The 48,123-nt window shown below is 70.9% G+C and carries 40 protein-coding genes (1 of these 40 only partly in view); 12 read left to right on the forward strand and 28 right to left on the reverse strand.

Annotated features, from left to right (window positions below):
• The 4 genes from ACPYN4_RS04540 to dusB form a co-directional block, all read right to left on the reverse strand.
• A protein-coding gene (locus ACPYN4_RS04540; RefSeq protein ID WP_076690763.1) for an ATP-binding cassette domain-containing protein crosses the window boundary here: on the reverse strand, positions 1-222 show its beginning. Its footprint begins 543 nt before the window's first position; the window shows 222 of its 765 coding nt (coding positions 1-222); it begins with the start codon at positions 220-222; its stop codon lies off the left edge, out of view.
• 89 nt (positions 223-311) lie between these two features.
• On the reverse strand, positions 312-2,171 hold the full coding sequence (dnaG, locus tag ACPYN4_RS04545) for a DNA primase (RefSeq protein ID WP_424445711.1): 1,860 nt from the start codon (positions 2,169-2,171) through the stop codon (positions 312-314).
• Positions 2,171-3,538: a deoxyguanosinetriphosphate triphosphohydrolase gene (locus ACPYN4_RS04550; RefSeq protein ID WP_076690761.1), complete on the reverse strand. Its 1,368-nt coding sequence runs from the start codon at positions 3,536-3,538 to the stop codon at positions 2,171-2,173. The genes dnaG and ACPYN4_RS04550 overlap by 1 nt, the downstream gene beginning before the upstream one ends.
• Entirely contained in the window at positions 3,531-4,694 is a 1,164-nt protein-coding gene (dusB, locus tag ACPYN4_RS04555; protein WP_287269000.1) for a tRNA dihydrouridine synthase DusB, read from the reverse strand. Before dusB ends, ACPYN4_RS04550 begins: the two co-directional genes overlap by 8 nt.
• Positions 4,695-4,756: 62 nt before the next feature.
• On the opposite strand from dusB, the gene ACPYN4_RS04560 reads away from it, so the two are divergent.
• The gene (locus tag ACPYN4_RS04560; protein WP_287268998.1) at positions 4,757-5,260 is read left to right on the forward strand and encodes a glutathione peroxidase; all 504 of its coding nucleotides are present in this window, start codon (positions 4,757-4,759) and stop codon (positions 5,258-5,260) included.
• Between the two features lie 132 nt (positions 5,261-5,392).
• Here the strand turns inward: ACPYN4_RS04560 and ACPYN4_RS04565 are convergent, their stop codons facing one another.
• The 3 genes from ACPYN4_RS04565 to recO are packed head-to-tail and all read right to left on the reverse strand — an operon-like array spanning position 5,393 to position 7,649.
• A complete protein-coding gene (locus tag ACPYN4_RS04565; protein ID WP_239280236.1) occupies positions 5,393-6,070 on the reverse strand; it encodes a DsbA family oxidoreductase in 678 nt (225 codons plus the stop codon).
• 29 nt (positions 6,071-6,099) lie between these two features.
• Positions 6,100-6,912, reverse strand: coding sequence for an isoprenyl transferase (locus ACPYN4_RS04570; RefSeq protein ID WP_281653341.1), 813 nt, complete (start codon positions 6,910-6,912; stop codon positions 6,100-6,102).
• Positions 6,909-7,649 carry a DNA repair protein RecO gene (gene recO, locus ACPYN4_RS04575; protein WP_424445712.1) on the reverse strand — a complete coding sequence of 247 codons (741 nt, stop codon included), beginning with the start codon at positions 7,647-7,649 and terminating at the stop codon, positions 6,909-6,911. Before recO ends, ACPYN4_RS04570 begins: the two co-directional genes overlap by 4 nt.
• Positions 7,650-7,685: 36 nt before the next feature.
• Between recO and ACPYN4_RS04580 the strand changes: the two genes are divergently transcribed.
• Entirely contained in the window at positions 7,686-8,372 is a 687-nt protein-coding gene (locus ACPYN4_RS04580) for a trimeric intracellular cation channel family protein (RefSeq protein WP_239280242.1), read from the forward strand.
• A gap of 214 nt (positions 8,373-8,586) precedes the next feature.
• On the opposite strand, the gene leuA is transcribed toward ACPYN4_RS04580, so the two are convergent.
• The gene (gene leuA, locus ACPYN4_RS04585; RefSeq protein WP_424445713.1) at positions 8,587-10,347 is read right to left on the reverse strand and encodes a 2-isopropylmalate synthase; all 1,761 of its coding nucleotides are present in this window, start codon (positions 10,345-10,347) and stop codon (positions 8,587-8,589) included.
• Positions 10,348-10,535: 188 nt separating this feature from the next.
• Between leuA and ACPYN4_RS04590 the strand changes: the two genes are divergently transcribed.
• Positions 10,536-11,201 carry a hypothetical protein gene (locus ACPYN4_RS04590; RefSeq protein ID WP_424445714.1) on the forward strand — a complete coding sequence of 222 codons (666 nt, stop codon included), beginning with the start codon at positions 10,536-10,538 and terminating at the stop codon, positions 11,199-11,201.
• A 134-nt stretch (positions 11,202-11,335) separates the two neighbouring features.
• Positions 11,336-11,932 (forward strand): carbohydrate-binding domain-containing protein, encoded by a 597-nt coding sequence (locus ACPYN4_RS04595; RefSeq protein ID WP_424445715.1) that lies wholly within the window; start codon positions 11,336-11,338, stop codon positions 11,930-11,932.
• Between the two features lie 179 nt (positions 11,933-12,111).
• On the opposite strand, the gene era is transcribed toward ACPYN4_RS04595, so the two are convergent.
• The 8 genes from era to hrcA all read right to left on the reverse strand — a co-directional run bounded on the left by era (position 12,112) and on the right by hrcA (position 19,224).
• The gene (gene era, locus ACPYN4_RS04600; protein WP_424445716.1) at positions 12,112-13,005 is read right to left on the reverse strand and encodes a GTPase Era; all 894 of its coding nucleotides are present in this window, start codon (positions 13,003-13,005) and stop codon (positions 12,112-12,114) included.
• Entirely contained in the window at positions 13,002-14,303 is a 1,302-nt protein-coding gene (locus ACPYN4_RS04605) for a hemolysin family protein (protein ID WP_424445717.1), read from the reverse strand. The genes era and ACPYN4_RS04605 overlap by 4 nt, the downstream gene beginning before the upstream one ends.
• Complete coding sequence (ybeY, locus tag ACPYN4_RS04610) at positions 14,300-14,767, reverse strand: rRNA maturation RNase YbeY (protein WP_076690752.1); 468 nt, start codon at positions 14,765-14,767, stop codon at positions 14,300-14,302. The genes ACPYN4_RS04605 and ybeY overlap by 4 nt, the downstream gene beginning before the upstream one ends.
• The gene (locus ACPYN4_RS04615; RefSeq protein WP_084202164.1) at positions 14,764-15,810 is read right to left on the reverse strand and encodes a PhoH family protein; all 1,047 of its coding nucleotides are present in this window, start codon (positions 15,808-15,810) and stop codon (positions 14,764-14,766) included. Before ACPYN4_RS04615 ends, ybeY begins: the two co-directional genes overlap by 4 nt.
• A 61-nt stretch (positions 15,811-15,871) precedes the next feature.
• Entirely contained in the window at positions 15,872-16,219 is a 348-nt protein-coding gene (locus ACPYN4_RS04620) for an HIT domain-containing protein (RefSeq protein WP_076690750.1), read from the reverse strand.
• Between the two features lie 64 nt (positions 16,220-16,283).
• Positions 16,284-17,021 (reverse strand): 16S rRNA (uracil(1498)-N(3))-methyltransferase, encoded by a 738-nt coding sequence (locus ACPYN4_RS04625; RefSeq protein ID WP_424445718.1) that lies wholly within the window; start codon positions 17,019-17,021, stop codon positions 16,284-16,286.
• Position 17,022: 1 nt separating this feature from the next.
• Entirely contained in the window at positions 17,023-18,132 is a 1,110-nt protein-coding gene (gene dnaJ / locus ACPYN4_RS04630) for a molecular chaperone DnaJ (protein WP_281653346.1), read from the reverse strand.
• A 54-nt stretch (positions 18,133-18,186) separates the two neighbouring features.
• The gene (hrcA, locus tag ACPYN4_RS04635) at positions 18,187-19,224 is read right to left on the reverse strand and encodes a heat-inducible transcriptional repressor HrcA (protein WP_076690747.1); all 1,038 of its coding nucleotides are present in this window, start codon (positions 19,222-19,224) and stop codon (positions 18,187-18,189) included.
• A 60-nt stretch (positions 19,225-19,284) separates the two neighbouring features.
• Here hrcA and ACPYN4_RS04640 point away from each other — a divergent pair, with 60 nt between their 5' ends.
• The gene (locus ACPYN4_RS04640; RefSeq protein WP_424445719.1) at positions 19,285-19,998 is read left to right on the forward strand and encodes a carboxylesterase family protein; all 714 of its coding nucleotides are present in this window, start codon (positions 19,285-19,287) and stop codon (positions 19,996-19,998) included.
• Here the strand turns inward: ACPYN4_RS04640 and hemW are convergent.
• Together hemW and ACPYN4_RS04650 are read right to left on the reverse strand one after the other, a co-directional pair.
• The gene (gene hemW, locus ACPYN4_RS04645) at positions 19,943-21,160 is read right to left on the reverse strand and encodes a radical SAM family heme chaperone HemW (RefSeq protein ID WP_424445720.1); all 1,218 of its coding nucleotides are present in this window, start codon (positions 21,158-21,160) and stop codon (positions 19,943-19,945) included. The two genes, ACPYN4_RS04640 and hemW, sit on opposite strands and share 56 nt — an antisense overlap.
• Entirely contained in the window at positions 21,160-21,810 is a 651-nt protein-coding gene (locus ACPYN4_RS04650; protein WP_424445721.1) for a DUF1990 family protein, read from the reverse strand. The genes hemW and ACPYN4_RS04650 overlap by 1 nt, the downstream gene beginning before the upstream one ends.
• Before the next feature lie 77 nt (positions 21,811-21,887).
• Here ACPYN4_RS04650 and ACPYN4_RS04655 point away from each other — a divergent pair, with 77 nt between their 5' ends.
• A complete protein-coding gene (locus ACPYN4_RS04655; protein ID WP_424445722.1) occupies positions 21,888-22,619 on the forward strand; it encodes an AAA family ATPase in 732 nt (243 codons plus the stop codon).
• A gap of 13 nt (positions 22,620-22,632) precedes the next feature.
• Here the strand turns inward: ACPYN4_RS04655 and lepA are convergent, their stop codons facing one another.
• Entirely contained in the window at positions 22,633-24,492 is a 1,860-nt protein-coding gene (lepA, locus tag ACPYN4_RS04660; RefSeq protein WP_315552289.1) for a translation elongation factor 4, read from the reverse strand.
• Between the two features lie 233 nt (positions 24,493-24,725).
• On the opposite strand from lepA, the gene ACPYN4_RS04665 reads away from it, so the two are divergent.
• Both ACPYN4_RS04665 and ACPYN4_RS04670 read left to right on the forward strand, forming a co-directional pair.
• The gene (locus tag ACPYN4_RS04665; RefSeq protein WP_424445751.1) at positions 24,726-29,483 is read left to right on the forward strand and encodes an ExeM/NucH family extracellular endonuclease; all 4,758 of its coding nucleotides are present in this window, start codon (positions 24,726-24,728) and stop codon (positions 29,481-29,483) included.
• An 84-nt stretch (positions 29,484-29,567) separates the two neighbouring features.
• Positions 29,568-30,299, forward strand: a complete 732-nt coding sequence (locus tag ACPYN4_RS04670; RefSeq protein ID WP_424445723.1) for an alpha/beta fold hydrolase — start codon at positions 29,568-29,570, stop codon at positions 30,297-30,299.
• Here ACPYN4_RS04670 and ACPYN4_RS04675 read toward each other — a convergent pair.
• Entirely contained in the window at positions 30,241-31,497 is a 1,257-nt protein-coding gene (locus ACPYN4_RS04675; RefSeq protein ID WP_424445725.1) for an MFS transporter, read from the reverse strand. The genes ACPYN4_RS04670 and ACPYN4_RS04675 overlap by 59 nt on opposite strands.
• A 253-nt stretch (positions 31,498-31,750) precedes the next feature.
• On the opposite strand from ACPYN4_RS04675, the gene rpsT reads away from it, so the two are divergent.
• Entirely contained in the window at positions 31,751-32,011 is a 261-nt protein-coding gene (gene rpsT, locus ACPYN4_RS04680; RefSeq protein WP_281653353.1) for a 30S ribosomal protein S20, read from the forward strand.
• Positions 32,012-32,208: 197 nt separating this feature from the next.
• Here rpsT and holA read toward each other — a convergent pair whose 3' ends face one another.
• From holA to pabB, 5 genes are all read right to left on the reverse strand, one after another.
• Positions 32,209-33,258, reverse strand: a complete 1,050-nt coding sequence (gene holA / locus ACPYN4_RS04685; protein ID WP_424445726.1) for a DNA polymerase III subunit delta — start codon at positions 33,256-33,258, stop codon at positions 32,209-32,211.
• Between the two features lie 9 nt (positions 33,259-33,267).
• Positions 33,268-35,613, reverse strand: coding sequence for a ComEC/Rec2 family competence protein (locus tag ACPYN4_RS04690; protein ID WP_424445727.1), 2,346 nt, complete (start codon positions 35,611-35,613; stop codon positions 33,268-33,270).
• Between the two features lie 10 nt (positions 35,614-35,623).
• Complete coding sequence (locus ACPYN4_RS04695; RefSeq protein WP_424445728.1) at positions 35,624-36,220, reverse strand: ComEA family DNA-binding protein; 597 nt, start codon at positions 36,218-36,220, stop codon at positions 35,624-35,626.
• Positions 36,221-36,352: 132 nt separating this feature from the next.
• The gene (leuS, locus tag ACPYN4_RS04700) at positions 36,353-38,944 is read right to left on the reverse strand and encodes a leucine--tRNA ligase (protein WP_424445729.1); all 2,592 of its coding nucleotides are present in this window, start codon (positions 38,942-38,944) and stop codon (positions 36,353-36,355) included.
• 173 nt (positions 38,945-39,117) lie between these two features.
• Entirely contained in the window at positions 39,118-40,485 is a 1,368-nt protein-coding gene (gene pabB, locus ACPYN4_RS04705) for an aminodeoxychorismate synthase component I (RefSeq protein WP_424445730.1), read from the reverse strand.
• 35 nt (positions 40,486-40,520) lie between these two features.
• Between pabB and ACPYN4_RS04710 the strand changes: the two genes are divergently transcribed.
• From ACPYN4_RS04710 to ACPYN4_RS04720, 3 genes are read left to right on the forward strand one after another with little or no spacing between them, the layout of a single operon-like run.
• Positions 40,521-41,213, forward strand: a complete 693-nt coding sequence (locus ACPYN4_RS04710; protein ID WP_424445731.1) for a DedA family protein — start codon at positions 40,521-40,523, stop codon at positions 41,211-41,213.
• Positions 41,214-41,217: 4 nt separating this feature from the next.
• Positions 41,218-42,276, forward strand: coding sequence for an App1 family protein (locus tag ACPYN4_RS04715; RefSeq protein WP_424445732.1), 1,059 nt, complete (start codon positions 41,218-41,220; stop codon positions 42,274-42,276).
• Positions 42,277-42,285: 9 nt separating this feature from the next.
• The gene (locus ACPYN4_RS04720; protein ID WP_424445733.1) at positions 42,286-42,996 is read left to right on the forward strand and encodes an SOS response-associated peptidase; all 711 of its coding nucleotides are present in this window, start codon (positions 42,286-42,288) and stop codon (positions 42,994-42,996) included.
• A gap of 50 nt (positions 42,997-43,046) precedes the next feature.
• On the opposite strand, the gene nagE is transcribed toward ACPYN4_RS04720, so the two are convergent.
• From nagE to ACPYN4_RS04735, 3 genes are all read right to left on the reverse strand, one after another.
• A complete protein-coding gene (gene nagE, locus ACPYN4_RS04725; protein ID WP_424445734.1) occupies positions 43,047-45,038 on the reverse strand; it encodes an N-acetylglucosamine-specific PTS transporter subunit IIBC in 1,992 nt (663 codons plus the stop codon).
• A gap of 874 nt (positions 45,039-45,912) precedes the next feature.
• Positions 45,913-46,647: a MerR family transcriptional regulator gene (locus ACPYN4_RS04730; RefSeq protein ID WP_424445735.1), complete on the reverse strand. Its 735-nt coding sequence runs from the start codon at positions 46,645-46,647 to the stop codon at positions 45,913-45,915.
• A gap of 2 nt (positions 46,648-46,649) precedes the next feature.
• Positions 46,650-47,909 carry an MFS transporter gene (locus ACPYN4_RS04735; RefSeq protein WP_424445736.1) on the reverse strand — a complete coding sequence of 420 codons (1,260 nt, stop codon included), beginning with the start codon at positions 47,907-47,909 and terminating at the stop codon, positions 46,650-46,652.
• Positions 47,910-48,123: the final 214 nt, after the last annotated feature.

Here is a 48,123-nt window from a genome sequence, read left to right on the forward strand (position 1 = left end):
CGCGACCTGGGCGTCGCCGCCCGCGATGGCGATCGCGTCGCTCTCCCCGCCGGCCAGCAGCGCCGCCAGCGTCGACTTGCCAGACCCGGTCGCGCCCATCACGGCGAGGGCGCGGCCGGGCGACAGGCGGAAGCTCACGCCCTCGACCACACGCACGCCGCCTCGGGCGATCGACAGATCGTCGCAGAGCACGGCGAACTCTGTTGCGGAGCGACGGGGCATGCGCTCATCCTGCCCTCATCCTCGCGTCGACGCCAGCGACCGCGCCGCTGCCCTGCCCATCGCGGTGCCCAAGGACGCCGTCCGCCGGGTTACGCCGGCTCTTCCGTGAGCGTGCGGCGGCGCGCGTCGAGATCGCGCAGGGCGACGCGCACCGCCCGGCCCTCCTCCGAATCGGCCGGCACGCGCTGGATCGCGCCCAGCAGCTCGTTCTTCTCGGCATCCACCGCGCGCACGCGCAGGCGCCGCGCGAGCGAGCGCGTCGAGGTGGCGGCCTCGGCCTCGGTGAGGGCGGGGAAATCCGCCGTGAGCAGTTCCACCGCCAGCGACCGGTACGGCTCGCGCGTGGACTCGGCCGCCGTCGACGCCCACCCGATGCGGGTGCGATCCGGCTGCGCCGCGACAGCCTGGCGCACCGCATCCAGCGCCGGCGTGCGCATCGGCAATGCGAGGGCGGCATCGAGTTCGGCCGCGTCGACGACATGACCGTATTGCAGAATGCCCATCAGCGCGTCGCGCTCCAGCGCGACCTCGGCGGTGCGCGGCAGTGTGCGCAGGGTGACACGGACGGCGGGCTCACCGGCATCCGGGCCAGCCGTCGCTGCCGTCGCCGCCGGCGCGGCGTCGCGACGGGCGCCCTCCCGTCCTGCGCGCTCGACTTCGCGTCGCACCGACTCCGTGTCCATCCCGAGGCGGCGCGCGAGCACCCGCACGTACTCCGGCTGCAGCAGCGGATCGCGCAGTTCCGCGACGACGGGGGCCGCCGCCCGCAGCGCCCCGACCCTGCCCTCGACGCTGGCCAGGTCGAACCCGGCCAGGCGCTGGTCGATGACGAACTCGAACATCGGCACCTTGCGATCGAGCATGCCCCGAACCGCCGCGTCACCGCGTTCCAGGCGGAGGTCGCAGGGATCCAGGCCTTCCGGACCTGTCGCGACGTAGGTCTGCGCGTTGAAGCGCTTCGCATCGGCGAAGGCGCGCAGCGCCGCCTTCTGCCCGGCGGCGTCGGGATCGAAGGTGAACACGACCTCGCCGGCAGCGGAGTCGTCGCCCATGACGCGGCGGAGCACCGTGATGTGGTCGGCGCCGAACGCCGTGCCACACGTCGCGACAGCCGTCGTCACGCCCGCGAGGTGGCAGGCCATGACGTCGGTGTACCCCTCGACGACGACGACGCGGTGCGAACGGGAGACGTCCTTCTTGGCCAGGTCGAGGCCGTACAGCACCTGCGCCTTCTTGTAGATCGTCGTCTCGGGGGTGTTGAGGTACTTCGGTCCCTTGTCGTCGTCGTAGAGCCGGCGCGCCCCGAACCCGATCGTCTGCCCGGTGACGTCGCGGATGGGCCAGACCACCCGTCCGCGGAAGCGGTCGTACACGCCGCGCTGCCCCTGCGAGACGAGACCCGCCGCCGACAGCTCCTCGTCGCTGAACCCCTGCGCCCGCAGCGCGTCACGCAGCCCGTCCCAGCCCTTCGGCGCGTAGCCGACACCGAAATGCGCGGCGGCACCCGCGTCGAAGCCGCGCTCCCCCAGGAAGCGGCGCCCCGCGTCGGCCTCGGGGCTGGACAGCTGCGCGCGGAACCAGTCCGCGGCCGCCGCGTTCGCCTGGTACAGCCGCGTGCGTCCGCTCGTCTCCGGAGCCGCGCCGCCGTCCTCGTAGTGCAGGGCGTAGCCGATGCGACCGGCGAGGCGTTCGACGGCCTCGGTGAAGGTCAGATGGTCCATGGCGCGCAGGAACGAGTACACGTCGCCCGACTCGCCGCATCCGAAGCAGTGGTAGTAGCCGACCTGGGGTCGGACGTGGAAGCTGGGGCTGCGCTCGTCGTGGAAGGGACACAGACCCTTCAGCGACCCCACGCCCGCCGACTTCAGCGCCACCCGCTCGCCGATGATGTCGCCGATGTTGGTGCGCGCCTTCACCTCGTCGACATCGGCCTGCCGGATGCGGGCCATCAGAGCCCCTCGATGGGCTCGGGCAGCGCGAAGCCGCTGTGCGCGACGGCGCGGCCGTCGCTGGACCACAGACCGAGTTCCCGCAGGTCGACCGGACCGATGAGGCGCGCATGCCACTCGATGGCGAACCGGTCGGTGAGGCTCGCGACCTGGTCGACGACGACGCGCTTTCGCTGCGCGTCGGTGGATGCCGCGGCGAAATCCTCCGCGTGCAGGCGGTCCAGCCGTTCTGGCCGCTCCCAGAGCGCCGTCGCGAGGCGCTTGAGCACGCGACGCTGCTCCTTGTAGAGCCCGCGCCGGCCGTCGATCGTCACGACGAAGGCGCCGATGATGCCCTTCAGCACCGCCATCTCGGCCTCGATGATCCGCGGCACCACGACGCGGCCGCGGAAACGCGTGAGCACCGGTACGTCGTAGTGCTCGCGGGTGGCCGCCGTCGCGGCACGCGCGAAGCGTCCGATGAGATCGGAGGTGAGGTTCTTCAGGCCCGCCACCGCGGCCCGCGAGCCGTCGAACGAGGTCAGCCACTCGGGCATCCGGGTGAGGCGGTAGAGGGCGTCGGCGAGCTCGTCGCGGCCGAAGCCGTAGCCGACCCAGGTCTGGATGGCGCTCAGCAACGCCTCGTGCTCGCGGGCGTCGGCCAGCCGGGCCGGATCGAGGTAGCCGTTGAGCACGGCGTCCTCGAAGTCGTGCACGGAGTAGGCGATGTCGTCGGACAGGTCCATGACCTCGGCCTCGATGCAGCGCACCCGCCCCGGTGCCCCCTCGCGCAGCCACGCGAACACGGCTTCGTCCTCCGCGTAGACGCCGAACTTGTCGCGTCCGCCGGGATCGGGGACCGCGTGCTCGGACGTCCACGGATACTTGCACGTCGCGTCGAGGCTCGCGCGGGTGAGGTTCAGCCCGACGCTGCGGCCGTCCGCCGCGATGACCTTGGGCTCGAGCCGGGAGAGGATGCGGAGGGTCTGCGCGTTGCCCTCGAACCCGCCGATGTCCTCGGCCCACTCGTTGAGCGCCCGCTCGCCGTTGTGGCCGAACGGCGGGTGTCCGATGTCGTGGCTGAGGCACGCGGTGTCGACGACGTCGGGCGACAGCTCCAGCGCGATCGCGAGTTCGCGGCCGACCTGCGCGACCTCGAGCGAATGGGTCAGGCGGTTGCGGGCGAAGTCCGCGGGGCTCGCGGGGCTCAGCACCTGCGTCTTGGACGCGAGGCGTCGCAGCGCCGCGGAGTGCAGGACGCGGGCCCGGTCACGGGCGAAGCTGTCGCGCTGAGAGCGGTGCTGCTCCGGTGCGAACCGCTCCGCGTCGTGCGCGTCGTACCCGGCAGGGCGCCCCGGGGCGACCTCGATGCCGGCCGGATCAGCCACCGCTGTTGTCCACTTCGGCTTCGGCGAGCGTGCGGCTGGCCTCGGCGCCGAGGTCGCGGCTCGCCAGCCAGCCATCCGGCAGCGCGGGACGTTTGGGCGTGCCGGCACGGCCGCGTTGGCCCTCCGCGGCGGCACCCGGGTACGGCGCGTCCAGGTCGAGGGTCGCCAGCAGCGCATCGATCTCGGCGAGGCTCGACACGGTCGCGAGTTGCGCGCGCGTCTCGCCGCCGACGGGATAGCCCTTGAAGTACCAGGCGACGTGCTTGCGGATGTCGCGGCATCCCCGGTCTTCGTCCTCGAAGAACTCGACGAGAAGCTCGGCGTGGCGGCGGAAGGCGCGGGCGACGAAGCCGAGCGTCGCGTCCACCGGCGCGCCCGCCGCAGCCCCCGGCCCACCCAGCGCCCGGGCGAGGTCCCCGAACAGCCACGGGCGACCGAGGCACCCACGGCCGACGACGACACCGTCGCAGCCGGTCTCCGCCATCATCCGGACGGCGTCCTCCGCCGACCAGATGTCGCCGTTGCCGAGCACCGGGACGCTCGTGACCGTCTCTTTCAGACGTGTGATGGCGTCCCAGTCCGCCGTTCCGGAGTAGAACTCCGCCGCGGTGCGGGCGTGCAGCGCGACGGCGGCGACCCCGGCATCCTCCGCGATGCGGCCGGCGTCGAGGCAGGTGAGGTGGTCGCCGTCGATGCCCTTGCGCATCTTGACGGTCAGCGGGACCTCCCCCGCGGCGCGCGCCGCGCGCGTGACGATCTCACGGAAGAGGCCGAGCTTCCAGGGCAGCGCCGCTCCCCCGCCCTTGCGGGTGACCTTCGGGACCGGGCAGCCGAAGTTGAGGTCGATGTGGTCGGCGCGGTCCTCCTCGACCAGCAGCCGCACGGCCGCCTCGGTCGTCGCGGGGTCGACACCGTACAGCTGGATTGACCGCGGCGTCTCGGACTCGTGGTGGGTGATCAGCCGCATCGTGGTGGCGTTGCGTTCCACCAGCGCGCGCGTCGTGATCATCTCCGACACGTACAGACCCGCGCCGTATTCTCGGCACAGCCGCCGGAAAGCGGTGTTGGTGATGCCCGCCATCGGCGCGAGCACGACCGGCGCATCCAGCGCGATGGGGCCGATGCGGAGCGCGGCGGGGGTGACGAGGGTGGACATCCTGTCCATTCTCCCAGACTCGGGTGCCGACGAAGGCGGATGCCGGGCCTATCGTGGACAACATGGCCGACACCCAGACTGTGGACATCCGCGACATCCCCTTCGTCGACGCCGACGGCACCGAGCACACCCTCGCCGAGTACGACGGCAAGACCGTCCTGGTCGTCAACGTCGCTTCCAAGTGCGGGCTGACGCCGCAGTACGAGCAGCTCGAAGAGCTGCAGCGCACCTACGGCGACCGGGGATTCCAGGTGGTGGGCTTTCCCTGCAACCAGTTCATGGGTCAGGAGCCCGGCTCGATGGAGGAGATCCTGGAGTATTGCGCGGTCACCTGGGGTGTGAGCTTCCCGATCATGGACAAAGTCCGCGTGAACGGCTCGCACGCCGCTCCGCTGTACAAGGCGCTCAAGAAGGCGAAGAACGCCGAGGGTGCGAAGGGACCGATCATGTGGAACTTCGAGAAGTTCCTGCTGACGCCCGAGGGCACCGTGCATCGGTTCCGCCCGCAGACCAAGCCCGACGCGCCCGAGATCGTCGCCGCGATCGAGGCGAGCCTGGCGTCCTGACGCTCGGCCCCGCGCCCTGGGTGCCGTTCGCCGTCTACGGCGTCGCCCTCACCGCGATCGTGGCCCTGCTGCTCGGCAATCGGCGGCTGCGCACCCTGTCGCTGCGCGGCGCCGCCGACGCCCGTTGAGCCGCTACGCCTGCTGCGGTGCGGTCTGCTTCTCGGCCCAGACCTGGCGGGCGATCTGCGCGAAGGCGTCCGCCGGCTGGGCGCCCGACACGCCGTACTTGCCGTCGATGACGAAGAACGGCACGCCCTGGATGCCGTATTCCTGCGCCTGCGCCTGATCGGCGCGGACGTCGGCGAGGTAGCGTCCGGACTGCAGCGCGTCGCGCGCCGCGTCGGCATCCAGCCCCGCCTCCGTGGCGAGCTCCACGAGGTCGTCGATGCGGCCGACGTGGCGTCCTTCGGTGAAGTACGCCGACATCAGGCGCTCGGCCATCTCGCGCTGGCGGCCCTCCGCCTTCGCGAAATGCAGCAGTTCATGCGCCTTCACCGTGTTGGTGTGCTGCAGCAGGTCGAACCGGTACTCCAGGCCGGCGTTCGCGGCGACCCCGGTCACGTTGTCGAGCATCTCCTTGACGCGCTCCCGCGGCATCCCCTTGTGTCCCGCGAGGAAGTCGATCTCATCGCCCTCGAAGTCCACCGGTGTATCGGGCGACAGCTCGTAGGAGTGGAAGGTCACCTCCACCTGCGGGGCATCCGCGTCGGCAGCTGTCTGCGCCAACCCGTTCTCGAGGTTCCGCTTGCCGATGTAGCACCACGGGCAGGCGATGTCGCTCCACACGTCGATCTTGATCTTCTCCGTCACATCGGGTGCAACGGCGAGCGGGCCGGGTTCTATTCCGCAGCGGCCGTCGGCGCGTCCACGGCGCCGCCGAAGCGGCGGCTGCGGCCGAGGTACAGCTCGATGGCGCCCCACAGGTCGGTGCGCGAGAAGTCGGGCCACAGGGTGTCGAGGAACACCATCTCCGCGTAGGCGGATTCCCACAGCAAGAAGTTCGACGTGCGCTGCTCGCCGCTGGAGCGCAGAAACAGGTCGACATCGGGCATGTCCGGGACGTACAGGTGCCGCCGCAGCGTCTTCTCGGTGATCGCCGCGGGCTTGAGGCGACCGGCGGCGATCTGCTCCCCCATCGCACGCATCGCGTCGATGATCTCGTGACGTCCGCCGTAGTTGATGCACATCGTGAGCGTGAGCGTGTCGTTGCCCGCCGTCAGCTGCTCGGCGAACTGCAGCTCCTTGATGACCGATCCCCACAGGCGCGGCTTGCGTCCCGCCCAGCGGATCCGCACCCCCCACTCGTTGAGCTGATCGCGTCGGCGGTGCAGCACGTCGCGGTTGTAGCCCATGAGGAAGCGCACCTCCTCGGGCGAGCGCGCCCAGTTCTCCGTGGAGAAGGCGTACACGCTGAGGTGACGCACGCCGGCCTGGATGGCGCCCGCGACGACGTCGAGCAGCACCTCCTCGCCCGCCCGGTGTCCTTCGATGCGCGTGAGCCCGCGACGGTTCGCCCAGCGGCCGTTGCCGTCCATGACGATCGCGACGTGGTTCGGCACGCCGCCCTTCGGGAAGGCCGGCGGATGGATGCCGGTCCAGTCCAGCGGCCGGTAGGCGACGGCGTCGCGGTGGGTGTACGGCTTGGGGCTCATCGGGCAGGCTCCGCTCGGTGGTCCACCAGCGACAGGGAGCGGATGCCGCGCTCCAGATGCCACTGCGTGTAGGCGGCGACGAGACCGGATGCGGCGGCGGTCGCCGCTTCGGCGGCGGCATCCACCTCGTCCCACTCGCCGGCGATGAGGGCGCGCAGCAGCGCGCCGGTCTCGGGGCGGATGCAGGCCGAGCCCGCTGGGGCGCAGTCGCCGCAGACGACGCCGCCCAGCTGCGCGACGAACCAGTCGTGCGGACCCACGGTGCCGCAGCGGGCGCACTCGTCGAGCGCGGGAGCCCAGCCCGACAGCGCCATCGCGCGCAGCAGGTAGGAGTCCAGGACGGAGCGCGGCGCGTGACCGCCTTGCGAGAGGGTCCGCAGGCCACCGACCAGCAACAGGTACTGCTGCGGTGTCGCCTCAGCCTCGTTCAGCCGGTCGGCCGTCTCGACCATGGCGTGCGCGGCGGTGTAGCGGTCGTAGTGCGTGGCGATCTGCGCACCGTACGCGCCGAGCGACTCGGCCTGCTGCACGATGTCCAGCGTTCGCCCCTGGTACAGCTGGACGTCGGCGACCATGAACGGTTCGAGCCGTGCGCCGAACCGCGACGAGGTGCGACGCACGCCCTTGGCGACGGCGCGCACCTTGCCGTGACGGCGGCTGAGCATCGTCACGATGCGGTCCGCCTCCCCGAGCTTGTGGGTACGCAGGACCACGACTTCGTCGCGGTAGGTGGGCACTTATCGATTATCCCTGCCACCGGGGACAATGGAGGCGTGACGGAGCCGCTGTTCGTGATCCCGCTGTGGGCCGACCTGACCGCCGTGGGCCTGGGCGGGGTGCAGGGGGCGCTGTTCGCGTCCGGATTTGTCGGCCAGCGACGCCTGGACTTCCTCGGGGTCGCGATCATCGGCATCCTCGTCGGCATGGGCGGCGGTCTCATCCGCGATCTGCTGCTGAACACCGAACTCGCGACGCTGCAGAGCAACTGGTACCTGCTGACGGCTCTCGGCGCGTCGCTGGTCGGGATGCTCCTGGCGGGGCTCTTCCAGCGGCTGAACGCCGTGATCGTCGCCCTCGACGCGCTCGTGATCGGCATGTTCGCCGCGTTCGGCACCGCCAAGGCGCTGGGGCTCGGGATGCCGGCGGTCCCCGCGGTGTTCGTCGGCGTGTGCGCGGCGGTGGGCGGCAGCATCCTCCGCGACGTCATCATGGGTCTGCCGGTCGCGATCATGCACGTCGGGTCGCTGTACGCCGTCGCCGCCGGCGCCGGGTGCGTCGTCCTCGCCGTCGCGCATGCGCTCGGGGCGCCGCTCGTGGCGGCGGCCATCACCTGCGTCGTCGTCACGACCGTCATCCGGCTGCTCGCGGTGATGTTCGACATCTCCCTGCCCGAGCAGCGCGCCCTGCACCGCCGCAAGGTCGCGATCGAGACGAGCGCGATCCCGATCATCAAGCCCTGACGCGCGCCGCCGCGCGACCGCGCTCCGCCGCGCGAGCGCGCTCCGCCGCGCCCGCCGGTCAGCTGACCACGAGAGAACAACCGGCCGCCGAGAGAACGGGTGCTACCCGTTCTCTCGGCGCGCAGTTGTTCTCTCGGCGAGCGGGGCGCCGGGCGCGGGGCGCCGGGCGCCGCGCCCCGCGCCCCACGCGGCGACCCGACCCCGGCGCGAGCGGTCAGACCGCGGCGAGCTCGCCGGTGCGCTCCCGCGTGCGGATGGCGCGGTTCACGCACGACACGATCGCCTTCAGCGACGCGGTGGAGATGTCGCCGTCGATGCCGACGCCCCACAGTCGCACGTCGTCGACCTGCAGCTCGACGTACGACGCGGCCTGCGCGTCGCCGCCGGCCGACAGGGTGTGCTCGACGTAGTCGTACAGCGTGATGTCGAAGCCCTGCGCCCGCACGACCTCGAGGAAGGCCGATACCGGGCCGTTGCCGATCCCCGTCGTCGCGATCCGCTCGTCGCCGTCGCGGAGCGTGACCTCCAGCGACACCTCACCCGACATGTCGCTCTGCGTGCGCGTGGACAGCAGTTCGAAGCGTCCCCACTTGTGCTCGTCGGCGGATGCCGGCAGGTACTCGTCGGTGAAGATCGCCCAGATCTGATCGCTCGACACCTCGCCGCCCTCGGCGTCCGTCTTCGCCTGCACGACACCCGAGAACTCGATCTGGAGCTTGCGCGGCAGATCCAGCGCGTGGTCGGTCTTCAGCAGGTACGCGACACCGCCCTTGCCCGACTGCGAGTTCACGCGGATGACGGCCTCGTAAGAACGCCCGAGATCCTTCGGATCGATCGGCAGGTACGGCACGGCCCATTCGATGTCGTCGACTGTGACGCCGGATGCCGCAGCCTTGGCATCCATCGCCTCGAAGCCCTTCTTGATGGCATCCTGATGCGATCCGCTGAACGCCGTGAAGACGAGGTCACCCGCCCAGGGGCTGCGCTCGTGCACGGGCAGCTGGTTGCAGTACTCCGCGGTGCGCTTGACCTGATCGATGTCGCTGAAGTCAATCTGCGGGTCGATCCCCTGCGTCAGCAGGTTGACGCCCAGCGCCACCAGGTCGACGTTGCCCGTGCGCTCACCGTTGCCGAAGAGGCAGCCCTCGATGCGGTCGGCGCCGGCCATGTAGCCGAGCTCGGCCGCCGCGATCGCGGTGCCCCGGTCGTTGTGCGGGTGCAGCGACAGGATCACGTTCTCGCGGTGCGCGAGGTGACGGCTCATCCACTCGATCGAGTCGGCGTAGACGTTGGGCGTCGCCATCTCGACGGTCGAGGGCAGGTTGATGATGACCTTGCGCTCGGGCGTCGGCTCGAACACCTCGATGACCTGATTGCAGATCTCGAGCGCGAACTCCAGCTCGGTGCCGGTGTACGACTCGGGCGAGTACTCGTAGTAGACCTTCGTCTCGGGGATGCGCTTCTCGAACTCGCGGCACAGCCGCGCGCCGTTCAGGGCGATGTCGATGATGCCCTGCTTGTCGCTGCGGAAGACGACCTCGCGCTGCAGCACGCTCGTCGAGTTGTACAAGTGCACGATCGCCTGCTTCGCGCCGGCGATCGCCTCGTAGGTGCGCTCGATGAGGTGCTCGCGGGCCTGCGTCAGCACCTGGATCGTCACGTCGTCCGGGATGACGTCCTCGTCGATGAGCTGGCGGACGAAGTCGAAGTCGGTCTGGCTCGCACTCGGGAACCCGACCTCGATCTCCTTGTAGCCCATCGTGACCAGCAGGTCGAACATGATGCGCTTGCGCTCGGGGCTCATCGGGTCGATGAGTGCCTGGTTGCCGTCGCGCAGGTCGACGGCGCACCAGCGCGGTGCCTGGGTGATGCGGGCGTCGGGCCACGTGCGATCCGGCAGATCGACGCGGAGCTGCTCGTGGTACGGACGGTACCGGTGGACCGGAGCTCCGGAGGGCTTCTGGGTGTTCTCCATGATGATGTCGCTTCTCTCGTCTGAGTGTGCGGGCCAGTGGCGTCAGACATGACGAGCTCCGCGACGAGGAAGGCCCTAGATCGAGGCCTCGTCGCGGCAGCTAAGGAGGAGCTGGCCGAAGCGCATGCAGTCAGGCTACACCCGAGGGCCGGTTGAGACGAACGCTCCGGTTCGGACACTGTCGGGTCATGAGGAACTCCCGCGCATCCGCCATCGTCGTCGCCGTGCTGAGTGGCCTGCTGCTCACCGCCTGCGCGACACCGGCCGGCACCGCCGGCGCGGGAGGCGCCGACGGCGCCGACGGCGCCGGCGGCACCGCCGACCGCCTGACTCTCGCCGACATCACGCCAGGTCTTCCCGACGGCGAGGTCATCGCACAGGGCACAGTCATGGACACCGGCGACGCGATCGAGCTGTGCCTCGGCGCGCTGCTGGAGTCCTACCCGCCGCAGTGCAGCGGCATCCCCCTCACCGGGTGGGACTGGACGGGCATCGACGGCTCCGAGGACGAGGGCGACATGCAGTGGGGTGCGTACGCCGTGCAGGGCACGTACAACGGCACGTCGTTCACGCTCACGCAGCCGCCGATCATGCTCGCGCTGTACGACCCCGCGATGCCCGACGACCCCACCAACGGCGAACCTGGCCCTGCCGACGAGGCGACGCTCACGGCCACGCAGGACGACATCCACGCCCAACTCGGTGACGCCGCCCTCGCCTCCTGGCCGCAGGACGGACGCCTGTGGGTGCAGGTCGTGTGGGACGACGGATCGCTGCAGGATGCCGCGGATGCCCGCTACGGCGACGACGTCGTGCTCGTGCAGTCCGCGCTGCATCTCGTCACTGGAGCATAGGCCGAGCATAGGAATCGCAAAGGAGGGTGGGTTGGAATCGTCTCAGTGATTGGCGCAGGCCGAGAGGAGACGACGATGAAACGACGCACGAAGATCGCCACCGGGGTGATCGCGGCAACCCTGCTGCTCGCGGGATGCGGCGCGACCACGCTGGAGGGCACCGCGGGCTCGTCCACCTCCACCGACACCAGCACGTCGACCACGACGGAGCAGACCGGGTCCTCGACGACCACGACGGTCGACACGACCGTCTCGGGTGTCGACGTCGACTGGAGCGCCCTGCCGACGACCGACGTGACGCTCACCGACGACGGCCTCACGATCACCGCGGCCGGGACCTACGTGCTGACCGGTTCATCGACCGGACAGGTCGTCGTCGACACCGACGGCGCCGTGCACCCGTCATCGTCATCGACGGCGGCACGATCAGCCTCTATGCCTCGGATGACGGCATCAACGCCTCGGCATCCGCCATCGTCACGTCGGGCCTCAGCATCACCATCAACGGCGGCGACAGCACGATCGAGATGGGCTCGGATGACACCGACGCGATCGACAGCAACGGCGATCTCACGATCACCGGCGGCACACTCGACATCACCGCACAGTCGTCGTTCGACTACGACGGCACCGGCACGATGACCGGCGGTGACATCACCGTCAACGGATCGACCGTCACCCAGCTCACCAACTCGATGATGGGTGGCGGAGGCGGAGGCGGCCGACGCTGATCCAGCGCCGCAACAAGACCCACGGCGGGAGCATCACCCGAGAGATGCTCCCGCCGTGTTGCGCGTCAGCGACCTCACAATGGCCAGGCATCGCGCGCTCGCACCGCGCCGAAATGGTCCGCATCGTCGACGAGATGCCGCAGGCCGCGCTGCGCGAGGCTCCTCAACCGTGACCGGCGTCAAAACCCGAGTCGGCCCAGCTGCTTCGGGTCGCGCTGCCACTCCTTCGCGACCCGGACGTGGAGCTTGAGGAAGACCTTCGTGCCCACCAGGGGCTCGATCTGGGCGCGGGCCCGAGCGCCGACGGCCGACAGCCGTGAGCCCTTGTGGCCGATGATGATCGCCTTCTGGCTGTCGCGCTCGACGACCAGATTGGCGTAGATGTCGGTGATCTCGCCCTCCTCGCGTCGGGAGATGTCGTCGATCGTGACGGCGATGGAGTGCGGGAGCTCGTCGCGGACGCCCTCGAGCGCGGCCTCGCGGATGATCTCCGCGATCCGGTCCTCCAGCGACTCGTCGGTGACCACGCCGTCCTCGTAGAGCGCCGGCCCCTCGGGCATGAGCGCGAGCAGCTCGTCGGCGAGCACGTCGAGCTGCTCGCCCGCGACCGCGGACAGCGGGATGACCGCGGACCAGTCCTCGCGGAGGGAGTCGACCTCCATCAGTCGCTCGGTGATCTCCTCCCGGGAGGCGACGTCGGTCTTCGTGACGATGGCGACCCTCTTCGCCCGCGGATAGCCGTCGAGCGAGGCGGCGATCCGGCGGTCGCCGGGACCGACCTTCTCGGTGGCCGGCACGAGGAAGCCGATGGCGTCGACGTCGCCGAGCACCTGCTCGACGAGATCGTTGAGCCGCTGACCGAGGAGGGTCCGAGGCTTGTGGATGCCCGGCGTGTCGACGATGACGAGCTGCCCGGCAGGCCGGTTCAGGATGCCGCGGATCGCGCGGCGGGTCGTCTGGGGCTTGTCGGAGGTGATCGCAACCTTCTCGCCGACGAGGGCGTTGGTCAGCGTCGACTTGCCGACGTTCGGGCGCCCCACGAACGTCACGAACCCGGATCGCGTCTCGGTCATCGTTCCTCGTTCCTCTCCGCGAACGCCGCGTCGACGGCGGCCAAGCGCTCGGTCGGCTCGACGAACACCGTCGCCAGTCCCCGGCCGCGGCCGCGCGAGGTGCCGCCGGTTATGCGCAGCCCGGAGTACTCGGCGGACGCACCCGGCAACGGAACGCGCCCCAGCAGCTTGCCGAGCAGGCCGCCGATGGAGTCGACGTCGTCGTCCTCGAGTTCGAGGCCGAACAGCTCCCCCACCTCGTCGAGCCCGAGGCGCGCGCTCACCCGATAGCGCCCGTCGCCGAGATCCACGACCTCACTCGAGCGCGGATCGTACTCGTCGGCGATCTCACCGACGAGTTCCTCGATCAGATCCTCGAGGGTGACAAGGCCCGAGACGCCGCCGTACTCGTCGACGACGAGGCAGACGTGCACGGCATCCCGCTTCATCTGCTGCAGGAGCGTCTCGGCCTTCATCGACTCCGGCACGAACACCGCGGGACGGGCGATCTGCGCCACGGGCGCATCGCGCCAGGCCGACTCGTCGCGGAACGCGAACTGCACGAGATCTTTCAGGTAGACGACGCCCGTGATGTCGTCGGCCTCGCCGTCGGCGACGGGAATGCGCGAAACGCCCTTGTCGAGGAAGAGCTGCATCGCCTCCTGGGTCGTGGCGGCGGCATCCATCGTCACCATGTCGGTGCGCGGCACCATCACGGCGCGCACGATCGTGTCGGTGAAGTCGAACACCGAGTGGATGAGGTCGCGGTCGTCCTCCTCGATGAGGTCCTGCGAAGCGGCCTCGTCGACCATGCTGAGCAGCTGCTCCTCGCTGGCGAACGACGTGCCGCGCTGGATGCCAGGGGTCACCCGGTTGCCGACGATGACGAGGAGGTGCGCGAGGGGGCCGAGGACGATACGCGCGCCGCGGATGATGGGACCGCACGCGGTCACCAGTCCTCGGGCGTGCTGACGCCCGACCGCGCGCGGGCTGGCGCCCACGAGCACGAACGACACCACGGTCATGAGGATCGCGGCGGCGAGCATCGCCCACCAGATGCTGTCGAACAGCACGGTGAAGGCGACGGTGACGAGAACCGCCGCGGTCGTCTCGGCGAGGATCCTGATGAAGACGACGGCGTTGCCGTGGGCCTCGGGGTCGGCGGCGATGCGCGCCAGCGCGCTGCCGCGGCGGGCCGTCAGCGACATCTCGACGAGGTCGGTGCGCGAAGTGACGCCCAGGGCGGCGTCGAGGGCCGCCATGAGGCCGCCGAGGGCGACGAGCAGGACGGCGGCGACGAGCAGCAGAATCTCGGTCATGCGCGTCGTCGGCGCTCCGAGGCGTGGAACGCGGCGATGAGCTCGCGCTGCAGCCCGAACATCTCCCGCTCCTCGTCGGGCTCCGCGTGGTCGAAGCCGAGCAGGTGCAGCAGGCCGTGCGTCGTCAGCAGGATCAGCTCATCGAGCGTGCTGTGTCCCGCGGCCTGGGCCTGGGTCTCGGCGACCTGCGGGCAGAGCACGATGTCGCCGAGCAGTCCCGGCGGCGTCGGCTGCTCCTGCGTGCCGGGGCGCAGCTCGTCCATCGGGAAGCTCAGAACATCGGTGGGGCCCGGCTCATCCATCCACTGGACGTGCAGTGCCTCCATCGCGCCCTCGTCGACGAGGAGGATCGCGACATCGGCATCCGGGCTGACGTTCACCTCGGCGAGGTTGTGCGCGGTCAGCCGCAGCAGGACCGTCTCGTCGATGTCCACGCCGGACTCGTTCGTGATCTCGATGGTCATGCGCGGCCACGCCCTTTCAGATGGTCTCGGGGGCCGTTCGGGCGGCCGGATCGGCGCGGGTCCTGAGCTGCCCGGCGCTCGGCACGATTGGCGAACTCCGTCGCCTCGTCGCGCTCGCGGCGCGAGGCGAGGCGTTGCTCGTCGTACTCGGTGTATGCGTCGACGATGCGGCCCACCAGCGTGTGGCGCACGACGTCGTCGCTCGTCAGGTAGGTGAAGTGGATGTCGTCGATGTCCTTCAGCACACGTGTGACGAGGCGCAGCCCCGACGCACCCTGCGGCAGGTCGATCTGCGTGATGTCGCCGGTGACGACCATGCGCGTGCCGAAACCGAGGCGGGTGAGGAACATCTTCATCTGCTCGGGCGTCGTGTTCTGCGCCTCGTCGAGCACGACGAACGAATCGTTGAGCGTGCGCCCGCGCATGTACGCCAGCGGCGCGACTTCGATCGTGCCGGAAGCCATGAGCTTCGGGACGATCTCCGGATCCATCATCTCGTTGAGGGCGTCGTACAGGGGGCGCAGGTAGGGGTCGATCTTGTCGGTCAAGGTGCCCGGGAGGAACCCCAGCCGCTCCCCCGCCTCGATCGCGGGCCTGCTGAGGATGATGCGGCTGACCTCCTTTCGCTGCAGCGCCTGCACCGCCTTGGCCATCGCAAGATAGGTCTTGCCGGTGCCGGCCGGGCCGATGCCGAACGTGATGGTGTTCTCATCGATCGCGTCGACGTAGGCCTTCTGACCGAGGGTCTTCGGGCGGATCACGCGGCCGCGCGAGGACAGGATGGCTTCGCCCAGCACCTCGGAAGGGCGCGGCCCGCCCTCCGTGCGGAGGATGCGGTCGCTGGCGACGACGTCCGAGGGGTCGAGTCCGTGACCGGTGCGCGAGAGCGCCATGAGCTCCTCCACGAGGTCACGGGCGCGCGCCACAGCATCCGCCGGACCGGTCAGGGTGATCTCGTTGCCCCGGACGTGCACCTGCACATCGCGGTGCTCGCGCTCGACGACGCGCAGCAGCCGGTCCTGCGGGCCGAGCAGCTGCACCATGGCGACGCCATCGGCGTAGAGGTGCTCGGTGACCGGCTCGGCCGGCGACCCGGATGCGTCGTCAGCCACCGAGGCTCCCTTCGGCCAGCCCGCCGGCGAGGACGTGCGCGTGCACGTGGAACACGGTCTGCCCGGCCCCGGCGCCGGTATTGAAGACGAGGCGGAAGTCACCGTCGGCGTGCTCGGCGGCCAGGGTGTTCGCCAAGCCGATCAGCTCGGTCAGCAGGGCGGGGTCGCCAGCGGCGAGCTCGACGACGTTTCGGTACTCCTGCGACTTCGGGATCACGAGCAGGTGCACCGGCGCCTGCGGGGCGATGTCGCGGATCGCGAAGGCGTTCTCGGTCTCGGCGATGATCTCCGCGGGGATCTCGCCCTGCAGGATGCGCGTGAAGATCGACGGTTCGCTCATACCCCGAGTCTAGCCAGCGCCCGACGCCGCAGGCCGGGGCGCTGCCCGCGCTGCGGGGCTCGCCTCACCAGCGCCCGAGGCGGGCGTTGAGGACGGCGAGGGCGGCGGGGCCGGCGGTCGAGGTGCGCAGCACGGTCGTCCCCAGGCGCGCGGCGGTGGCTCCGGCATCCGCCAGGGCCACGAGCTCTTCCGGCGCGATCCCGCCCTCGGGGCCGACGACCAGCACGAGATCGCGCGCGTCATCGGGGGCGAGGGCGACTCCCGACAGTGGGACGGATGCCGTGGGCTCCAGCACCAGCATCCGACTCGCAGCGCGTGCGGCCAGCTGCGCGGTGGAGAAGGGCGCGGAGACGACGGGCACCCAGGCGCGGTGCGCCTGCTTCGCCGCCTCGCGGACGATCGTCTGCCAGCGGGCGACGCCCTTCGCGGCCTTCGCCTGATCCCACCGCGAGACGCTGCGCGCGGCCTGCCACGGCACGATCTCGTCGACGCCGAGCTCGGTCGCCGCTTGGATCGCGAGTTCGTCGCGGTCGCCCTTGGCGAGGGCCTGCACGAGGACGAGGCGGGGTGCGGCGGCGGGATGGCTGGTCCGCGCCGTCACGGCGGCGACCACGCGCTTGGGCGCGACGTCGGTCACGACCGCCTCCAGCCACAGTCCGCGGCCGTCGCCGACGGTGACCTCCTCGCCGACCCGCACCCGCCGGACGGCGGCCGCGTGGTGCGCTTCGGCGCCGGTGATGACGATCTCCGCGCCCACCGGCGCATCGAGGGGAACGTCGTCGACGAGGAAGTGCAGCGCCATGTCAGCCCCGGAAGCGGTCGCGCAGCTTCGAGAACATGCCCTGATGGAACTGGGCGAGCCGGGGCGGCGGCGACTTCGTCTTCTTCGCGAAGTCCTCGATCAGCGCCCGCTCCTTGGCATCCAGACGCGTCGGCGTGACGACCTGCACCGCGACCCGCAGGTCGCCGCGGGTGCCACCGCGCAGCGGCGTGATGCCGCGTCCCTTGATCGTGAGCACGTCGCCCGACTGCACCCCGGGGCGCACCTCCAGCTCGACGTCGCCGTCGAGGGAGGTGATCGTGGTGTGCGCGCCGAGGATCGCGTCGGGCATCGACACGTCGAGCGTCGCGAGCAGGTCGTCGCCGTCGCGGCTGAAGGTCTCATGCGCGGCGACGGTCACCTCGAGGTACAGGTCACCGTGGGGGCCGCCCGCGGGGCCGACCTCGCCGGAGCCGGGCAGCTGCAGCCGCAGGCCGGTCTCCACGCCGCCGGGGATATCGACCGAGACCGTGCGGCGGGCGCGGACGCGTCCCTGGCCCTGGCAGCCGGCGCACGGGTACGGGATCGTGGTGCCGTAGCCCTGGCACGCCGTGCAGGGCTGCGAGGTCACGACGTTGCCGAGCAGGCTCCGCACCGTGCGCTGCACCTGCCCCGAGCCGTGGCAGATGTCGCATGTCGCCTCGCCGGTGCCCGGCTGGCAGCACGAGCCCTGGCAGGTCTCGCACAGCACGGCGGTGTCGACCTCGATGTCGCGGTGCGTGCCGAACACGACGTCGCCGAGGTCCAGGGTGACGCGCACGAGCGCGTCCTGGCCGCGCTCCCGGCGCGACCGGGGGCGTCCGGCGCGACCGCCGCCGCCGCCGAAGAACGTCTCGAAGATGTCGCCGAACCCGCCGAAGCCGCCCCCGGCGCCGCCGAACGGCGAGCCGTCGCCGCCCATGTCGTAGCGCTGGCGCTGCTCGGGGTCGCTCAGGACGTCATACGCGTGCGTCACGAGCTTGAAGCGCTCGGATGCGTCCTCGCCGGGGTTGACGTCCGGGTGGAGCTCGCGCGCGAGACGCCGGTACGCCTTCTTGATCTCCTCGGGGCTCGCATCGCGCGAGACGCCCAGGACTTCGTAGTGGTCGGCCACAATCGCCTTTCCTGCCCTTCCGGGCGCGGTGGGGTTCGTTCTGTCGGCTGCCGCTCAGCGGGACTGGTCGTCCTCGTCGAGCAGCCTGCTCAGGTAGTGCGCGACGGCGCGGACCGCCGCGAGGTTGGTGGGGTAGTCCATGCGCGTCGGACCGAGCACGCCCACCCGGGCACGGGATCCGGTCGCGTCGTAGTCGCCGGTGACGACGGATGCCTCCGCCAGCCCGAACGGCTCGTTCTCGCGACCGATGCTCGCCGCCAGGCCTTGATCGTCGGCGACCATCTCCCCCATGAGCCGGAGCAGCGTCACCTGCTCCTCGATGGCCTCCAGCAGGGGGTAGATGCTGCCGCGGAAGTCTCCCTCGCGTCGCGCGAGGGTGGCGCTGCCGGCCATCACGAGCCGGTCCTGGCGGAACTCGTCGAGCTCCTCCCCGACGATCCGCGCGACCGTGCGCACGGCCTCGTCGACGGGTCCGCCGGAGGGTTCGGATGCCGCCAGCTGCGCGATCGCCGAGGCGGCCTCCGCCACGGGCTTGCCCGTGACCAGGCGCGCCACGGCGTGCTTGATGGCCGCGGCATCCTGCTCGGTGAGCTCGGCCTGCAGGAACGCGACGCGCTGCGAGACCCGGCCCGTGTCGGTGACGACGATGACCACGACGCGCGTGCCGCCGAGGTGCACGAACTCCACGTGCGAGACGCTGGCGCGCGCGAACGAGGGGTACTGCACGATGGCGACCTGACCGGTGAGCCGGGTCAGCGCCCGGACCGTGCGCACGAGGAGGTCGTCCAGGTCCACAGGGTCGGCGAGGAACGACGAGATCGCCGAGCGCTGGGCCGTGGAGAGGGGCCGGAGCTCCGCGAGATGGTCGACGAAGACGCGGTACCCCTTGTCGGTCGGGACGCGCCCCGACGACGTGTGAGGGGCCGCGATGAGCTCCTCGTCCTCCAGCAGCGCCATGTCGTTCCGGATCGTCGCCGCCGACACGCCGAACTGATGACGCTCGACGATCGCCTTGCTGCCCACCGGCTCATGCGTGTCGACGTAGTCCTGCACGATCGCGCGGAGGACCTGAAGTCCGCGTTCCGAGACCATCAGCCCTCCTTGTTGGCACTCACGGTTGCTGAGTGCCAATCTTATCGCGCCGCCCCTGCGATGAGCCGTACGCACAATGACGTCGCATCCGATCCCGTCGTCCGCACCGCGAAAGGCGAGGTCCGCGGCACCCGCACCGGCGACATCCGCCGCTTCGCGGGCATCCCCTTCGCCCTGCCCCCGTTCGGCGACCGGCGCTTCGCGCTCCCCGAGGACGTGCCCGCGTGGGACGGCGTCCGCGATGCCACCGCGTTCGGCCCCACGGCGCCGCAAGACCCGTACTACGGCGCGCTCGGCGAGCTGCTCGGCTCCATCGATATTCCCGGCGACGACATGCTGACCGTCAACGTGTGGTCCCCCGCGACCGTCCCCGACGGCGGTCTGCCGGTGATGGTCTGGTACCACGCGGCGCGCTCGAGGTGGGCTGATCGACGCCCGTCGCCGTCTCTCGGAGGGGTCGAGTCCGCTGTCGGGCACCCCCGGCTACGCCTGTCGTGCCGCTCCCCCGGGCCGGTGCCGTCACGGCACTCACCTCCTGAGTGGGTTCCTGCCCCCGTTTCCCCCACGTTTCCCTCGGATGCCGAGTGCGCCCGTTCTCGCCGAGTGCGCCCGCTCTGGGGCGCGTGCAGGGGGCGCGCTCGGCGGGAACGGGCCCGGTCGGCGAGGTCGCGAGGCGAGGTCGCGAGGCGAGGTCGCGGGGCGAGGACCGCGGTGGTGCTCACGCGGTCAGCGCGCGCACCACGGCGTCGGCGAGCAGGCGCCCGCGACGGGTGAGCACGACACGGCCGCGCACGGCGGCGGCGCCGTCGACGAGGCCGTCGGCGATGAGGGAGGCCACCGCGTGACGCCCCTCTCCCTCGAGCTCCGACACCGCGAGGCCGTCGGAGATGCGCGAGCGCAGCAGCACATCCTCCAGGCGTCGGGCGGCGGCATCCGGTCGCTCCCGGCCGGCAGCGGGCGACTGCGCCGCGGCCAGGCGCTGGGCGTACGCGGCCGGATGCTTCACGTTCCACCACCGCAGCCCGGCGACGTGGCTGTGGGCTCCGGGACCGTACCCCCACCAGTCGGTGCCGCGCCAGTACGCCAGGTTGTGGCGGGAGCGCTGGGCCGGCGTCCGCGCCCAGTTCGACACCTCGTACCAGTCGAACCCCGCCGCGGCGAGCGTCTCATCGACGAGTTCGTACATGTCGGCCTGCAGATCGTCGTCGGGTTCGGGCACCTCTCCGCGGCGGATCTGTCGGGCGAGCTTCGTGCCCTCCTCCACGATGAGCGCGTACGCCGAGACGTGGTCGGGGGCGAGCGCGACAGCCGTCTCGACCGATGCGCGCCAGTCCTCGAGCGACTCCCCCGGTGCGCCGTAGATGAGGTCGACGCTGACGTCGAGCCCCGCGCTCCGTGCCGCGGCGACGGCGGTCGCCACTCCCGCGGGGTCGTGGGTGCGGTCGAGCGCGGCGAGGACGTGCGGCACCGCCGACTGCATGCCGATCGACATCCGGGTCACGCCGGCCGCGGCGAGTTCGGCCGCCATCGGCGCCGTGACGGTGTCGGGATTCGCCTCGACGGTGACCTCAGCATCCGGAGCGAGACCGAACGCGTCGCGCACGCCCGCCAGCATCCTGCCGAGGTCCCCCGCCGGGAGAAGCGTCGGCGTCCCGCCGCCGAAGAAGACGGTGGATGCCGGGCGCAGCGGCCCCCGGTCGGCCAGCACACGGCGCGACAGCGCCATCTCACGGATCACCTCGTCGGCGTAGGCGTCCTGACGGGCGCCGCGCAGTTCGCCGGCGGTGTAGGTGTTGAAGTCGCAGTACCCGCACCGGACGCGGCAGAACGGGACGTGAAGATACACCCCGAAGTCGCGCTGGGGGTCGATGACGAGATCGTCCGGCAGAGCGCCGTCGAGCGGCGCTGGGTCGCCGAGCGGGAGGGCGGAGCCCATCAGGACGACGTCGCGTACAGCGGCGACAGGGCGCGCAGGTACCCCTGGAACAGTTCGCGGCGGCGGCGCTTCACGAGCGGCGGCAGCAGGCGGTACAGCGGCGACACGGGGCGGTCGAACGCGCGCACCGTGAACCGCACCTCGTCGCTGTCGTCCCACGTCACGACGAAGGACTCCTCGCCGCTGACGACGGAGTCGCCGACCGTGCCGAGCCCGAAGCCGACCCGCCGCGGCTCCTCGATGGCGTAGATGACCCGCAGCTCGCCGTCGGTGCTCATCCCCTTGATCCGCCCGCGCACCCGGATCGTCGTCCCCGACGCGACGAACGGGGTCCCGTCGGCGTCGAAGCGCTGATCGGCCTCGAGGCGGCTCGCCACGAGGGGGTTGCCGTCGGCGTCGAATCCGACGCCGGAGTACATGGGGCCGGATGCCGGGCGCACATCGCTGATGTGCAGTCCCGCGCCCCGCAGCGGAGCCCACGACAGCAGCGCTTCGGCGGAGCTGTCGAACCGGGCCTGGCCGCTGCCGATGCGCCACGACGACTCGGCCGGGATGCTCCGCTCGGGCGGGTAGCCCATGAGGTCGTGCGCCTGCGTGGCGCCCACGGCGGCATAGTCGACCGTGCCCTCTTGGAAGTTCGCGCGGCGCATGGCCACCAGCCTACCCAGCCGCTCCGGTCGCGGGCGGCGATCGGGATGCTGTCGGCGGGCCATGTGAGAATCCGAGGATGCCGGAGTGGACCCTCGATCAGCCGCCTGTCGTCGCCGTTCGCGTGGTCGACGATCCGGACCGCCCGGCCGGCTGGCCGCGCACCGTGCCGGCGGTCGCTCAGCTGCTGGCGGGCGGCATCGATCTCGCGCCCGGCGTGACCTTCCTCGTGGGCGAGAACGGTTCGGGCAAGTCGACGGTGCTCGAGGGAGTCGCCCTCGCGTACGGGTTCTCCCCCGAGGGCGGCTCGAATCAGGCGCGGCACTCGACACGGCCGAGCGAGTCGCCGCTGTCGGACTGGCTGGAGATCCAGCGCGGCGTCGGCGCGAGCAGGTGGGGGTTCTTCCTCCGCGCCGAGACGATGCACGCGTTCTACACCTACCTCGAGGACAACCCGTCGAGCGGGCCGGAACCCGTGTTCCACGAGATGAGTCACGGGGAGTCGTTTCTGGCGATCCTCGACACACGATTCGACCGGCCGGGTTTCTACTGCCTCGACGAACCGGAGGCGGCGCTGTCGTTCTCCTCGACGCTGGCGCTTATGGCGACCCTCCAGCGCATCGCCCTGCACGGCGGCCAGGTGCTCTGCGCGACGCACTCGCCCATCCTGGCGTCCCTCCCGGGTGCACGCGTGCTCGAACTGGGCGAGTGGGGCATGCGCGAGACGCGGTGGGAAGACCTCGAGCTCGTCCACCACTGGCGCGCCTACCTGGATTCGCCGCGCCGGTACCTGCGGCACCTGCTCGAGTGACCGGCGGCGGTCGCTACTTCTTGGTCTCGACGTCGCCGGACAGGGCGGCGATGAACGCCTCCTGCGGGACTTCGACGCGACCCACCATCTTCATGCGCTTCTTGCCCTCTTTCTGCTTCTCGAGGAGCTTGCGCTTGCGGGTGATGTCACCGCCGTAGCACTTGGCGAGCACGTCCTTGCGGATCGCGCGGATGTTCTCGCGCGCGATGATGCGCGCGCCGATGGCGGCCTGAATGGGCACCTCGAACTGCTGGCGCGGGATGAGCTTGCGCAGCCGCTCGGTCATCATCGTGCCGTAGGCGTACGCCTTCTCGCGATGGACGATCGAGCTGAAAGCGTCGACCTTCTCGCCCTGCAGGAGGATGTCGACCTTCACGAGGTCGGCCGTCTGCGACCCGGCGGGCTCGTAGTCCAGGCTCGCGTATCCCTGCGTCTTGGACTTCAGCTGATCGAAGAAGTCGAAGACGATCTCGCCGAGGGGCATGTTGTAGCGCAGCTCGACGCGGTCCTCGCTGAGGTAATCCATGCCCAGGAGGGTCCCGCGGCGCTGCTGGCACAGCTCCATCACAGTGCCGACGTAGTCCTTCGGCAGGAGGATGCCGACCTTGACGACCGGCTCGGCGACCTCCGCGACCCGTCCGTCGGGGTATTCGCTGGGGTTGGTGACGGTGACCGACTCGCCGGTGTCGGTGGTGACCTCGTAGGTCACGCTCGGGGCCGTGGTGATGAGGTCGAGGCCGAACTCGCGGGAGAGGCGCTCCGTGATGATCTCGAGGTGCAGCAGTCCCAGGAACCCGCAGCGGAAGCCGAAGCCGAGGGCGACCGAGGTCTCTGGCTCGTACTGCAGCGAGGCATCGGAGAGCTTCAGCTTGTCGAGGGCCTCGCGCAGGTCGGCGTAGTCGCTGCCGTCGATCGGGTAGATGCCGCTGAACACCATGGGCTTGGGGTCGGTGTAGCCGGGAAGCGGGTCGGATGCCGGCTTGCGATGGTTCGTGATCGTGTCGCCGACCTTGGACTGGCGCACGTCCTTCACGCCCGTGATGAGGTAGCCCACCTCCCCCACGCCGAGGCCTCGGGTGGGGACCGGCTCCGGACTGGAGACCCCGATCTCGAGGAGGTCGTGCTGCGCCCTCGTCGACATCATCTGGATGCGCTCGCGCGGCTCGAGCTTGCCGTCGACCATGCGGACATAGGTCACGACACCGCGGTAGGAGTCGTAGACCGAGTCGAAGATCATCGCGCGGGCGGGTGCGCTCGCGTCGCCGGTCGGGGCGGGGATCTGTGCGACGATGCGGTCGAGGAGTTCCTCCACGCCCATGCCCGTCTTGCCCGACACCCGCAGCACGTCCTCGGGCGAGCCGCCGATGAGGTTCGCGAGTTCCGCCGCGTACTTCTCCGGGTCGGCGGCGGGCAGGTCGATCTTGTTGAGCACCGGGATGATCTGCAGGTCGTTCTCGAGCGCCAGGTACAGGTTCGCGAGCGTCTGCGCCTCGATGCCCTGCGCGGCGTCGACGAGGAGGATCGCCCCCTCGCACGCGGCGAGTGAGCGCGAAACCTCGTAGGTGAAGTCGACGTGGCCGGGCGTGTCGATCATGTTGAGCGCGTACACCTGGTCGGGTGCCGAGCCGGTCGAGACCGCCCACGGCATCCGCACGGCCTGGCTCTTGATCGTGATGCCGCGCTCGCGCTCGATGTCCATACGGTCGAGGTATTGCGCGCGCATGTCGCGGTCGGCGACCACGCCGGTGATCTGCAGCATGCGGTCGGCGAGGGTCGATTTGCCGTGGTCGATGTGGGCGATGATGCAGAAGTTGCGGATCAGCTCTGGAGGGGTCGCAGACGGCTCGAGAGGCTTCAGGGCGCGCGGGGACATGTCCCGGGAAGTCTACCGGGGACCGGACCATAGCCGAGCCGACCGGGACACGCCAGAGAACCGGTCGATGAGAAAGAGTTAACCGATCTGCCTCTTGTCGAACGGTGCCGGTGCGAAGAATGCTCAATGCGGCGGCTCCTTTCTGCGCACCCCCACAGCGCAGTCCTCTCGGCCGCCGACGCACCGCGCCTCGAAGATCCGATGGACCTTGCACGATGACTGGAGTGAAGACCGTGACGCACGCCGCACCCTCCCCCCGCCCTCCGGCCGGCCGATCCCCGCGTGCGCGCGGTGCTTTCGCCCTCGCCACGGCCTTCGCCACCGCCGCCGCCGGGTTGGTCGTGGCGCCGGCCGCGCAGGCGGCCGTCTCGGTCGACGCGCCGATCGTGATCTCCGAGGTGTACGGCGGCGGAGGCAACGCCGGCGGTGCGTTCAACCGCGACTTCATCGAGCTCGCCAACGTCTCCGGCGCCGACGTCGACCTCTCGGCCTACAGCGTCCAGTACGCGTCGGCGACGGGTTCGTCGTGGCAGGTCACCGCCCTGACCGGCGTGCTCCCCGCCGGTGAGCAGCTGCTGATCGGCGAGGCGACGGGCGCCGACGCCTCGCTGCCCGGCTTCGTCGCGGATGTCGAAGGCGCCATCGCGCTGTCCGGCTCGCAGGGCAAGGTCGCCCTGGTGTCGACGCAGACGGCGCTGAGCGGCGCCACAGGCATCGCGACCCTCGACCAGGTCGTCGACCTCGTCGGCTGGGGCGGCGCCACCCATTTCGCCGGCACCGCGCCCGCGCCGGCCACCTCCAACGGGACGAGCGTGTCGCGCTCGGCGACTTTCGCCAACACCGGCGACAACGCCGCCGACTTCACCGCCGGCCCGCCGACGCCCACCGGCCTGGGCGGCACCGACCCGACCGACCCGACCGACCCGACCGACCCGACGGACCCCACCGAGCCCGGCACGCCCGACACCGTGTCGATCGCCGAGATCCAGGGCTCGGGCGACGCGTCGCCGCTGGCCGGACGGACGGTGACGACGGAGGGTGTCGTGACCGCCCACTACCCCACCGGCGGGTTCGACGGGTACGTCATCCAGACCGCCGGCACCGGCGGGGCCCTCGACCTGGCCGCCCACACGGCATCCGACGCCGTCTTCGTCTATGCACCCGGCGCCGTCGGCGAGGTGAGCCCCGGCGACACCGTCCGGGTCACCGGCGTCGTCTCGGAGTGGAACGGGTTGACCGAGCTGACTGTCGCCGCCGGCGGTGCCGTGCGCATCGACGCGCAGCCGGCGCCGGTCCCGGCATCCGTCACCTGGCCCGCCGACGCCGCGCAGCGCGAGAGCCTGGAGTCGATGCTCGTCGCGCCGCAGGGTGCGTTCACGGTGTCGAACACGTACGCGACCAACCAGTACGGCGAGGTGGGCCTGGCATCCGGCGCGACTCCGCTCCGCCAGCCGACCGATGCCGCGCGCCCCGGTTCGGCGGAGGCCGCGGCGATCGCGGCCGACAACGCCGCCCGTGCCGTCACCCTCGACGACGGATCGAGCACGAACTACCTCAGCGCGGCCGGCAGCGCCCTCACCCCGGCCTACGTCTCCCTCACCGAACCGGTCGTCGTGGGTGCTCAGGTCTCGTTCACCTCCCCGCTGATCGTCGACTGGCGCAACTCCACCTGGAAGCTGAACCCCACCGCCCCGCTCGTGGGCGACGGCACCGGCACCGACGAGGTCGTCTTCGCCAACCCGCGCACGTCCGCCCCGGCGGCCGTCGGGGGCGACCTGAAGGTCGCGTCGTTCAACGTCCTGAACTACTTCACGACCCTCGGCGCCGGCTCGCCCGGGTGCGTCGCCTACACCGACCGCCTCGGCGACGGCGTCACGGTCCGCGAAGGCTGCGACCAGCGGGGCGCCTGGGACGCCGACGATCTGCAGCGCCAGCAGGCGAAGATCGTGAAGGCCATCGACGCGCTGGATGCCGACGTCGTCGGCCTCATGGAGATCGAGAACTCCGCCGCTCTCGGCGAGACCGCCGATGAGGCGACGGCGACGCTCGTGGATGCGCTCAACGCCGCCGCGGACGCGCCGGTATGGGCGTACGTGCCGTCGTCGGACGAGCTGCCCCCGGCATCCGAGCAGGACGTCATCACCAACGCCATCATCTACCGCACCGCCGCGGTGCAGCGCGTCGGGGACTCCCGGGCGCTCGGCGACCAGAGCGGTGCCGGCGAGGCGTTCGTCAACGCCCGCGAGCCCATCGCACAGGTCTTCGAGCCGGCTGCCGGCGGGGCGCCGTTCCTGTTCGTCGTCAACCACTTCAAGTCGAAGGGATCGGCCGGCCCGTGGCCCGGCGACGCCGACACCGGCGACGGTCAGGGCGCCTCGAACGAGTCGCGCGTGCGCCAGGCGCAGGCCCTGCGTGACTGGGTGACGCAGATCCGCGGCGATGTGGACGCGGTGGCGCTGGTCGGCGACTTCAACTCCTACACGCAGGAGGACCCGCTGCAGGTGCTCTACGACGCCGGCTACGCCGACGCCGCGACCGCGTTCGGCGTGGACACCGCCTCCTACAGCTTCCAGGGGCTGTCGGGCTCGCTCGACCACGTGCTGCTGAACGAGGCGGCGACCGCCCGCGCGACCGGCGCCGACATCTGGAACATCAACTCGGGCGAGTCTGTCGCGTTGGAGTACAGCCGGTTCCGCTCGCACGCGACCGAGTTCTACGCCGACGACGTGTACCGCTCGAGCGACCACGACCCGGTCGTGGTCGGGCTCGCTGCCGACGCCGCACCGATCGAACTCACGCTGCTGGACATCAACGACTTCCACGGTCGCATCGACGCCAACACCGTCGCGTTCGCGGGAACCGTCGAGGAGCAGCGCGCCGCGGCATCCGGTCCCGTGCTGTTCCTGTCGGCCGGTGACAACATCGGCGCGTCGCTGTTCGCCTCGTCGGTCGCGAAGGATCAGCCGACGATCGACGTGCTGAACGCGCTCGGCCTGCAGGCGTCCGCCGTCGGCAACCACGAGTTCGACCGGGGCTTCGCCGATCTGGCGGGCCGTGTCAGCGAGGCCTCGGACTATCCGCAGCTGGGCGCGAACGTGTATCTGAAGGGCACGCAGACGCCGGCCCTCGACGAATACGCGCTTCTGGAAGCGGGTGGACTCACCGTGGGTGTCATCGGCGCCGTCACAGAGGAGACGCCCTCGCTGGTGTCGCCGGCGGGCATCGCCGACATCGAGTTCGGCGACCCGGTCGCCGCCGTCAACCGCGTCGCGGCGCAGCTGAGCGATGGCGACGAGTCCAACGTCGAGGCCGACGTGCTCGTCGCGCTGTACCACGAGGGCGCCGGGGCCGGAACGCCCGACGGCGCCACCCTGGAGCAGGAGCTCGCCGCCGGGGGCGCCTTCGCCGCCCTCGTCAACGACACCTCGGCGGACGTCGACGCCATCTTCACCGGCCACACCCACAAGGAGTACGCCTGGTCCGCGGCCGTCCCCGGCGCCGACCGCACCCGCCCCGTCGTACAGACGGGCTCGTACGGGGCCAACATCGGCAAGATCGTCCTGACGATCGACCCCGACAGCGGCGAGGTCGCAGCACACACCGAGCAGAACGTCCCCCGCACGAAGACGGCCCCCGCGACGCTCGTGGCGACCTACCCGCGGGTCGCCCAGGTGAAGACGATCGTCGACGCCGCCCTCGCCGCAGCCGCCGAGATCGGCAACACCGCGGTGGGCGAGGTCTCGGGCGACATCACGACCGCCTTCGCCGGCGGATCGTTCCAGAACGGGGTGTGGACCGGCGGAACCCGGGATGACCGGGCGAGCGAGTCGACACTCGGCAACGCCGTGGCCACCATGCTGCGCGACTCGCTGAGCGCCCTGCCGAACGGCGCCGACATCGGCGTCACCAACCCCGGCGGTCTGCGGTCGGACCTGTGGGACACCCAGGCCGAGTTCGGGTCGACGGCGGTGCCCGGCCTCGCCGACGGGACGATCTCGTTCTCGCAGGCGAACGCGGTGCTGCCGTTCAACAACACGCTCGGGCTCATCACGCTCACCGGCGCGCAGTTCCGGACCATGCTCGAACAGCAGTGGCAGCGCAACCCCGACGGCACGGTGCCGTCGCGCCCGTACCTGCAGCTCGGCCTGTCGGACAACGTGTCCTACACGTACGACGCGACCCGTCCCGAGGGCGAGCGCATCACGTCGGTCACGATCGACGGCGCGCCGCTCGAGGAGGAGGCCGCCTACCGCATCGGGACGTTCTCGTTCCTCGCCAGCGGCGGCGACAACTTCCGCGCCTTCACCCAGGGCACCGACTACGTCGACACCGGCCTGCTGGACTACGAGGCCTGGGTCGACTACATCGCCGACGGCTCCCCGCTCGCGCCGGACTTCGCCAAGCACGCGGTGCAGGTCACGGGCGTGCCGGAGACGGTGACGGCCGGGGATGCCGTGGCGTTCCGCGTGAGCGGCCTCGACCTGACGAGCCGCGGCGCACCGCAGAACACGGCGCTGCGGGCGAGTCTGAACGGCGTCGACCTCGGTGAGACGGCCGTCGTGGACGGCGCGGCCGACGTCACCGTCACCCTCCCCGCGGACCTGGCCTCCGGCGAGGTCGTGCTGACGCTCACAGCGCCGGTCTCGGGTACGGTCGTGCACGTCCCGCTGACAGTGGAGGCGGCGGTGCAGCCGGTCGCGACGACGACACGGCTGGCGGCGCTGCTGCCGGTGCACCTGAACGGCCTCCTGCCGACGACGCTCATCGCGACCGTCCGGCAGGAGGACGGCGCCCGCGCCGAGGGCGTCGTCGTGTTCCGCGAGGGTGAGAAGGTCGTCGCGACGGTCGAGGTCAAGGGCGGTGTCGCGACGCACCGACTCGGCCGGCTGAGCCGCGGCGTGCACGCCTACACCGCCTCGTTCGAACCGGCCGACCCGGCGGTCGCCGCCCCGTCGACCAGCGACACGGCACGCGTGTGGGTGCTCTTCTGACGCACTGACGCGGCGAGGGTGGTGCGAGGGTCATCCCCCGCACCGCCCTCGCGTCACAGGTCAGCGTCTGCATAGGCTGAGGCGATGACGACGACGGTGGTGATGGTGCACGGCATCCGCACGTCCGCCACCATGTGGCGCGCGCAGCGCGAGCACCTCGCCGCGCGGGGTGTCCCGGCCGTCGCCGTCGACCTCCCCGGCCACGGCACCCGCATGGCGGAGACCTTCACCCTCGACGGCGCGTTCGCGACGATCGACGACGCCGTGCGCCGCGCCGCCGAGCGCGGGCGAGTGCTCCTGGCCGGGCACTCGATGGGCGGACTGCTGTCGATCGAGTACGTCGGCGGCGAGGAGCGGCCGCCCGTGGACGGCTTCATCGCGGCATCCTGCACCGCGATCCCGCGGGGCCTCGGGCTGCGCACCTACCGCACGCTCGCGCTCGGGTTCGATCGCCTGCCGGGCCGCGGCGCGCGGATCTCGGAGTGGGTGCTCGACCGCACCCTCCCCGCAGAGACGCGGGCCGACTTCGGCGCCGGCGGTTACGCCTACGACGCGCAGGATGTGGCGCTCCGGTCGCTGTCGGTGCTCGACCTGCTCGCGGCGCTGCGCCGCATCGAGGTGCCGACCTGGTTCGTCAACGGCCAGTACGACCAGTTGCGCCTGAACGAGCGCCTGTTCGCATCGCTCGTGCCGCACTCCGAACTCATCGTCGTGCCGCGCACGTCCCACCTGGTCACGGCGATGCGGCCGCGTGTGTTCAATGCTGTGCTGGATCTGGCGCTGGCGACACTCGAGGCCGCACCGCCAGCGTCATGACGCCACCCAGGATCGACAGCACCCCGCCGACGGCGAACAGCAGCCAGAACCCGCCGACGAACGCCACCAGTCCTGCGCCGATGAGGGGTCCCAGCAGCTGACCGAGGCTCGCCGAGACGTTGACGAAACCGAGATCGCGGGCGTTGTCCTCGGCGAACGGCAGCACGTCGGTGCCGAGGGCGAGGCCCACGGACATGTACGCGCCGTAGCCGACACCGAGGAGGGCGGCCGCGACCATGGTCGTCTCGAACGAGGGCAGCGCCGCGATCAGCAGTGACGCGATCCCCTGCACGACGGCCGCCGCCACCGTGAGGCCGACGCGTCGGCCGGTGCGGTCGGAGATGCGGCCGGCGATGACGGATGCCGCGACCACGAACACCGTGTACACGACGATCAGCAGCAGGAGCTCGTCCTCCGCGCCGGCCGGGTCGCGGTGCAGGCCGTACAGCAGGAAGAACAGCAGGAGCCCGGTCCCCAGCGCGTTGCCGATGTTGACGACGAGCCGCCCCCACAGCAGCCAGGCGAAGTCGCGGTCGCGGAAGGCGGCGAAGCGCTCGGCGAGCGAGACGCGCGTGCGGGCCGTGGCGGCGGATGCCGGTGCCGGCGGGTCGGGCAGGATGAACGCCGCCGCGACCGCGACGACCAGGAGGAACCCGGCGAGAGCGAGGTAGCCGGCCACGACACCCAGTTCGAGCAGGACGATGACGCCGACGCCGGCAACGATGCCGACCGCCTGGGACGACGAGACGGCGGCAGAAGCGGCGCCGCGCTGGTCGGTGAGCTGATCGGCGATGAGCGCCGTGAATGCCGCGGAGGCGACCGCCATGCCGACCGAGACGGCGACCCACGCCAGGCCCACTCCCCACGGGCCGCTCGCGAACGCGATCGCGACGAGGCCGCCCGCACCCAGCACCGCCCCGCCGATCGCCCAGGGCCGGCGGCGGCCGAACGCGCCGCGGGTGCGGTCGCTCATGCCGCCGGCGAGAGGCCCGGCGATGACGCCGGCGAGGCCGCCGGCGGCGAGGACCAGACCGGAGGAGACCACGCCGGAGATCCATCCGTCGGCGGTGTCGGGCGTGTTCAGCTGCAGCGGGATCAGCAGCTGCAGGGGCGTCAGCTGCGCCGTCCACAGCGCGAGCCAGGCGAGCGTGAAGACGGTGAACCATCTCGCGCCGGCCCGCCGCGGTGTCACGGCCACGGGGGCAGGCTGAGGCGCGGCGGATCCGTTCACGACGGGCGACTCCTTCGTCGGGATGTGCCGGTCGGGTGCCGGCGATCCGATCATGCCTCACGTTGCCGCGCCGCAGGCGGATTGCGGGGCGCGCCGCGCGGACCTGGTAGACTCGGTGTTTGGCTTGCGTGTGGGTCCCACCCCGCACGCCGCCGGAGGCGCCCCTCTACCGCTGCTCCGGTACATCCAACGAAAACTCCGAACGAAAGAGCCGTCGAACGTGGCCAACATCAAGTCACAGATCAAGCGCAACAAGACCAACGAGAAGGCGCGCGAGCGCAACAAGGCCGTCAAGAGCGAGCTGAAGACCGAGGTGCGTCGCACCCGCGAGGCCATCGCCGCCGGCGACAAGGCCGCAGCCGAGAAGGCTCTCGCGACCGCGACCCGCAAGCTCGACAAGGCCGTGAGCAAGGGCGTCATCCACGAGAACCAGGCCGCGAACCGCAAGTCGGCGATCGCGAAGCAGGTCGCCGCTCTCTGAGCCACGGCATCCTCTCGACGAGCCCGTCCCCCGCTGGGGGCGGGCTCGTTCGCGTCGCGGCGGGTGCGCGGCGGGTGCGCGGCGCGGTCTTCGTCCGTCGCGAATTGCGGGTTGGGGCCAGTGTGGACGCGATGTGCGTCGGCTGAAGGCGGAGGCGAAAAGGCGGCGGACGCGGCGAGCGGCGGGGCGACGCGGCGTCAGGCGCCGTACGGCGCGCGGGTCGCGATGACCGTCACGAGACGCTCGACCGCGAAGACGGGGTCACGCGACGCGCCCTTGACCTCGGCATCCGCCCGCGCGGCGGCCTGAATGGCCATGCCGAGCGACGTCTCGTTCCACCCGGTCAGATCGCGCCGTGCGCGATCGACCTGCCAGTCCTTCATCCCGAGCCGCGCCGCCAGTGACGCCGACGACTCGCGGATGCCGGCCACGCGCGCCATCGTCCGCAGCTTCGAGGCGATCGCCGCGACGAGCGGCACCGGGTCCGCGCCGCTGGCGAGGGCGTGGCGCAGCGCGACGAGCGCGTCGCCGTAGCGCCCCGCGATCGCCGTGTCGGCGACCGTGAACGCGCTCGTCTCCACACGACCGCCGTAATAGCGCTCCACGACCTGCTCGGAGATGTCGCCCGGCACGTCGCCGATGAGTTGCTGGCACGCCGCGGCGAGCTCGGTGAGGTCGTCCGCGAACGCGCCGACCAGAGCGCGCAGCGCCACGGGGGCGATCTTCTTCTGCGCGGCCTGGAACTCTCCGGCAGCGAAGTCGAACCGGTCGGAGTCGCGCTTGACCGCCGGGCACGCGATCTCCACGCCGCCGCCGGTTCCCGAGCGGATCGCGTCGAGCAGCTTCTTGCCCCGCACGCTCGCGCCGGTGTGACGCAGCACGACCGTCGCGCCCTCCTGCGGATTCTCGAGGTAGGACAGCGCCTCGGTGAGGAAGGCGTCGGAGCACTTCTCCACTCCCCCGACGCGCACCAGGCGCGGCTCGCCGAACAGCGACGGCGAGGTGAGGGTGAGCAGGCTCCCCGACGTGTAGTCGTCGGCGCGGAGGTCGGAGACCTCCAGGCTCGCGTCCTCCGCGCGCAGGAAGTCGCGGATGCCGGCGATCGCCCGCTCGGCGCAGACGTCCTCCGGGCCCGAGACGAGCACGATGGGCGCCGGCTGCGGTGCGCGCCAGGAGATCTGCGGGATGGCCGACGCGCTGCGTGCGCCCGCACCGCGGGCGGCGGGGCGACGAGCGGCGGGTGGCATGCAGCCAGCCTACCCACCGGGTGCGACAGCGGCCGGTGCCCGCTCCCGCCAGAAGTGGATGCCGGCGGCATCCGCCCAGACGACGACAAGACCGTCCTGGTCGGTGCGAACCGTGCGCACACCGAGCGCGGCGAGGAGGTCGAGGGTCTCCTGCCGGGGGTGGCCGTAGTCGTTCTCCCCCACCGAAATCAACGCGAGCGCGGGCGCGAGCCGCTCGTAGAGCCGCGGGTCCTGATCGGCGCTGCCGTGGTGGGCGACCTTGACGACCGCGTACCCGGAGCGCAGCGCCGCCCCACCCGCCATCGCCTGCTGCCCCGCGGCCGACAGGTCGCCGAGGTAGATCCCGCTCGGCAGACCGCCGCCGATGACCTCGACGACGACGCTCGCGTCGTTGCCGGGCGGCGTGTCCGCGCGCGGCCACAGCACGCGCCAGTGGGCGGTGCCGATCGTTCCGCTCATGCCGCGGACGGCGGCGGTGACCCGCGCCCCGCCGTCGGCGAGCTCGCGCAGTCCCTGTTCGTCCTCCGCGCCGTCGACGGGGCCGTGCAGCACGGCGTCGGTGCGACCGAGCACGGCGTGCACCCCGCCGCGATGGTCCAGGTCGAAGTGAGTGAGGACGAGCAGGTCGATCCGCTCGACCCCCAGCTGCCGCAGACAGTGCGCGAGCGGCTCGGGGTCGGGACCGGTGTCGATCAGCAGCACCGCATCGCCCGAGCGCACGAGAACGGCGTCGCCCTGGCCCACGTCGCACGCGGCGATGGCCCACTCCGACGGGACGGCGGCGCGGGCGACGGCGTCGGCGACCGGACCCGTGGCGAGTGCGGTCGTCACGGATGCTGCGAGCACCAGGACCGCGGTCACCCGTGCCCACCGGCGGGCACCGACGATGAGCACCGCGACGGCGGCGCCGACGACGCCGAGGGCGATGAGCCCCACCCCACCCTGCGGCCAGGCGAGGGTGGCGCCGGGCAGCCGGGCGATCTCGCTCGCGGTGGCGGCGATCCACGCGGCCGGCAGCCACGCGAGGGCCGCCAGCCCCGATCCCAGGTACGGGATGCCGGCGCTCAGGCAGGCCGCGAGTCCGATCACCGTCCCGAGTGGCGCGGCGGGCGCCGCGAGGATGTTCGCGAGCACGCCCAGCACCGACACGGTCGGAGTGATCAGCACGATCAACGGTCCGCACGCGAGCTGTGCCGCCAGCGGCACCGAGATGAGCAGGGCGAGCGGTGCCGGCATCCATCGGCTGAGTCCTTCGGCGAGCGGGCCGGCGAGCACGAGCAGCGCCCCGGTGGCCGCGACCGAGAGGGCGAACCCGAGCGAGCCGGCCAGCCACGGGTCGGCGATCAGCAGGATCGCGACCGACGCGGTCAGCAGCGAGAGACCGGCGCCGGCGCGGCCGAGCAGCAGCCCGAGCATCGCGATCGCCGCCATCGCCGCGGCGCGCACGACGCTCGGCTCCGGCGAGACCAGCACGACGAACGCGATCAGTGCGCCGAGGCCCGCCGCCACGCGGATGCCGCGACGCAGACCGCACAGGGCGGCGAGGGCGTAGGCGATTCCGACGACGAGCGCGCAGTTCGCCCCGCTGACGGCGGTGAGGTGGGACAGCGACGATGCCTTCATCTCGGCATCCAGTTCCGGAGTGACGGCGCCGGTGTCGCCCACGGCCAGTCCCGCGATGAGCCCGCCGCCGGGCGGCGGCAGATCGGCCGTCAGCGCGACGAGACCGCGACGCAACGCCGCCGCGGCGCCCAGGACGCCCGTGGGTGGCGCGAGCAGTTCCGGGACGGCGGTCGCGTCTACGACGAGCACCTCACGGGAGCCGGCGTCGGGTTGCCAGGCCGTCGCGTTCAGCCGCAGCCGGGCGCCGAGATCCAGTCCGACGGGGACCTCGGCGGTGCGGATGACGAGGGGAACCGGCTGTGTGAAGCGCGTGTCGCCCACCCGCAGCTCGTCCAGCCGGGCGTCGAAGCGCCAGCCGGTCGCGCTGCGTTCGATCTTGCCGACGGCCGTCGCCTCGATGGTCAGCGCGCGGCCGCCGGCGGTGGGCAGGTCGGCGGCGGCGGTGCGTGCGGGCTCCGCCGCCGCGACGTGCGTACAGACCCCGGCCGCGCACGCCAGCACGACGGCGGCGATGCCCGGCGCGACGCCCGGTGCCAGCCGCATTCCCATCCCGGGGCGCCCCCGCGCCGCCACAATGGCCACCGCCACGGCCAGCACCGCCGCCATCCACAACACCAGCGCGACGGCCCCCGCCTGCGCAGGTTGGGCCGTCGCCCACGCCGCGGCGATCCACGCCGCGGCGGCGACCGGAACGAGGCGCGCGTCGCGGCGCCGCGCCCGTCTGCCGCTCACCGCCACGGCCTCACACCGTCACCAGGTCACGGAGCCCCGCGAGCATCTTCTCGCCGATCCCCGGCACCGACATCAGGTCTTCGACGCTCGTGAACCGGCCATTGCTCTCGCGCCAGTCGATGATCCGTTGGGCGATCGCCGGCCCCACCCGCGGCAGGGTGTCGAGGGCGGCGACGTCGGCGGTGTTGAGGTTCACGCGGCCGTCGCCGGCGTCGACCGCGACGCCCGTCGGGGTCTCGCCGATCGCCGGCACCTGCAGCTGCTCGCCGTCGCTGAGCGGTCGGGCGAGGTTGATCGCGTTCTCGTCGGCCTCCGGCGTGAGTCCGCCGGCGGCGGCGACGACGTCGACGACGCGGGCGCCCTCGTCGAGGCGGTACAGTCCCGGGTTCGCGACGGCGCCGAACACGTGCACGTAGACCGTCGGCAGCTGCGCCTCATCGACGGCGATGGTGTCGACGTCGGGCCGCGCCGCGGCATCCCCCGCCCCACGGATCATGCCGATGACGACGGATGCCGCGGCGATCGCCACCACGAGCACGACGACCGCGCCCACGCCCAGGCGGCGACGGGGCGCGCGGGCAGGACGGGTCGCGGTGGGAGAGCTCACCCCGACACCCTGGCAGGGCAGCGCGCGCCCGCGGGTCCCGAGGAGCCGATCGGTGGACGGATCGCGCGATCGGTCACCTGGGGAGGAGGCGATGGACCGTGCCGGCCACGCCCTCCCCAGGCGCCGGCCGGGTCAGGCGGTGGTGAAGCTCACGACCTTCGGCGCTCGCACGACCGCGCGGGTGATCTCACGACCGGCGAGCGAGCGGAGGACCTTCTCGTCCGTGCGCGCCAGGGCCTCGAGCTCGTCGGCGGAGACGCGCGCCGGCACCGTGAGGGTGCCGCGGACCTTGCCGTCGATCTGCACGACCGCGGTCACCGTCTCTTCGACCAGCAGGGTCGGATCGGGCTGACGCCACGGCACGACACCGACGAACGGCTCGTAGCCGAGCGCCTCCCACATCTCCTCCGCCGTGTGCGGGGCGAACAGGTCGAGGATCATCGCGATCGCCTCGGCCGCTTCCCGCACCGCCGGGTCGGCGGGCCCGGGGGCGCCGTCGATCGCCTTGCGCGTGGCGTTGACCAGCTCCATCAGGCGCGCGACGACCACGTTGAACTTCGTCTGCTCGATGAGCGAGGGTGCGTCGGCCCAGAGCCGGTGCGTGACGCGGCGGAGGCTCTCGTCGCCGTCGGCCCACTTCACCTCGGGAGCGCTGGTCACGTCGTGCGCGACGCGCCAAGCCCGGGCGAGGAACTTCTGTGCGCCGGTGGTCGACACGTCCTCCCAGTTGATGTCGTCCTCGACGGGGCCGGCGAACGCGATCGCGACGCGGACCGCGTCGGCTCCGGGGTCGACCATGCTCGAGGCGAACTCGACGAGGTTGCCCTTGCTCTTGGACATCTTCGACCCGCCGAGCAGCACCATGCCCTGGTTGACGAGGCTGGAGAACGGCTCGGTGAACTCCACCAGGCCCATGTCGAAGAGGACCTTGGTGATGAAGCGCGCGTACAGCAGGTGCAGGATCGCGTGCTCGACGCCGCCGATGTACGAGTCGACGGGCGCCCACCGGTCGGCCTCCGCCGGCGAGAACGGCTGGGTCGCGTCGTTCGGGTCGAGGAAACGCAGGTAGTACCAGGAGCTGTCGACGAACGTGTCCATCGTGTCGGCGTCGCGCAGCGCCGCCTCGCCGGTGTCGGGGTCGACGGTCTGCATCCACTCGGTGGCCGCGCCCAGCGGAGATGTGCCCTTGGGGGCGAGGTCCAGGCCCCGCGCGTCGGGCAGGGTCAGCGGCAGCTGGTCCTCCGGCACGGGCACGACCCGGCCGTCGGCGGTGTGGATCATGGGGATCGGCGTCCCCCAGAAGCGCTGCCGGGAGATGAGCCAGTCGCGCAGGCGGTACGACTTCGCCGCGCGGCCGGTGCCGGCGGTCTGCAGCTGCTCGATGATGCGGGCGATCGCGTTGCGCTTGCTCAGTCCGTCGAGCGGGCCGGAGTTGATCATGCGCCCCTCGCCGGTGAGTGCGACACCCGTGCGCGCGGGGTCGAGTTCGTCGAGGGATGCTGTGTCGGCACCCGGATCGATCGGGACGCCGTCGTCATCCAGCTCGATGACGGGGATCGCCCCCGTGACCGGTGCGGTCGTGTCCACGACGACCTTCACGGGCAGGTCGAAGGCGCGGGCGAAGTCGAGGTCGCGCTGGTCGTGGGCGGGCACCGCCATGACCGCGCCGTGACCGTAGTCGGCCAGCACGTAGTCGGCCGCCCAGATCGGCAGCCGGTCACCGGTCACGGGGTTAATCGCGTAGCGGCCGAGGAAGACACCGGTCTTGGGCCGGTCGGTGCTCTGGCGCTCGATGTCGGTCTGCTTCTGGACGTCGTCGAGGTAGGCCTGGAAGCGCATACGCACGTCGGCATCCGCACCGGCGACGAGTTCGGCGGCCAGGTCGCTGTCGGGGGCGACCACGAAGAACGTCGCGCCGTAGAGCGTGTCGGGGCGCGTTGAGAACACCGTGATCTTCTCGTCGCGGCCCTCGATCTCGAAGTCGATGTCGGCGCCGACCGAGCGGCCGATCCAGTTGCGCTGCATCCGGATGACCTTCTGCGGCCAGAAGCCCTCGAGCTGGTTGAGGTCATCGAGCAGCCGGTCGGCGTAGTCGGTGATCTTGAAGTACCACTGCGTGAGCTTCTTCTTCACGACTTCCGCGCCGCACCGCTCGCAGTGGCCGTCGACGACCTGCTCGTTGGCGAGCACCGTCTGGTCGTTGGGGCACCAGTTGACCGGGCTCTCCTTGCGGTACGCCAGTCCGCGCCCGTAGAGGCGCAGGAACAGCCACTGGTTCCAGCGGCTGTACTCCGGGTCGCTGGTGTGCAGGACGCGGCTCCAGTCGTACGACGACCCGAACTCGCGGAAGCTCTTCTTGTGCTGGTCGATGTTGCGGTAGGTCCACTCCCGCGGATCGCTGCCGGCGCCGCCCTTGATCGCGGCGTTCTCGGCGGGCAGCCCGAAGCTGTCCCACCCGATCGGGTTCAGCACGTTGTAGCCGCGGTGGCGCCAGAAGCGCGCCACGACGTCGACGTAGGCGTAGTTCTCGGCGTGCCCCATGTGCAGGTCGCCCGACGGGTACGGGAACATCCCGAGCACGTACTTGCGCGGGCGCGTGTCTTCCTCGCCGCCGGCGCGGAACGGATCGGCGTCGCGCCAGCGCTCCTGCCACTTCTGCTGGATCGCGTACGGGTCGTACGCGTCGGTCGCGCTGGTTTCTGCCGTCGTGGGGGTCGTGGACACAGGTCACCTATTCGTGGAGTTCGGGAACGCGCGAACGCGTCTTTCCAGGTTACCGGACCGCCCCACCACCGTCGGCGGCGCGGGCCGGCCCGGCATAGGTGTCACGATCCGTCGGCCGGGTGCCGACATAGCGGCAGAAGTGGCCACATCTGCGCAAGATGGCGGCTGTCAGTTCAGGGCGTCAGCGAGGCGGGCGCCCAGGCGTCCGGCAGCGCTGCGCCGAGCGCGGCCAGCGGGCCGCGGGCCTTCACCGCGACTTCGGTGACTTCGTCGTCGGGGTCGGACAGCCACGTGATGCCGCCTCCGGCACCGACGTACGCACCGCCGGGATGGGTGACGATCGACCGGATCGTCATCGCGAGGTCGGCGCGCCCGTCGTCGCCGACCCAGCCGAAGCACCCCGCATAGATGCCGCGGGGCGCTTGCTCGAGCCCGTGCAACAGCGTCATCGCCGACAACTTCGGGGCGCCCGTCATGCTGCCGGCGGGAAACGCCGCCTGCAGCAGGTCGGCGAAAGTCGTGCCCGGCCGCAATCGCCCCGCGACGGTGCTGACGAGCTGGTGCACCGCCGAGAACGACTCCACCTCCAGCAGCCGCTCCGCGGCGACGGTGCCGGGCAGGCACACCCGCTGCAGGTCGTTGCGCATGAGGTCGACGATCATGACGTTCTCGGCCTGCTCCTTCACGCTCCCCCGCAGTTCCTGCGCCAGTGCGGCGTCGGATGCCGGGGTGGCGCCCCGCGGCCGGGTGCCCTTGATGGGGCGTGTGCGCACGATGCCGTCCGCCACCTCGAGGAACCGCTCCGGGCTCGCGCTGAGCAGCGCGTGCTCCCCGATCCGGATGAACGCGCCGTGATGGGCGGGCAGCTCCGCGCGCAGCCGCAGGTAGGTGTCGGCCGGATCGACGGGGGCGGGCACGGTGAACCGTGTCGTCAGACACAGCTGATAGGCGTCGCCGGCGCGGATGGCGTCACGGCATCGCGCGATGAGGCCGCGGTACTGAGCGGGAGTGTGGCGGGCGGATGCCGCCGCCCGCTCGCCGGCGCCGGCAGCAACGCCCGCAGGGGCCCCGCCCGTAGCGCCGGCGGTCCGCGCGGCGGTGGTCGCGGCATCCCGCCATGCGGCTGCTTCGGCGACGGCATCGTCGATGTCGGTCTCGGTCGCGATCACCCACCCCGAGCGCGCGGCGTGGTCGAACGCGACGACGCGCTCCACCCGCAGCCACGCCTCCTGCGGGCCGTCATCGGGGTCAGCCGTCGCCGGCGCGCTGGCCTCCGCTGCGCCGGCGTCGTAACCGAGCCAGCCGACGTGACCACCGCGGAACGGACCTCCCACAGCGGCCGCGCCCGCCGCCCCCGCCGCGAGCGCGATCCCCCGCGGAGTGCCCTCACCGGGGCATCCGGTCCCGATCCAGCTCCAGCCCGAATCTGCCTCCGGGCCGGCGTCGAGCCAGAACGCGTGCGGCAGCCGCGCCGGACCCGTGGCGAACAGCACGGCAGGATCCGTCCACGGCAGCGGGACGGCGACGGAGCGGGGCGGCACTCCCTCAGGCTAGACCGCGCACCTAGGCTGGGAGCGTGAACGAGTTCCTGTCATGGCTGCTCGATGCCGTGCAGAGCGTGGACCCCGTGCTGCGCACCGTGCTCGCGGGAGTCGCCATCCTTCTCGAGACGAGCGTGCTGATCGGCTTGGTCGTCCCCGGCGAGACCGTCGTGATCGTCGCTGCCACGGCGGTGGGCTCGGTTCCCGAGGCGCTGATCCTCATCCTCGTGGTGATCGTCGGCGCCCTCATCGGTGAGAGCATCGGGTTCTGGCTCGGCCGGTGGTTGGGTCCCCGCATCCGGTTCTCGAAGCTCGGCGCTCGCATCGGTGAGCACAACTGGGTGCGGGCGGAGCTGTATCTGCGCCGGCGCGGCGGGCCGGCCATCTTCCTGTCGCGGTTCCTCCCCGTGCTGCACTCGCTCGTCCCGCTCACGGTCGGCATGAGCGGCTTCGCCTACCGTCGCTTCCTGGCGTGGACGGCTCCCGCCTGCACCGTGTGGGCCATCGCGTACGTCAGCGTCGCGGCCGCTGCCGCCGGCACGTATCGGGAGCTCGCCGACCGGCTGCATTTCGCGGGGTACCTCTTCGTCGCGGTCATCGTGGTGTTCCTCGTGCTGGCGTACGTCGCCAAGCGCATCATCGTGGCGCGTGAGGCCCGTCACATGAGGGCGGATGCCGGGGAGCACACCGCAACCGGTGAGCATTCCCAGGACGGCATGGGAGACTGAATCGATGCCCGCTGAACCCGCACCCCGCGCGAAGGTGCTCTGGCTCGCTCGACTCGAGTACCGCTTCCACGCCTGGCGCGAACGCCGCGCGCGTGCCCGAGGGCAGCGGGCGACCGTCGCCGGCTACCCCGGCTACGGCGGGGAGGACTGGGTCCGGGTGCTCGGGCGCGTCTTCATCGTGCCGCCGGTGCGCACGCGCTCGGCCGGCGAGTACGCCGGCGTGCGCGGCTGGCGCAGCTTCGCCGCGGTGCCCGTCGGTTTCGCGCAGGTCACCGTGATCGTGGACGGCGTCAGCCACGAGGTGGTCGCCGACCGCGGCGGGGTGATCGACACGGTGCTGCCGGCGACGCTCCAGCCCGGCTGGCAGCCGGTGACGATGACCGTGGAGGGTTCGGAGCCTTTCGAGACGCGCGTCTTCATCGTCGGCTCGGACGTCCGGTTCGGGGTCGTCTCCGATGTGGACGACACCGTGATGGTCACCGCGCTCCCCCGGCACTTCGTCGCGGCGTGGAACTCGTTCGTGCTCAACGAGCACGCCCGCCAGCCGGTCCCCGGGATGGCGGTGCTGCTCGAGCGACTCGTGCGCGATCACCCCGGCGCGCCCGTGGTCTACCTCTCCACGGGAGCCTGGAACGTCGCGCCGACGCTGCAGCGCTTCCTCCGGCGGCACCTGTTCCCGCCCGGTGCTCTGCTGCTGACCGACTGGGGCCCCACGCACGATCGGTGGTTCCGCAGCGGTCGCGCGCACAAGGAGGAGAACCTCCGGCGCCTCGCGCGGGAGTTCCCTCACGTGAAGTGGATGCTGATCGGCGACGACGGCCAGCACGACGACGACCTGTACACGTCGTTCACGAGCGAGTTCCCCGATCACGTCACCGCCGTCGCGATCCGCCGGCTGTCGCCGACGGAGGCCGTGCTGGCCGGCGGTCGCACGGCGGTCAATGACCACTCCGCCGCCGGGGTGCCGCGGGTGACGGGCGATGACGGTGCGGGCCTGCTCGACCGGTTGAGTGAGATCGGCGTGGTGGACCGCGACGCCGACGGTGTCGGAGGCGGCGCGTAGGCTGGCCGCATGTGCGGACGCTTCGTGGTGGCAAACGCCGGTTCCGAGCTGGTGGGGGTGCTGCGGGTCGATATCCAGGGCGATGATCTGCCGGCCCCGTCGTACAACATCGCGCCGACCGATCGCGTGGCGATCGTGCTCGACTCCGCCAAGACCGAGCCGCCCACGCGCCGGCTCGAGGCGGCCCGATGGGGTCTCGTCCCAGCCTGGGCGAAGGATCCCGGCATCGGGTCGAAGGCCTTCAACGCCCGTGCCGAAGAGGTCGAGGACAAGCCGATGTTCCGACAGGCGCTCATCAAGCGGCGCGCTGTCGTGCCGGCATCCGGCTACTACGAGTGGAAGACCGAAGACGGTGTCAAGACGCCGTACTACATCCACCCGATCGATGACGGGCCGCTGTTCTTCGCCGGCCTCTACGAGTGGTGGAAGGATCCCGCGAAGAGCGACGACGATCCGACGCGCTGGCTGCTGAGTTTCACGATCCTCACGCGCGACTCGATCGGCGCCCTCGGCTCGGTGCACGACCGCATGCCGCTGTTCATCGACGGCGACTACGCGGATGTCTGGCTCGACCCGACCACCGAGAATGTCGGCGACCTGCTGGACGCGGCGATCGACGCGGCACCCGCACTCGTGGATTCGCTGTCGATGCGGGAGGTCGACCGCGCCGTCGGCAACGTGCGCAACAACGGGCCCGAGCTCATCGAGCCGGTCTCCTGACACGCCGCTGTGGCGGGCGCCTTCCGGCCCCCGCCGCAGCGATCGGTCGATCAGGAGAGCTCGACGGTCGCGCTCTCGTTGTTCAGGACGATGATCGGCGTGACGGCGGAGTGACCGGCGGCGCGGATCTTTCCCGCATCGAACCGCAGCAGCGGCGTGCCCGCCGTCACGATGTCGCCCGCCTTCACGAGGGTCTCGAACCCGTCGCCCTTCATGTCGACGGTGTCGATGCCGACGTGGATCAGCAGTTCCGTGCCGTCCGTGAGCGCCAGACCGATCGCGTGACCGGTCGGGAACACGGAGGCGACGGTCGCGTCGGCGGGCGCGACGATCGTGTCGCCGGTGGGATCGATCGCGGTGCCCGGGCCCATCGTGCCCTGCGCGAACATAGGATCGGGGACCTCGGACAGCGGAACGACCGTCCCCGCCACCGGCTGACGGAGGCGGACGACGGCGGGCGTGTCGGTGGCTGCGCGCTCGTGCTGTTCGATGGCGGCGCCTGCGGCGATCGCGGCCCCGCCGACGCCCGGCGCGAGCATCCCGGCTACCGCGCCCGTCTCTGCCGCGCTCGCCCCCCGGAACGCCTCGATCCGCTCGGTGCGGTCGTTGATGATGTCCTCCATGGCGTCCTTCACGAACTGCACATTGAGGCCGTAGACCACCTGCACGCTGTGGCCGCCGGGCTTGATCGTGCCCGCCGCGCCGGCGCGCTTGAGGGCGTGCTCGTCGATCTTCGAGGTGTCCGCGATCTCCATGCGCAGGCGCGTCGCGCAGTTGTCGACGTCCATGATGTTGTCCTTGCCGCCGAGCGCGGCGATGAACTTCTCGGCGGTGCCGTGGTAGCCGGTGAGGCTGGTGCCGACATTGTCGGCATCCTGCTCGTCGAGCTCATCGCCGCGACCCGGCGTCTTCAGGTTGAAGCGCTTGATCAAGAAGTAGAACGTGCCGAAGTAGATGAAGAACCACCCGACGCCCAGCAGCAGGAGGATCCACGGGTTCTGGGCCATGGGGTTCGTCCACTGCAGGACCATGTCGATGAAGCCGGCCGAGAAGCCGAAGCCGAGACGCGTGGGCAGCATCGCCGCCACCATGACCGAGATTCCGGTGAAGACGGCGTGGATGAGGTACAGCCACGGCGCGACGAACATGAAGGAGAACTCCAGCGGCTCGGTCACGCCGACGAAGAACGAGGCGATCGCCGCGGAGAGCATGATGCCGTAGGTGACCTTCTTGCGCTTGCTGTCGGCGGCCAGGTACATCGCGAGCGCCGCGCCGGGCAGACCGAACATCATGATCGGGAAGAAGCCCGCCATGTACTGTCCGGTGACGCCGTAGGTGCCGGTGCCGTTGAGGAAGTTCACGAGGTCGTTGATGCCGGCGACGTCGAACCAGAACACGGAGTTCAGCGCGTGGTGCAGCCCCGTCGGGATGAGCAGGCGATTCATGAAGCCATAGAGCCCGGCGCCGAACGGTCCCATGGTCGAGATCCACTCACCGAACGTGACGAGCGCGCCGTAGACGACCGGCCACACGAACATGAGCACGACCGCGGCGACCAGCGAGACCCCGGCGGTGACGATCGCGACGGAGCGCTTGCCCGAGAAGAAGGACAGCGCGTCGGGGAGCTTGGTGCCTTTGAACTTGTTGTAGCACCAGGCGCCGATGAGACCGGCGAGGATGCCGACGAACACGTTCTGCACCTTGCCGAAGGCGGGGTTCACGTCGGCGACGTCGTCAAGGCCGAGCAGGTTCTGCATCGTGGCGGGCGAGAGCAGGGTCGTGATCGTGAGCCATGACACGAGGCCCGCGAGAGCCGACGTGCCATCGGTCTTGTTCGCCATCCCGATCGAGATGCCGACCGCGAACAGCAGGGGCATGTTGTCCAGCAGCGCACCACCGGCCGCGCCCAGGAACGCCGAGACGATGTTGGCGCCACCGGCGGCCGAACTGATCCAGTACGAGATGCCGGAGAGGATCGCCGCGACCGGGAGGACCGCGACCGGCAGCATGATCGATCTGCCGAGCCGTTGGAAGAACTTCATGGGTGAACTCCATCCTGAGGAACGTGCCGTCGTCATCGACGGCCCATAGGCCGACGCTACTCCCGAATGTCGGACGCGCCCAGCATTCACTCAGGAATGGCGGATCCGCGGATCTCCCCCACCGCTCCGCGGCGGCGAAAAGCGAAAGCCCCCGGTTGTCCGGGGGCTTGTCGTGGTGGAAAGGACGCGAAGACGGTCAAACACGTCGGCGTGACTCAGCGGCTGTCCCGCGTCGCCGCCACAGTCCGGTCAGGTCGTGTTCAGCGTAGCGATGGCTTCGGAACGGTGGATGCTCGCGGGGATGTGTGTGAGGCGATCACGCGCCGGAGAATTACACAGCAGGATAGAGACAAGGCAGTCGCGCTGTTCCGTGATGGAGCGTATGTGAAGGACATCGCGGCAAGCTTGAGAATCACGAGGGCCTCGACCCGGAAGATTCTCTACGACGCGGGGCTGTCCGCGCCCCCGAGGAGGATGAGCGAGCCAGAAATCAGGGAAGCGGTGCGGCGGTACGAGAGCGGAGACTCGCTGGTTCGACTCAGCGAGAGATTTGGGTACAGCCCTGGGACGATACGTACCAAGCTCGTCCGCGCAGGTGTCGAGATGCGGCCAACGTCGGTTCCTCGGCCACTGCGTACTTCGTGACCGCAGCCGTTCGCGGTCGTCACGTACTGGAGACAGGAGGCCGTCGGCCAGTTCCTCAGTGCATCGGATTTCGGAGGCGGCGGGGTCGGCGATGAGAATGGATCGGTCGGCCGTCCAGAGGTAGCTCATCAAGGCGATCGGGAAGAGAACGCAGAGGCGGAGGTCACGGCCTGTCTCGGCGGTGAGGCTGCCGTGCTCGTTAGCCGTGCAGAGGCAGTCGCGCCCGAACCTACTGGTCAGTGCGGGTGAGGTGTTTGATGATGAGGTCCAGGGTACGTTGCTGCGCGGTGTTCATGTGTTCGGCCATGAGCGCGGTCATCGCCTCCGCGCTGATGTCGTCGCGGACACGGGAGTCAAACCGCGGGAGAGAGTCGCCTCGTTCAGCGAGGAACTCCGTGATGAGTCCTGCCCCGTGCTCTGCCAGAGCGGTGATCTGCTCTTCCGGGGTCTCTTCTGGCAGATGCAGCAGTTCCGTGTTCAGTTCGGCGAGGGCGTCGGGGGCGTCTTGCATGGCGTCGGCGAACGCGGGCATGTCGTCGGCGGGGAGCAGACGGGCCAGCAGGAGTGCGACGTTGCGGGATCCGGGATCGGTTCCCAGTGCGTCCATGGCAAGAAGCGCCTCCGGGGAGAGGTCCGGGGACACTCCTCGATCGATCAGCGCATCGATGTCGGCGCGGAGGCGAGTCAGCTCGGTGATCCGGTCCTCGATCTCGGCGCGCAAACCGCGCAGGGACTCCTGCCCCTGCTCTTCGGAGTCGAGCATATCGGCGACCTGATCGAGGCTGAAGCCGAGAGTGGTGAGCCGTGCGATGCGGAGGGCGAGCACGAGGTGCCGGGCGGTGTACTGCTTGTACCCGTTCGTCAGCCGCTCCGGTTCGGGCAGGAGGCCGACGTCGTGCCAGTGGCGGATCGATCGCAGGGTGACGCCGGTGAGGTCGGCGAGCTGTTTCGTGCTCCACGCCATGCTCATTCCTCCTTCGGTTGCGGTGGTTCTATTGTGTCCAGCGATCGGAACGCGGGTGCGAGCAGGGCGAGGATGCCGGTGATCGCCATCGCCACGGCGATCCCGACGCCGGCGGCGGTGAGTCCGAACCCGGATGCGATCGCAGCGATCGGTGCGGAGGTGACCGCGGGAGCGGCGAGCATGAGCGCGTTCTGCGCCCCCAGCACGCGTCCGCGCATCCGATCGGGCGTCGCCTCGATCGTCGCCACGCCGAGAACTGCGGACATGGGCGCGTTGGTGAGGCCGACCAGCGCTGCTGCGGCGATCACCAGCCACGGCGCTCCCAGGATCCCCAGCACCGCGAACCCGACGACGCTACCCACGATGCCGATCACGAACCAGGTGCGACGCGTCGTCCTGCCCGTCGTCGCGGTGTACACGGCCGCACCGAGGAGGCTCCCCAGCGCGATGCCGGTGATCGCGAAACCGCTCAGCTGCGGGAAGCCTTCGCTGGTGAAATAGGCGGGCAGGACCGTGGCCTGCAGGCCGGCGAGGACGGCGACGAACACCGCGCTCAGCAGGCTCGCTCCGAGCACGAGCCGGTTGCTGAGCAGGAACCGCCACCCGGTCACCAGTTCCGCGAACACGCGCCGCGCTCCTCGCAAGGCCCCGGATGTGGTCGCCTCATCCACGGGTTCGATCTCACCGGCACGAGGCGAGAGCGCGAACGAGAGCAGCGCCGCTGCGAGGCTCGTCCCCGCAGTGACGTACAGCGCGGCGGAGCTCACCCCGAGCAGGAACACCAGCAGACCACCGAGTCCGGGCCCCAGGAGCATCAGCGCCGCCGACAGCGATTCGCGGACACCGACCAGCCGGTCGAGCGCGCCTCGTTTCCCGCCGTCGAGCTGCACCAGCCGGGGCAGCATCGTCTCCCGCGCCGTCATGCCCGGGATGTCGCCGAACGCGCCGATCACTCCGAGCACGATGAACCACGTCAGGTTCAGCCCCCACAGCGCGTCCACGACCGGGAGCGCGGCGACCGAGGCGGCCGAGAGCACGTCGCTGATGATCGACACCGTACGGCGGTTCACCCGATCCACGACCACCCCGGCCAGCACCCCCACCACGGCGGACACGGCGGCGCTCACCGACGCCAGCACCCCCGCGGCGAGGATGTCGCCCGTCTTCGCGAGCACCAGCAGCGGGAACAGCACGGACGCGATCCCGTTGCCCAGCAAGGACAGGCTGTACGAGCCCAGATAGACCCATGTGTTTCGACTCATGCTTACGATCAGAAACTATGACGTCGCGGCACAGTCAAGTCGTACATTTTGGTCAAGCACACTGAGGGGGCATCGTGCCGGTCAGGAACTGCGGGTATGCCGGTTCTGGGTGTCAGCGTTGGGGGCCTTCTCGTACCTGGGCCGCCCCCTTCATTCGGTCCGGTCGCTGTGCGAGTCGTCGGTTTCCAGTTGATGGGTGCATTGCCGAGCGTAG

The sequence above is a fragment of the Microbacterium sp. CH-015 genome, from assembly GCF_049707015.1.
In the GTDB taxonomy this organism is placed as follows: Bacteria; Actinomycetota; Actinomycetes; order Actinomycetales; family Microbacteriaceae; genus Microbacterium; species Microbacterium aurum.

What these genes read in the sequence shown, in the direction of transcription:
- dnaG (WP_424445711.1), bottom strand. Translation starts at nt 2,171, where the DNA reads ATGGCCCGCATCCGGCAGGCCGATGTCGACGAGGTGAAGGCGCGCACC.
- dusB (WP_287269000.1), bottom strand. Translation starts at nt 4,694, where the DNA reads ATGTCCACCCTCGTCACCCCCGCCGCGCTCCGCATCGGCCCCATCGCG.
- ACPYN4_RS04560 (WP_287268998.1), top strand. Translation starts at nt 4,757, where the DNA reads ATGGCCGACACCCAGACTGTGGACATCCGCGACATCCCCTTCGTCGAC.
- ACPYN4_RS04570 (WP_281653341.1), bottom strand. Translation starts at nt 6,912, where the DNA reads ATGAGCCCCAAGCCGTACACCCACCGCGACGCCGTCGCCTACCGGCCG.
- leuA (WP_424445713.1), bottom strand. Translation starts at nt 10,347, where the DNA reads ATGGAGAACACCCAGAAGCCCTCCGGAGCTCCGGTCCACCGGTACCGT.
- ACPYN4_RS04590 (WP_424445714.1), top strand. Translation starts at nt 10,536, where the DNA reads ATGAGGAACTCCCGCGCATCCGCCATCGTCGTCGCCGTGCTGAGTGGC.
- ACPYN4_RS04595 (WP_424445715.1), top strand. Translation starts at nt 11,336, where the DNA reads ATGCGGCGCGACCACGCTGGAGGGCACCGCGGGCTCGTCCACCTCCAC.
- era (WP_424445716.1), bottom strand. Translation starts at nt 13,005, where the DNA reads ATGACCGAGACGCGATCCGGGTTCGTGACGTTCGTGGGGCGCCCGAAC.
- ACPYN4_RS04605 (WP_424445717.1), bottom strand. Translation starts at nt 14,303, where the DNA reads ATGACCGAGATTCTGCTGCTCGTCGCCGCCGTCCTGCTCGTCGCCCTC.
- ybeY (WP_076690752.1), bottom strand. Translation starts at nt 14,767, where the DNA reads ATGACCATCGAGATCACGAACGAGTCCGGCGTGGACATCGACGAGACG.
- ACPYN4_RS04615 (WP_084202164.1), bottom strand. Translation starts at nt 15,810, where the DNA reads ATGGTGCAGCTGCTCGGCCCGCAGGACCGGCTGCTGCGCGTCGTCGAG.
- ACPYN4_RS04620 (WP_076690750.1), bottom strand. Translation starts at nt 16,219, where the DNA reads ATGAGCGAACCGTCGATCTTCACGCGCATCCTGCAGGGCGAGATCCCC.
- ACPYN4_RS04625 (WP_424445718.1), bottom strand. Translation starts at nt 17,021, where the DNA reads ATGGCGCTGCACTTCCTCGTCGACGACGTTCCCCTCGATGCGCCGGTG.
- hrcA (WP_076690747.1), bottom strand. Translation starts at nt 19,224, where the DNA reads ATGGTCTCGGAACGCGGACTTCAGGTCCTCCGCGCGATCGTGCAGGAC.
- ACPYN4_RS04640 (WP_424445719.1), top strand. Translation starts at nt 19,285, where the DNA reads ATGAGCCGTACGCACAATGACGTCGCATCCGATCCCGTCGTCCGCACC.
- hemW (WP_424445720.1), bottom strand. Translation starts at nt 21,160, where the DNA reads ATGGGCTCCGCCCTCCCGCTCGGCGACCCAGCGCCGCTCGACGGCGCT.
- ACPYN4_RS04650 (WP_424445721.1), bottom strand. Translation starts at nt 21,810, where the DNA reads ATGCGCCGCGCGAACTTCCAAGAGGGCACGGTCGACTATGCCGCCGTG.
- ACPYN4_RS04655 (WP_424445722.1), top strand. Translation starts at nt 21,888, where the DNA reads ATGCCGGAGTGGACCCTCGATCAGCCGCCTGTCGTCGCCGTTCGCGTG.
- lepA (WP_315552289.1), bottom strand. Translation starts at nt 24,492, where the DNA reads ATGTCCCCGCGCGCCCTGAAGCCTCTCGAGCCGTCTGCGACCCCTCCA.
- ACPYN4_RS04670 (WP_424445723.1), top strand. Translation starts at nt 29,568, where the DNA reads ATGACGACGACGGTGGTGATGGTGCACGGCATCCGCACGTCCGCCACC.
- holA (WP_424445726.1), bottom strand. Translation starts at nt 33,258, where the DNA reads ATGCCACCCGCCGCTCGTCGCCCCGCCGCCCGCGGTGCGGGCGCACGC.
- ACPYN4_RS04715 (WP_424445732.1), top strand. Translation starts at nt 41,218, where the DNA reads ATGCCCGCTGAACCCGCACCCCGCGCGAAGGTGCTCTGGCTCGCTCGA.
- ACPYN4_RS04720 (WP_424445733.1), top strand. Translation starts at nt 42,286, where the DNA reads ATGTGCGGACGCTTCGTGGTGGCAAACGCCGGTTCCGAGCTGGTGGGG.
- nagE (WP_424445734.1), bottom strand. Translation starts at nt 45,038, where the DNA reads ATGAAGTTCTTCCAACGGCTCGGCAGATCGATCATGCTGCCGGTCGCG.
- ACPYN4_RS04730 (WP_424445735.1), bottom strand. Translation starts at nt 46,647, where the DNA reads ATGGCGTGGAGCACGAAACAGCTCGCCGACCTCACCGGCGTCACCCTG.
- ACPYN4_RS04735 (WP_424445736.1), bottom strand. Translation starts at nt 47,909, where the DNA reads ATGAGTCGAAACACATGGGTCTATCTGGGCTCGTACAGCCTGTCCTTG.